The organism is Mesorhizobium sp. M0496 (assembly GCF_040321205.1).
GTDB lineage: Bacteria > Pseudomonadota > Alphaproteobacteria > Rhizobiales > Rhizobiaceae > Mesorhizobium.
In genome coordinates, this window is the sequence record NZ_JAMYRC010000015.1 from 57,672 (window position 1) to 115,342 (window position 57,671).

The 57,671-nt window shown below is 59.0% G+C and carries 43 protein-coding genes and 8 pseudogenes (2 of these 51 cut by a window edge); 24 read left to right on the top strand and 27 right to left on the bottom strand.

Annotation, left to right across the window (positions count from 1 at the left end):
- The 3 genes from NKI73_RS15470 to NKI73_RS15480 form a co-directional block, all read right to left on the bottom strand.
- Window positions 1-1,173: the start of a helicase-related protein gene (locus tag NKI73_RS15470; RefSeq protein WP_352631094.1), read on the bottom strand. The gene continues 2,049 nt to the left of window position 1, outside the view; only the first 1,173 of its 3,222 coding nucleotides appear in the window; its start codon is at window positions 1,171-1,173; its stop codon lies off the left edge, out of view.
- 395 nt (window positions 1,174-1,568) lie between these two features.
- A complete protein-coding gene (locus NKI73_RS15475; RefSeq protein ID WP_352631096.1) occupies window positions 1,569-5,066 on the bottom strand; it encodes an AAA family ATPase in 3,498 nt (1,165 codons plus the stop codon).
- A complete protein-coding gene (locus tag NKI73_RS15480) occupies window positions 5,063-6,334 on the bottom strand; it encodes a metallophosphoesterase family protein (RefSeq protein ID WP_352631098.1) in 1,272 nt (423 codons plus the stop codon). The genes NKI73_RS15475 and NKI73_RS15480 overlap by 4 nt, the downstream gene beginning before the upstream one ends.
- Before the next feature lie 491 nt (window positions 6,335-6,825).
- On the opposite strand from NKI73_RS15480, the pseudogene NKI73_RS15485 reads away from it, so the two are divergent.
- Window positions 6,826-7,418, top strand: a pseudogene (locus NKI73_RS15485) (recombinase family protein).
- A gap of 275 nt (window positions 7,419-7,693) precedes the next feature.
- Window positions 7,694-8,091 (top strand): annotated as a pseudogene (locus NKI73_RS15490) (transposase); the annotation flags it as partial.
- 264 nt (window positions 8,092-8,355) lie between these two features.
- Here the strand turns inward: NKI73_RS15490 and NKI73_RS15495 are convergent.
- The gene (locus NKI73_RS15495) at window positions 8,356-9,381 is read right to left on the bottom strand and encodes an IS110 family RNA-guided transposase (RefSeq protein ID WP_352631100.1); all 1,026 of its coding nucleotides are present in this window, start codon (window positions 9,379-9,381) and stop codon (window positions 8,356-8,358) included.
- A gap of 73 nt (window positions 9,382-9,454) precedes the next feature.
- Between NKI73_RS15495 and NKI73_RS15500 the strand changes: the two are divergent.
- Window positions 9,455-9,709: pseudogene (locus NKI73_RS15500) on the top strand (transposase); the annotation flags it as partial.
- Window positions 9,710-10,012: 303 nt separating this feature from the next.
- On the opposite strand, the gene NKI73_RS15505 reads toward NKI73_RS15500, so the two are convergent.
- Window positions 10,013-10,351, bottom strand: a complete 339-nt coding sequence (locus NKI73_RS15505; protein WP_352631102.1) for a hypothetical protein — start codon at window positions 10,349-10,351, stop codon at window positions 10,013-10,015.
- A gap of 544 nt (window positions 10,352-10,895) precedes the next feature.
- On the opposite strand from NKI73_RS15505, the gene NKI73_RS15510 reads away from it, so the two are divergent.
- The 3 genes from NKI73_RS15510 (at window position 10,896) to NKI73_RS15520 (ending at window position 16,079) form a co-directional block, all read left to right on the top strand.
- Window positions 10,896-11,918: an NAD(P)-dependent oxidoreductase gene (locus tag NKI73_RS15510; protein WP_352631104.1), complete on the top strand. Its 1,023-nt coding sequence runs from the start codon at window positions 10,896-10,898 to the stop codon at window positions 11,916-11,918.
- Window positions 11,919-11,930: 12 nt separating this feature from the next.
- Entirely contained in the window at window positions 11,931-13,019 is a 1,089-nt protein-coding gene (locus NKI73_RS15515; RefSeq protein ID WP_352631106.1) for a Gfo/Idh/MocA family protein, read from the top strand.
- Window positions 13,020-13,373: 354 nt separating this feature from the next.
- Entirely contained in the window at window positions 13,374-16,079 is a 2,706-nt protein-coding gene (locus tag NKI73_RS15520) for an HAD family hydrolase (RefSeq protein WP_352631108.1), read from the top strand.
- A gap of 221 nt (window positions 16,080-16,300) precedes the next feature.
- Here the strand turns inward: NKI73_RS15520 and NKI73_RS33645 are convergent.
- A pseudogene (locus NKI73_RS33645) lies at window positions 16,301-16,452 on the bottom strand (DDE-type integrase/transposase/recombinase); the annotation flags it as partial.
- A 304-nt stretch (window positions 16,453-16,756) separates the two neighbouring features.
- On the opposite strand from NKI73_RS33645, the gene ehuR (NKI73_RS15530) reads away from it, so the two are divergent.
- Complete coding sequence (gene ehuR, locus NKI73_RS15530; protein ID WP_352631110.1) at window positions 16,757-18,145, top strand: MocR-like ectoine utilization transcription factor EhuR; 1,389 nt, start codon at window positions 16,757-16,759, stop codon at window positions 18,143-18,145.
- 348 nt (window positions 18,146-18,493) lie between these two features.
- Here the strand turns inward: ehuR (NKI73_RS15530) and NKI73_RS15535 are convergent.
- Window positions 18,494-18,887, bottom strand: a pseudogene (locus NKI73_RS15535) (hypothetical protein); the annotation flags it as partial.
- Between the two features lie 308 nt (window positions 18,888-19,195).
- Between NKI73_RS15535 and ectA the strand changes: the two are divergent.
- From ectA to thpD, 4 genes are all read left to right on the top strand, one after another.
- Window positions 19,196-19,789 carry a diaminobutyrate acetyltransferase gene (ectA, locus tag NKI73_RS15540; protein ID WP_352631112.1) on the top strand — a complete coding sequence of 198 codons (594 nt, stop codon included), beginning with the start codon at window positions 19,196-19,198 and terminating at the stop codon, window positions 19,787-19,789.
- Window positions 19,786-21,108, top strand: coding sequence for a diaminobutyrate--2-oxoglutarate transaminase (gene ectB, locus NKI73_RS15545; protein WP_352631114.1), 1,323 nt, complete (start codon window positions 19,786-19,788; stop codon window positions 21,106-21,108). The genes ectA and ectB overlap by 4 nt, the downstream gene beginning before the upstream one ends.
- Window positions 21,105-21,497, top strand: a complete 393-nt coding sequence (locus NKI73_RS15550) for an ectoine synthase (RefSeq protein ID WP_352631116.1) — start codon at window positions 21,105-21,107, stop codon at window positions 21,495-21,497. Before ectB ends, NKI73_RS15550 begins: the two co-directional genes overlap by 4 nt.
- 449 nt (window positions 21,498-21,946) lie before the next feature.
- On the top strand, window positions 21,947-22,882 hold the full coding sequence (thpD, locus tag NKI73_RS15555; RefSeq protein ID WP_352631118.1) for an ectoine hydroxylase: 936 nt from the start codon (window positions 21,947-21,949) through the stop codon (window positions 22,880-22,882).
- Window positions 22,883-23,415: 533 nt separating this feature from the next.
- Here thpD and NKI73_RS15560 read toward each other — a convergent pair.
- Window positions 23,416-24,493, bottom strand: a pseudogene (locus tag NKI73_RS15560) (IS5 family transposase).
- A gap of 60 nt (window positions 24,494-24,553) precedes the next feature.
- Window positions 24,554-25,936: a MocR-like ectoine utilization transcription factor EhuR gene (gene ehuR, locus NKI73_RS15565; RefSeq protein ID WP_352631120.1), complete on the bottom strand. Its 1,383-nt coding sequence runs from the start codon at window positions 25,934-25,936 to the stop codon at window positions 24,554-24,556.
- A gap of 675 nt (window positions 25,937-26,611) precedes the next feature.
- Between ehuR (NKI73_RS15565) and NKI73_RS15570 the strand changes: the two genes are divergently transcribed.
- Entirely contained in the window at window positions 26,612-27,694 is a 1,083-nt protein-coding gene (locus NKI73_RS15570) for an alcohol dehydrogenase family protein (protein WP_352631180.1), read from the top strand.
- Window positions 27,695-27,938: 244 nt separating this feature from the next.
- Here the strand turns inward: NKI73_RS15570 and istA are convergent.
- Window positions 27,939-28,896 (bottom strand): annotated as a pseudogene (gene istA / locus NKI73_RS15575) (IS21 family transposase); the annotation flags it as partial.
- 714 nt (window positions 28,897-29,610) lie between these two features.
- Between istA and NKI73_RS15580 the strand changes: the two are divergent.
- From NKI73_RS15580 to eutA, 6 genes are all read left to right on the top strand, one after another.
- Window positions 29,611-30,339 carry a maleate cis-trans isomerase family protein gene (locus tag NKI73_RS15580; protein ID WP_352631122.1) on the top strand — a complete coding sequence of 243 codons (729 nt, stop codon included), beginning with the start codon at window positions 29,611-29,613 and terminating at the stop codon, window positions 30,337-30,339.
- Between the two features lie 203 nt (window positions 30,340-30,542).
- A complete protein-coding gene (gene ehuA / locus NKI73_RS15585; RefSeq protein WP_352631124.1) occupies window positions 30,543-31,316 on the top strand; it encodes an ectoine/hydroxyectoine ABC transporter ATP-binding protein EhuA in 774 nt (257 codons plus the stop codon).
- Between the two features lie 100 nt (window positions 31,317-31,416).
- Entirely contained in the window at window positions 31,417-32,271 is an 855-nt protein-coding gene (ehuB, locus tag NKI73_RS15590; protein WP_352631125.1) for an ectoine/hydroxyectoine ABC transporter substrate-binding protein EhuB, read from the top strand.
- A 157-nt stretch (window positions 32,272-32,428) separates the two neighbouring features.
- Window positions 32,429-33,088, top strand: coding sequence for an ectoine/hydroxyectoine ABC transporter permease subunit EhuC (ehuC, locus tag NKI73_RS15595; protein WP_352631127.1), 660 nt, complete (start codon window positions 32,429-32,431; stop codon window positions 33,086-33,088).
- A complete protein-coding gene (ehuD, locus tag NKI73_RS15600) occupies window positions 33,088-33,747 on the top strand; it encodes an ectoine/hydroxyectoine ABC transporter permease subunit EhuD (RefSeq protein WP_352631130.1) in 660 nt (219 codons plus the stop codon). Before ehuC ends, ehuD begins: the two co-directional genes overlap by 1 nt.
- A gap of 5 nt (window positions 33,748-33,752) precedes the next feature.
- Window positions 33,753-34,529, top strand: a complete 777-nt coding sequence (eutA, locus tag NKI73_RS15605; RefSeq protein WP_352631182.1) for an ectoine utilization protein EutA — start codon at window positions 33,753-33,755, stop codon at window positions 34,527-34,529.
- 294 nt (window positions 34,530-34,823) lie between these two features.
- Here eutA and NKI73_RS33650 read toward each other — a convergent pair whose 3' ends face one another.
- The 3 genes from NKI73_RS33650 to NKI73_RS15620 all read right to left on the bottom strand — a co-directional run bounded on the left by NKI73_RS33650 (window position 34,824) and on the right by NKI73_RS15620 (window position 36,054).
- On the bottom strand, window positions 34,824-35,360 hold the full coding sequence (locus NKI73_RS33650) for a hypothetical protein (protein WP_502909563.1): 537 nt from the start codon (window positions 35,358-35,360) through the stop codon (window positions 34,824-34,826).
- Between the two features lie 39 nt (window positions 35,361-35,399).
- Window positions 35,400-35,660, bottom strand: coding sequence for a DUF262 domain-containing protein (locus NKI73_RS15615; RefSeq protein ID WP_352631184.1), 261 nt, complete (start codon window positions 35,658-35,660; stop codon window positions 35,400-35,402).
- A 235-nt stretch (window positions 35,661-35,895) separates the two neighbouring features.
- Window positions 35,896-36,054 (bottom strand): hypothetical protein, encoded by a 159-nt coding sequence (locus tag NKI73_RS15620; protein WP_352631132.1) that lies wholly within the window; start codon window positions 36,052-36,054, stop codon window positions 35,896-35,898.
- A gap of 484 nt (window positions 36,055-36,538) precedes the next feature.
- Here NKI73_RS15620 and NKI73_RS15625 point away from each other — a divergent pair.
- Window positions 36,539-37,505: pseudogene (locus tag NKI73_RS15625) on the top strand (IS110 family RNA-guided transposase).
- 340 nt (window positions 37,506-37,845) lie between these two features.
- On the opposite strand, the gene NKI73_RS15630 reads toward NKI73_RS15625, so the two are convergent.
- Both NKI73_RS15630 and NKI73_RS15635 read right to left on the bottom strand, forming a co-directional pair.
- A complete protein-coding gene (locus NKI73_RS15630; protein WP_352631134.1) occupies window positions 37,846-38,886 on the bottom strand; it encodes a hypothetical protein in 1,041 nt (346 codons plus the stop codon).
- Window positions 38,887-39,150: 264 nt separating this feature from the next.
- Window positions 39,151-40,281: an RHE_PE00001 family protein gene (locus NKI73_RS15635; protein WP_352631135.1), complete on the bottom strand. Its 1,131-nt coding sequence runs from the start codon at window positions 40,279-40,281 to the stop codon at window positions 39,151-39,153.
- 200 nt (window positions 40,282-40,481) lie between these two features.
- On the opposite strand from NKI73_RS15635, the gene NKI73_RS15640 reads away from it, so the two are divergent.
- The 3 genes from NKI73_RS15640 to fic all read left to right on the top strand — a co-directional run bounded on the left by NKI73_RS15640 (window position 40,482) and on the right by fic (window position 43,345).
- A complete protein-coding gene (locus NKI73_RS15640) occupies window positions 40,482-40,880 on the top strand; it encodes a YkvA family protein (protein ID WP_352631137.1) in 399 nt (132 codons plus the stop codon).
- 30 nt (window positions 40,881-40,910) lie between these two features.
- Complete coding sequence (locus tag NKI73_RS15645; protein WP_352631139.1) at window positions 40,911-42,104, top strand: site-specific integrase; 1,194 nt, start codon at window positions 40,911-40,913, stop codon at window positions 42,102-42,104.
- A gap of 137 nt (window positions 42,105-42,241) precedes the next feature.
- Window positions 42,242-43,345, top strand: coding sequence for a protein adenylyltransferase Fic (gene fic, locus NKI73_RS15650; RefSeq protein WP_023782543.1), 1,104 nt, complete (start codon window positions 42,242-42,244; stop codon window positions 43,343-43,345).
- A 56-nt stretch (window positions 43,346-43,401) separates the two neighbouring features.
- Here fic and repC (NKI73_RS15655) read toward each other — a convergent pair whose 3' ends face one another.
- The 12 genes from repC (NKI73_RS15655) to NKI73_RS15710 all read right to left on the bottom strand — a co-directional run bounded on the left by repC (NKI73_RS15655) (window position 43,402) and on the right by NKI73_RS15710 (window position 56,278).
- Window positions 43,402-44,607 carry a plasmid replication protein RepC gene (gene repC / locus NKI73_RS15655; protein ID WP_352631186.1) on the bottom strand — a complete coding sequence of 402 codons (1,206 nt, stop codon included), beginning with the start codon at window positions 44,605-44,607 and terminating at the stop codon, window positions 43,402-43,404.
- Between the two features lie 157 nt (window positions 44,608-44,764).
- The gene (gene repB, locus NKI73_RS15660) at window positions 44,765-45,751 is read right to left on the bottom strand and encodes a plasmid partitioning protein RepB (RefSeq protein WP_352631141.1); all 987 of its coding nucleotides are present in this window, start codon (window positions 45,749-45,751) and stop codon (window positions 44,765-44,767) included.
- A gap of 79 nt (window positions 45,752-45,830) precedes the next feature.
- Window positions 45,831-47,036, bottom strand: coding sequence for a plasmid partitioning protein RepA (gene repA, locus NKI73_RS15665; RefSeq protein WP_199202484.1), 1,206 nt, complete (start codon window positions 47,034-47,036; stop codon window positions 45,831-45,833).
- Window positions 47,037-47,390: 354 nt separating this feature from the next.
- Complete coding sequence (locus NKI73_RS15670; protein ID WP_352631143.1) at window positions 47,391-48,266, bottom strand: ArdC family protein; 876 nt, start codon at window positions 48,264-48,266, stop codon at window positions 47,391-47,393.
- Window positions 48,267-48,518: 252 nt separating this feature from the next.
- Window positions 48,519-49,193, bottom strand: a complete 675-nt coding sequence (locus NKI73_RS15675; RefSeq protein WP_352631145.1) for a Fic family protein — start codon at window positions 49,191-49,193, stop codon at window positions 48,519-48,521.
- Entirely contained in the window at window positions 49,159-49,542 is a 384-nt protein-coding gene (locus NKI73_RS15680) for a hypothetical protein (protein ID WP_352631147.1), read from the bottom strand. The genes NKI73_RS15675 and NKI73_RS15680 overlap by 35 nt, the downstream gene beginning before the upstream one ends.
- A 68-nt stretch (window positions 49,543-49,610) precedes the next feature.
- Complete coding sequence (locus tag NKI73_RS15685; RefSeq protein WP_352631149.1) at window positions 49,611-49,817, bottom strand: antitoxin VbhA family protein; 207 nt, start codon at window positions 49,815-49,817, stop codon at window positions 49,611-49,613.
- A 119-nt stretch (window positions 49,818-49,936) separates the two neighbouring features.
- Window positions 49,937-50,269 (bottom strand): DUF736 family protein, encoded by a 333-nt coding sequence (locus NKI73_RS15690; RefSeq protein ID WP_352631151.1) that lies wholly within the window; start codon window positions 50,267-50,269, stop codon window positions 49,937-49,939.
- A 397-nt stretch (window positions 50,270-50,666) separates the two neighbouring features.
- Window positions 50,667-51,182 (bottom strand): thermonuclease family protein, encoded by a 516-nt coding sequence (locus NKI73_RS15695; protein ID WP_352631188.1) that lies wholly within the window; start codon window positions 51,180-51,182, stop codon window positions 50,667-50,669.
- Window positions 51,182-52,450: a plasmid replication protein RepC gene (repC, locus tag NKI73_RS15700; protein ID WP_352631153.1), complete on the bottom strand. Its 1,269-nt coding sequence runs from the start codon at window positions 52,448-52,450 to the stop codon at window positions 51,182-51,184. The genes NKI73_RS15695 and repC (NKI73_RS15700) overlap by 1 nt, the downstream gene beginning before the upstream one ends.
- 697 nt (window positions 52,451-53,147) lie before the next feature.
- On the bottom strand, window positions 53,148-55,082 hold the full coding sequence (locus NKI73_RS15705) for a ParB/RepB/Spo0J family partition protein (protein ID WP_352631155.1): 1,935 nt from the start codon (window positions 55,080-55,082) through the stop codon (window positions 53,148-53,150).
- A 1,004-nt stretch (window positions 55,083-56,086) separates the two neighbouring features.
- Window positions 56,087-56,278, bottom strand: coding sequence for a Y4oE-related protein (locus tag NKI73_RS15710; protein ID WP_352631190.1), 192 nt, complete (start codon window positions 56,276-56,278; stop codon window positions 56,087-56,089).
- Between the two features lie 573 nt (window positions 56,279-56,851).
- Between NKI73_RS15710 and NKI73_RS15715 the strand changes: the two genes are divergently transcribed.
- Together NKI73_RS15715 and NKI73_RS15720 are read left to right on the top strand one after the other, a co-directional pair.
- Entirely contained in the window at window positions 56,852-57,580 is a 729-nt protein-coding gene (locus NKI73_RS15715; protein ID WP_352631157.1) for a hypothetical protein, read from the top strand.
- Window positions 57,543-57,671 carry the beginning of a hypothetical protein gene (locus NKI73_RS15720; RefSeq protein ID WP_352631159.1) on the top strand. The gene runs 423 nt beyond the window's last position, so the window shows 129 of its 552 coding nt (coding positions 1-129); its start codon is at window positions 57,543-57,545; its stop codon lies off the right edge, out of view. Before NKI73_RS15715 ends, NKI73_RS15720 begins: the two co-directional genes overlap by 38 nt.

The following is a 57,671-nucleotide window of genomic DNA, read 5'->3' on the forward strand; positions in this document are numbered from 1 at the left end:
CAGGTCCGCCAGGCGACTGTTCACCGGCGTCGCGGATAGCATGAGCACCTTGGTTTTCACGCCGGCCTTGATCACCCGCTTCATCAGGTGGTCGTAGCGTGTGTCGCGGTCCTTGTGCGTCGCCTTGTTTCGGAAGTTGTGGGACTCGTCGATGACGACGAGATCGTAGTTTCCCCAGTTGACGTGGGAGAGGTCGATATCTCCCGACAATCCGCCATCGCGGGATAGATCGGTGTGGTTCAGGACATCGTAGTTGAGGCGATCCTCGGCCAGGACGTTCCGCCGGTCGTTGGCCTTGTAGAGCGTCCAGTTGTCCCTCAGCCGCTTCGGGCAAAGCACGAGAACCCGATCGTTGCGAAGCTCATAGTACTTGATGACCGCCAACGCCTCGAACGTCTTACCGAGGCCGACGCTATCGGCGATAATGCAGCCGCCGATGCGTTCTAGCTTATCGATGGCACCCACTACGCCATCGCGCTGGAACCGGAACAGCTTCTTCCAAACGATCGTGTTTCGTATGCCGGTCGCGGACTTGATGATCCGCTCTTCATCGAACTCGTCGCCGAGATCCTTGAATAGCTGAAACAGTATCTGGAAATAGAGAAGCGACGGCGCGCGCTGGGAGCCAGCCTCTTCGAGCAAACCGACAAGTTTGTCCTTTGCCGTCGAGCCCGCCTTGATGCCATCCCAGTTCGCCCGGAACCAGTCGGCAAACGCAGCGGCTTCCTCGTCCTCGTCCGAAGCCTGAACCAGCCCGAGTTGACCGCCTGGCGTGATCCCGAGGCCTTCGGTGGTGAAGGAGCAAGTGCCGAGCAATGCCCGCCGCGTTCCCGTCCCCTGAACGACGATGAGCGACTGAGGTGGCGCCGAAGGAGCGCACCTGACCTCTGCACGCTTCTTGATCCAATCGGCAGCGAGCCGTGCAAGCCAACGGCCATGAAGCTGACCGCGAAAGGCGATATCGGCAGGGCCGCCGAAAAGCGCCTCCGCGAGTGCCGTTTCATCACCCAGCAGCAGGCGGCACTTCTCTGCCTTCTCGATGAGCTCCCGAACTTCCGCAAACGCGTGCACGGAAAAGCTCGGTGACATCAAATCAACGGACACGTCCTGGACAAGCCATTCGCGCAGTCGATCGACCACCCTTTCGTTGCCGCTATTCCGAATGAGCTTCATGCACACACACCCGATCAGGCCCGATCGAGCGAACACCTGCGCACAAGGCTAACTTAGGTGCCTCCCTCCCAGGCGAAAAGCAACTATAACGAAAACACGCTCCAGCACGACCCCTTCTCGATAAAGTTTCCGCAGATCCTGCGACGGCAGGCGGAATAACTCTTGGAAAACGGATCTTCAGGTAACCGGTGTTACGGGGGCACCTTCGGCGATCAGCCTGAGGGGCGATGGAGCCTTTGAGGGCTTCGACATATGACGATTTCAGAGCCTAAGTTTACATGATGGGCATGGTTGACGTGGAGAAATTCGTCGCCACGCGGCTCTCAGACCGGTGTTGGGCCATCGCGGTCGTGTTGCCGATACTTGGATAGCTATCCGGTTTCTGTGCCTGCCCATCAGGCCGCACGGCTTTCCAAGACGAGCGGCGGCGCCAACTCGTGTATGCGCGCATTGGGACACACCCGCCTGGCGATATCACAAAGATGCTGGTGATGCGTCAGGTAGATCACCTGACCCACTTTCGCCATGTCGGCGAATAGCCGGAAGGCTTCCTCGGCACGGAAGTCGTCGAACGTCTCCATGATGTCGTCGGCGATGAAGGGAACAGGGGTGCGAGATTGGGCGAACTCGTGATAGCCGGCCACTCTGAGCGCGAGATAGAGTTGGAAGCGCGTTCCCTTTGACATTTCCTGCGCCAGCTTGGAACTCCCATCAGCCCCGATGCCAATAAGCACTTCGGTGTCCTTGTCAGGCTGGGTCGCCAGACCGCGATAGGCGCCGCGGCTGATCACCTGAAAAGCCTCCGAGGCGCGAACCATCATCGAACTGCGATGCTTGTCGCGGTAGAGGCGCAAGGCTTGCTCGGCCGCGACGATGCCGGCCCTAAGGCGGAAGTAGCTGAACGCCTTATCCTCGATTTCCAGGAGGACCGTGCGCCGTTGCTCTTCAAGAGCAGCCACGGCACTCTCGCCGTCGACGGCATCCACCTCGTCGGACGCTTTGCTGTATGCCGTAAACAGCTCCCGTACGCGCCGATCCTGATCCTCAAACCGGGCCCTGAGTTCTACCTGCTCGACCTCCAGCGCAGGCCGATCCGCGGCATCAAGCATCTGTTCGACATCGGCCATGTCCTGGATTAACAGCGCCTCTCGGATTTCGCGTTCGATGGTATCGGACCGCCGGCGCAAGTCTCTCCTCTGCTCGATCATGCGCAGCTTCTTCTCTACCTCCTGCAGCGAAGATACTCCGAACAGCTGCGTCATTTCAGATTTGCGGCGCTCGCAAATCGCGATTTCAGCCTCCAGGTCCCGGTTTTTGAGAATCTGATCCTCGAGAGCAAGGTGCTTGGATTCCCTTTCTGCCTTTTTCGCCCGAGCCTCTTCCACTCTGGCGGACATCAGCGCCCAGAGTCTCAGGGCACTCTCTGCTGATCGGTCCAATCCGAGTTCCGCAGCCATGACGGACAGTTCGCGCAAGAAGGCTGCCTGATCTTCCTCCATCTTGGCGATGCGATCTGCCAAGCCGGCTTGCCGTTGAGTGGCCGGGCCAAGCTCGGCAAGTCTGTCCAATACCTCCTTGACGGTTGCGAGGCTGGGGATAGTTCCTCCTGCGCCGAGCCAACAGCTCTTGCAAACCTCAGCCCATGACGCGTCCCATTGCGCCTCGTCGGCAGTTGCCGTTTCAAGGGCTGACTGGCGGGAAGCCTGCTCCCTTTCGCAGCGTTCAAGTTGCTCCCTCAAGTTCTTGTGTTCGACTTCAAGATCAACGGCGAACTGGGCCCTGGCCAAAAGCGCTTCGTAGGAGTCAGAGTGATCCTGGGAAACGGCTGCCGCCGATAATGCCGCCGAGAGCCGGTTGCGCGCAGCCGAGCCGTCCGCTTCCGCCTGGCGTAAGTCACCTTCGGCCTCCCGGAGCAAGTCGGCTGTGGCGAGGACCATTTCGCGGCGTCCCAGCCATGCCTCAAGCCCACCTAGCTTGATCTCGCCAGAAACGGTCAGAGCCATTTTCCGAGCGGACTCCAGAATTTCGGCCCTGATAGCTTCGCGTTTCGACTTCGCCGCGTTCAGCAACTCCGCTGAGCGATCCAATTCCGCTTCCGCGACGGCGAGCCTCTGATAAGTTTGATTCAGCTTCGCTAGGTCGCTCATCTGTCCCAGCCGTACGCTGGTGATCAGGTCGTCTTTCCGCAGCTCGATCTCAAACGCCGCAGCGGTCGATTCATCGAGCGCGTCACGATGCGTAGCCCATGCCGCTTCACGCGCTGATCGCGACGTCGCTGCCTCAAGATCGTCCACGACGCCGGTGGAATTCTTCAATGCATCCAGTTCGGCTCGCAAACACCGCAGCTCACTCGTGAGGCGCCCGCTGTCATCGCTGTAGCGATCGATCTCGGCTTCCGCTTTAGACAGAGCTGATTTCCAGGCCTCCAGCTCAGAAGGTGCCGGCACTCTCATTTGCCGTACCTGGTCAACGCTTTCACCCCACGGTCGGAGTTCCGACATCTGCTGCGCCAGTGTTTCTTTAAGATCCACACGGGAGCGTTCGGCGACGCGGCGACGGGCGGCATGATCGTTCTCTCGAAGAGCCGAGAGCTCCCTCGCCAGCGCCGCAATGGCTTTGCCGTTTATGGAGGCAGCGGCTTCGCTCGACAGCTTGCTCCGCAACTCGATCAGACGGCGGTTCGCCTCTTCGGCTTCGCGCTTCGCGTTTTGAAGTGTCGCGTCGATACCGGAGCGGCGTTCAACGAGATCTCTGATGCTCCCAGAAATGCGACTTCCGAGCATCAGGCTGCTCGGCTCATCTCCTTCAGGGCGTTCGAGAAGCCGCAGAATATTCGCAATTTCCCGGTCGACTTCCATCAATTGCAGGCGACGGTCCAGCAGATCCCTTTCAGCGGTGACATAACGCGCGTGCAGCTCGCCGATAGCATCCATCCTTTGCCCCAAGGTGAGCGCGATGTCGTCAACGGCAATGGCATTGAGCCCTTTCTCAATCTCGGCGATGGACGCTTTCGCCGTCTCCCGCTTCACAGCAAGCTCGATGTCTTCCTGATGAATTACCGGAAGTTGGTTTCCCCACGAAGGCGGCCCTTCGGGAACATCTTGCAACTCAGCGAGACTGTCGCGGATGTCCCGCAATTCCGCCAGTCGTGGCAGTGCGGTCAGCAGGTTCTTAATCTCGTCAAGCCGAAGCTGCGTCCGGGTTCGGTCGGCCATCGCTTCGTCATAGTGTGCCAGTGACCGCTCCTTGGTTTCCACCATCTGGCGGTAATGGGTGGCGAGCGTGTCAATCTGCTCTTTTCGCTCCTTCAGATCGGAAAGCCGACTTTTCAAGTCGCCGATTTCACTGCTTCGGGCACGGAGTTTGAAAAGGCCGTCGGCCTGCGAACGCAATTCAACAAGTGTCTGACTTAGTGCGGCCAAACCTGTGCTTGCCGAAAACAGAAGCTGTCCGAGATCACCCTTGCTGGCCAGGATGCTCTTCCCGCCTTCCTCAAGGGTGTCATCGTCGAGGGAAAACATCGCGCAATAGACGTCCCGCTCAACCCCACCAAGCTCGCCGAGTATCAAATGCTCGCCGATCGGCTGATCGCCCGGACCGAGCAGACTGCTTTGGGGCTTCTTGATCCGGACTAGCTCACGGGCAACACCACCGATGTCCAATGCGGCCCCGATGCGCATCGTTGAGTAAGGATGGAGGAAATCATAGCGGCTGCGGGACTCGATGCCGAAGAGAAGGTCGAGGAATGCAGATAGGGCGGTCGATTTGCCCGCCTCGTTCGGACCGTAGATGATATGTAGATCTGGACGGCCCGGCTCCACAGGCCCGAAGTCGATGTACTTGTCTGTGAATTTGCCGTAGCGGGTAAGGTCAAGCCGGTTGATGCGCATCATGCTACCTCATTCTGCTTCCGACGATGGAGCCGTGCGAGCACATCTTCGACCCCCTCCTGCGCGAGCAGGCGCAACGTCGCCCGAAACTCCTCCTGATCAGCACCGAAAGTACCTCTGCTTTCAGGTGGCAGATGACCACGAAGCTCCTCCCCAATATCGATGAGCGCCGCATGGTAAGCGTCCGAACCGATGATCTCGCTTCCGACAAGCTCCCGAAGTTCGACGAGTGGATCTCCGTTGGTCCCATCCGCAGAAACGAGGTCGGTGCACTGGATCTCCACTTTCTCGATCCAGGTCCGGCCAATGACAGATGCCCTGTGCTCGGCTTCGGTCTTGATGAGGTCGACGTCGTTACGGAGCTGCCATGCGAGCGGCGTTCGTCCGGTGAAGGAAAGCCGGACCACAAGGTGATCGGAATTTGCAGCTTCCCGCGCGGCCCCCAGGTTGCCCGCTACCGTGGTCACCATGTGACGCCAATCTGCGATGCCGTCGAGGTCGATCACGACGCGCTCGAATTGGGCGATGCTGGTGAACCTTTCCTCAATGTGGACGGTTCGGTCATCAGCGATCGTAACAAGACTCACCGATTTCGGACCAGATTCGTTGATGTCGCGCCCCTGGGGCATGCCAGGCATCACGATCGTGCAGCGTCCGTTACTGATTGATCGCTTGTGAATGTGACCGAGCGCCCAATAGTCGAACTCTGTCGCCTCCAGATCCGAGACGTCGCAGGGTGCGTAGGGATCGTGCCCCCGCGTTCCTGCGAGGCTGGTGTGCAGAAGACCGATGTTAACAGCGCCCTCGATCCGTGGTTTGTACTTTCCCACCAGATTTTCGGGACACTGGGCCTGCGCAAAGCTAAGCCCGTGAATAACCACAGGGGCCGCTTGATCCAATTCGAGCGAGATAGCCTCCGGGCGCCCACCGTAGACTTTTACGGTTTCCGGGTATGTTAGTTCTCTGGTGATCTTCGACAACGCATCGTGGTTGCCTCGGATGATGAACACCCGCACTCCGGCTTGGTCCAGTCGGCGGATTTGCTCGGAAAGGAACCGCGCAGTTTTCATGGAGGTCTGATCGCCATCGTAGAGATCACCCGCGAGAAGAAGCGCGTTGACCTGCTCGGATAGGCAGAGATCGACGATATTGACAAAAGCACGCCGCGTCGCGTTGCCAATCAGTTCGCCTAGTTCCGGGTTGCGCAGCGCCAGCGACCGAAGAGGCGAATCCAAGTGAACGTCCGCCGTATGAACAAATCGAAAAGCCATGCCCTCACCTTTTGCCTTCGCGTGAGAAGGCTTTGATTCCCCGAAACAGATACTGGGCTGCGCTTAGGTGTCTGCCTAGGCTGCCAATCCCTCGGGATTTCAGGTTTCCACAGGCTAATGACAGAATCTGTCACCAGGCGGGGATCGTGTAGTTCCCGCGGTTCAAAGCTGTTTAGGAAATTGCATTCTATGGAAGCGAGGGAAAGTCAGAGCGCTGGTGCGTCTCGACCATTCTGCGAAGGGCCTCCGGCCGCCTCGCCTACGCCATGACTGCTGGTGAGCTGGCGCAGGCCGAAACCTCATACGCGGCGTAGTGATAGATGTGTGCTCTCGGGAACCGCTTCAGACGGTCCTCGAAGAAGACCATCAGCTGCCGCAGCGGAAAGGTCCGATTCCGTACACGGCTAAATTGACCTGTCCACAAATTACCTTGACAGGCTTATGAACAGTTCCAATGTTTCGGACATCCTATTCGGACGAAATTGACGCTAATGCCGCGCACCTTCGCCTATGTCCGCGTCTCCACGACCGGGCAGACCACCGAAAACCAGATTCAGGAAATCGAAGCTGCAGGCTTCCAGGTCCAACCGCACCGGATCGTCAACGAGACGGTTTCCGGAAGTACCGCCATTGCGGAGCGCCGCGGCTTTTCCCGGCTCATGGACAAGCTGGAGTCCGGGGACATTCTGATCGTGACCAAGCTCGACCGGCTCGGCCGCGACGCCTCGATGTCAGCACCACGGTCAAGACGCTGGCCGAAATGGGGGTGCGCGTCTATTGCCTCGCGCTTGGTGGGGCCGATCTCACAAGCTCTGCCGGCACAATGACCATGAACGTGCTCAATGCCGTCGCACAGTTCGAACGGGATTTGCTGATCGAGCGGACACAGTCCGGCCTCAAGCGTGCGAAGTCAGAAGGAAAGACCCTTGGCCGCCCTACGATGCTCAGCGAGAAACAGAAGCAGGATGTGCGCGACGATCTCGCGACAGGGATGATCGTTTCGGCTGTCGCCAGGAAATTCACGACCAGCCGGCAGACGATCATGCGAGTACGAGACGAAAGTTCACCCTCCGTTCGACCTTAGCGCGGGATTTTTAACTGCTCTTGTCCTGACCCCTGGATGGTGGTTGGCCAGGCAATGCCCAGCAACCCCGCACACACGGTTCGCGCGCCCAAGTTTTCGGCTCGCACAGGTAAAACACCGGTGCTGTCGCCCCAGGAGGCGCGCCAGCTGCTCGACAGTATCCCGGCGGACAACCATCATCGGACTTCGCGATCGGGCGCTCATTGCCCTCATGACCTATTCCTTTGCGCGCATCGGCGCCGCGATCGGCATGGAGGTACGCGACCTCTTCGTGCCGCAGCGCCTTGAGCGCCTGGCTTGGCGGCCACGGCTGGACGTCCAAAAAAAGTCCGCACATGCACTGGAGCAGGACCGTCCGGACATCCTGAAGCGCCGTCGCTCCTGGTTCGACGGCCAGCTAGATCTCGACCCTGCGAAGCTCGTCTTCATTGATGAGACCGGCCTGTCCACGAAGATGGCCCGCCTGCGCGGTCGTGCTCCACGCGGCGAGCGCTGCCGGGCCGGCGTGCCGCACGGCCATTGGAAAACCACGACCTTCACCGGAGCGCTGCGGCTGACGGGAATGACCGCGCCCTTCGTCTACGACGGCGCCATGAACGGCAACGTGTTCCTGGCCTATGTCGAACAGGTCCTGGTCCCGACCCTGACGACGGGCGATGTCGTCATCATGGACATGTGTGGACGCCCCCATCGATGCAAGAAGAATCTTCTACAAAGAGATCGGAGCGTGGTCGGGTGCTGACATGTGTCCGGCCTCTGATGCGACGTTCGACATGCCGCGGGCCCGTATGGGAGTTCGCGGAGCGGGTCCAATTCAATCTCGCGTGCTCAACGCACGTATCCATGATCTGGTTTTCCCGATCCCGTCTCGTTGACCGTTGCGCCATACTCTCCGTTTGACCTTCTCACACTTTCGAGGCCTTCTGGCCGAGCGGAACTAACCCGCCACGGCTGGCGCCCGATAAGTTCCGCCTTTCGCCATCAGTGCCCAGACGATGCGTGCAGTTTTGTTGGCAAGCGCGACGATCACCAACATGGGCGGCTTGCGGCCCAAGATGCGCATGAGCCATGGGTCCGCAGATTTCCCCTTCCGCATTGCCCAGCGTACGGCCGCGCTGGCCCCTATAATCAGCAGCCTGCGTAGCGGTCGCTCGCCCATCCGAGACGTCTCGCCGAGCTTCTGCTTTCCGCCCGTGGAGCGTTGCAGCGGCGTAAGGCCAAGCCAGGCCGCGAAGTCGCGCCCTCTCTTGAAGGTCTGAGCCGACGGAGCCAACGCGGCGAGAGCTGTCGCGGTGATCGGCCCTATACCGGGGATCGTCATCAGTCGCCTGGCTTCCGTGTCTTCCTTGGCGCGCCGGGCGATCTCGCGGTCGAGCAAAGCCATCCTCTCGTCCAACGAGCGCAATTGCTCCACGAGCAGGCGCAGGATCGAGCGGGCGACTTCGGGAACAGCGGAACCCTTGTCCTCTATCGCGGCCAGAAGCTTGGCCACATGGAAGAGGCCTTGCGCGGCCACCATCCCGAATTCGGCAAGATGGCCGCGTATTGCATTGATGGTTTGGGTTCGCTGCCGCACCACGAGATCGCGGACGCGAAAAACAATGGCCGCAGCTTGCTGCTCTTCGCTCTTCACCGCCACGAACCGCATGGTCGGCCTCTGTGCGGCTTCGCAGATCGCCTCCGCGTCAGCCGCATCGTTCTTCTGCCGCTTCACGAAAGGTTTGACGTAGCCCGGCGCGATCAGCCGGACGCTATGCCCAAGTCCTGAAATCTCCCGCGCCCAGTAATGGCTGCTGGCGCAGGCCTCCATCGCAACCGTGCAAGTCGGCCGCTCGGCGAGGAACCGAAGCACCTGATCACGACGCAATTTCTTGCGGAACAGGGCGATTCCCGATGCATCCGCACCGTGCGCCTGAAAAACGTTCTTCGCTAGATCCAACCCGATTATGTTAACTTCCAACATGGACGCCTCCTTCAAGTGATGATCACGACACCACTTTGGCACAGCGATGCCGCCAGGGGGCGTCCACCCCATCAATCTGCCTGCCCACAAGGCGGCCGGCGTGAGAGACGCGATCGAGGCGACAGGCGCGAGCCTGCTCTACCTGCCGCCCTACAGTCCAGACTTCAATCCGATAGAAAACGCCTTCTCAAAGCTCAAGGCGCTCATGCGCGCCAAGGCCGAGCGGACCATCAAGGCTCTGTGGGACGACGTAGGTAACATCCTCGACAAGTTCACACCGGACGAATGCGCCAATTACTTCAAGGCCGCAGGATATGACCCAGATTAAACAGGACGTGCTCTAGGGTATCGCGTGGCACATGGCCTCGGCTGGATGACGAGAGGTCGACAAGTCTCCGATCGCTCCGAGAGGTTGCTTTCTTTCTTTACAGCTCTTGAAACGCTGCTCACATCCCACGACAAAAAATGACCCTATTACGCAGACCATTAGCCGCCATGTGGCAGTGATCTACACTCAGGACGTGAAGACACGCGTTGCCGTTCAAGAAAAGTGCGATTGCGAGGGTGATCCAGAATCTAACGTCAACTCCGAAGACCCACGACGCTATCCAGGTTAGCGCAACGACGAAGATCATCGCAAACCAGCTGTCAGCGACATCATTCCACCTGCTCTTGTACCACGCAAGAAACGCGCCCTCGTTCCTGTCTCGGTCTTCGGCAAAGGTGCAAAATGCGGACCCGACGCCCGCGCCAAAACCTGCCTCGGCGAAGTATGAAAGGAAGATGTTGGTTGTCCGGCGGCAAACATCACAAATCCCAGCTTTAGTAGCAGCGTCGATTTCCCCGCCTTCACAAAGGCTCGAGGCCAGCGAGGACCATTCTCAATCGACAATGGATCGAGGTCCGTCCATCTCTTGGCGATTGCGAGCAGCACCGTAAGGGGAATCCAGTACGACAACAGCTCGGTCATGGCTTCCCCGTTTCCCACTTCGTCCGAGGTTGGTGGCGGTTGCTACCTAACCGCGAAAAAGGGAGGGGGAGCCAGACTGTTCGGGAAATGTTTTCCCAAACGGCGACCGCGAGGGATGTCCAACGGAATTTTCGGCAGTGTCCTCCCGCGTGGACGCCGGAGCATCACTCTCCGCTTTGTTCACTACATGGAGCATCCGGACATCAAGGAGGCTCTTGCCGTGGGGTGTATCTGCGCGGAGCACATGGAACAGGACTATGTCGGGCCGCGTGAACTCTCGCACGTCTCGCAGAGCTGCGACGGCTCGCCCAAATCATCGATGTCTACATCATTTCAGGCGAGGCAATGCGCCCTACTGTCGGGTTTGTCGAGTCCCCGACACGGTGATGTCTCTGGCTGGCATGCCGCCGCGCTCTCAGTGAAGCCATTGAATAATACGCAGAACAGTTGAACAGTTTTCCTGGGCCGCTTCCTGTGCAGTTGGCACGACTCTTGATGTTCGTTGTACGGCGGCAAACGCCGCTAAATGGCATAGTGAGGATACGTGACCCAGATCAAAAGCGCGATCATCGTCAATCCCTGTTTCGACGGCGTCTGGCCTTTCTCGGCCAATTACTGGCGCGACCTTTGGCGCGAGGCAGGCCCTGTGGAATTTTTGCGTCGTGACGGCACCGAACTCACAACATTCTTCCAGGACGTCCAGTCGGCCGACACCCGTCGTCTCGCGCTGCTCGGCGCTGAAATTGACTTGCAGGGCCTGGCAGCCTTCCCCCAACTCGAAGAGATTGGTCTCGGAGAGGTCGAGCTAAGCAAGGAGGTCGTCGAAGAAGCGCAGAGGCGGTCTATCAGAATCTACGCGCCCACTTCTGAAGGCTATTGGGGCCAGTCAGTGTCTGAGTTCGGCTTGGCACTTACGCTCGGGGCTCTGCGTCGCATTCCGCAAACTCACCATCAGATCCTGACCGACCTGTCCCCGTGGGATTATGAGCCGGCCGCCAGCGGTCCCTGGCACGGCAAAAGAGGGTCGCAATTCGGCGACGATGCAAATTTCACGAACGGCACGATTGCCCGGAAGCGCGTTCGTGTCGTCGGCGTCGGCAACATTGGAAGCCGCTTCGCTTCGTTCTGCCATATGCTCGGCGCGGATGTGGCAGCCTGGGATCCCTTCGCTCAAGACCCTTGCTTCCATGGGGCTGGGGCTCGTCGTGAGTGGCATCTGTCTCAATTGGTGCAAGACGCTGAGATTTTTGTACCGATGCTTCCGCTGACGGATTCCACCAAGGGTCTCGTTACCGCTCCATTGATCGAAACTTTGCCAAAGGGTTGCTTGGTCGTACTCGTGACGAGGGCGACAATCTGTGACGTTCCAACGATCCGCCGACGCGTTCTTGCCAACGAGTTGGCGCTAGCGGCCGATGTGTTCGACATCGAGCCGTTGCCCCTCAACGATCCACTGCTGGGGCGTGACAACGTTGTCCATACTCCTCACAACGCTGGCCGCACAATCCATGCCAATGAGGAGTTTGTTCACAGCATCATCAGGCAGTTCCGCCCAGTTGATGTTTGAGGCGTTACGAGGATGGCATCGAAAAAGCTCAATATCGCGATCGTAGGGCTCGGCTTTGGAAGCCGGTTCGTCGACATCTATCGGCAGCACGCGGACGTAGGTAACATTACACTGTGCGACCGGCGGCAATCACGTCTCAGGGACCAGAAAGCAAGTTTCGGTATCACTCGCCTTGCGAACAATCTCGACGAGGTGCTGAGTGATCCGGAAATAGACGCGGTTCATCTCTCGACTGGTATCCCGGACCACGCCCGTCAGACGATTCAAGTTCTTGGAGCAGGGAAACACTGCGCCTGCGCAGTTCCGATGGCGACCTCCATCAGCGAGATCCAGGCTATCATCGCGGCTGTCCACAAGTCCGGTAAGAAGTATATGATGATGGAGACCCAAATCTATTCGCGGGAATTTTTCCATGTGAATGAACTCGCTCGACAGGGTGTTTTTGGACGAGTTCAGTTCCTACGCGGGGCCCACTATCAAGATATGGAGAACTGGCAGCCCTATTGGGCCGGTTTGCCGCCCATGTGGTATGCGACCCACGCCGTCGCGCCTTTGCTTGCTCTCACGCAAAGACGTGCGATGAAAGTGCACTGTTTTGGCAGTGGCCATCTACGGGAGGAGCTGCATAAGCCTTACGAGAATCCGTTCCCCATAGAAACTGCCATCTTCTCCCTGGAAGGCGATGAACCGCTGGCTATGGAAGTCTCAAGGGCACTTTTTCATTCGGCGCGGGCCTATTCGGAAGCATTCACGGTTTACGGAGAGGACGCAGCTTTCGAGTGGCAACAGATCGAAGATGAGGCGCCAGTGCTCTTCCGCTTGTCAAAACTAGGGGAATTTCCTGGTGCCAGACGGTCCGAGGCCGAGCGCATAAGTTTGCCTAGCTTCTCGCACTTACTGCCTGCCGAATTGATCCAGTTTGCTGACGGTCATAACGGGGGAGCTTACCCACACCTCGCTCACGAGTTCGTTCGGAGTATTGTCGAGAATCGGCGACCGTCAATTGATGAAGTAGCTGCGGCGAACTGGACCGCACCCGGCATTTGCGCACATGACTCGGCAATTCAGGGCGGTGCCGCTGTATATATTCCGCAGTTTTGATCACCTCCTTAGGGCGCGGGGTTTCCGTCAGGCCTGAGTGGCGACTGGCGCGATAGTATGCGGAACCGCTCGGTCATCACCGCCACTGTCGGCAGGCTTGCTTTGGCGCTGTTCCACATAGGTCTCCACAGAGTCGACGCGACAGGGGAGCTGCTTGTCGTCCCACGGCGTTTTGTCGCGACTACCCGCGGTGACTTTGAAACACCCAAGTGTGGCGTTTCACCCGCGCGCAGCTCGGGCATCGCCATCGGTGCCGGTCTTCTCGATGGAATGGCACACCTGTTGCTCATGGTAGTGGACAACGAGTGAGACGTTCTCGGCCTAGAAAGATTGCGCTCGCGCGAAGGAGAGAATATGCAGCACATACTGAAGCGCATTGCCGCCAAGATAAAGCAAGCCGATATTGACCAGGAGTCTTTCGGACGATTCTGTATTGAGCATGAGCTTGATCCTGACATCTATGGCGGGATAGTTCCGCGTCTTCCAGAAGACGAAGTCTATGACAAAGTCTATCGGTTTATCGGCCACCCTGATGCAATGTTTCCAGACGGGGGCGGTCTAACAGAAAAGATCACCAAATGGCAAAAACCGGAGGATCGCCTCCTCTGGAGCGACATGCATGACACCGACCATACCGCGCAGATAACGGCGAAAGATATTCCAAAGGTCCTGGACGAATTTGGAGATTCCCTAAAGGTGCTCTCACTTGACTGTTTCGACACGCTGCTATGGCGCCAGACAGCGACTCCTAGAGACGTTTTTGCCGTGCTGGCCGATACGCCAATCGCGCGAAGGTTAGGGGTAACTCCTCACCAGCGAATTAGCGCTGCTGCGCGTGCCCGTCGAGCGAAGCTTTTAGAGAACGGATCCAGGGAAATCGATATTGGTGACATCTATCGGTCTTTTACATCACTCTCCAGTGAGGAACGGGAGCTATTGGCTGAGGCAGAAATCCGGACCGAAGTGAGTGTTTGCTTTGCATTCTCACCGTACGTAGAATTGATCAGGCTGGCGCACACCCGTGGTATCAAAATAATCGTCGTAAGCGATACGTATTTTCGCCAAGACGAGTTAAGGCGTCTTTTGGCTCGGCATTTGCCTGTGGACGTCATGCAGGCAATCAGCAAGGTTTACTGCTCTGTCGATTATGGGACATCCAAGAGCGATGCCCTTTTTCAGGTTGTAATTAGAGAGTGTGGGGTGCCTGCATCGCACCTACTTCACATCGGAGACGACGGTGTAGCCGATGCGCAAGCGCCGCGGAAATTGGGCGTACAAGCGCTGCATTTCGTGCCGTTTGATCGTGAGGTCGCTGAATTCTTGCGCCTCCAGCGCGCAGCATCATCGTTGATTGTGCTCGAACAGGCAGCACCGGCGGCAGTCATTCTGCCATGCTATAGTCCGTTCCGCCCAGTGTTTTCTGTAGCAAACCTGCATCAGTACACGCCAGAGACGCTGATCGGCTACATGTCGTTTGGCCCGGCGCTATACGCCTATGCCCGCTTTCTTATGGACGAGGTGGAGGCGCTACAACAACAGGGCAAGCGAGTAAAAGTCTTCTTTTTGTTGCGTGATGCTTATCTTCTTTCAGCCGCCTGCGAAGCCTATGCGCGCAAGCCCGTGGGCAAGCTGGTACGGATCCGCAAATTCCATGCTATTGCCGCCTCTTTCAAAACCCGCGCTGATATTGATCATTACATCAGCGGGATCGAGCCCGAATGCAACACTCTTCATGCCATCGCAAAACAGCTTTTGCTTCCGCCTAAACTGACGGAATTGTTAATACGAGTCGCTCATCAATCTGACGATCCAAAAACGGCGTTCCATCAGTTGCTGCACGAAGAGGATGTCTTGGAGTTGATCTTCAAAAACTCGTTTACTTTGCGCGCCCGTTTGAAGCGCTATATATCGAGGGAATTGGCGCCGGAGGAGGGCGATACCATCGTATTGGCGGACATCGGCTATAACGGCAGAACGCAGGAATATTTGTCTCGGACATTTAAGGACGAATTTAATATAGATATACTTGGAAGATACGTGTTCTCCTCAGACGAACCTTATAGGTCGGCGAACAGCAAAGCACTTATTACGTCAACATGGGATAATACGACTATCTTTGAGCAATGCTGCACTCTCAAGGAAGGAGCGGTAGTGAACTATGAATTTGACGGCGAGCCGATTATTACGGACATAGTGCTCAGTGAGAAGCAGTATGAGAAGATCGCCAAGGTCCACGCTGAGTGCTTGCGGTTCATCGATGATGCGAGGGCGTTTTTTACCACGTCTGATTTGACACACGAGTATTCTATGTTGCAGGGCGCCGCCCACGCAGCTCTATTCCGCAATGCCTACATGCCTGTTGAAGCGGAGTTGGAATATTTGAAAGACTTCCAGCACGACAAGTTTATGGGACCGGATCGCAAGAAGACGATCTACCATCTAGAAAGTGCTTGGAACAATGTGAGGCGCCTGCCCTCACCCTATCGGCTGGGCGCATATGAAACGCGGGGCTTGGGTCTTGACTTCACATTCAGTGGCTTGCTGCAAAGAAGATTTCAACTTGATCTAGGCCCAGACGATATGAATGTGCGGTTTTCACCTCTGAAAGTCTTGATAGGGAGCACACATGATACCAAAGCCTTCTTGCTTCGAGCACACCATCTGCATGACGGATATTTCTCCATTATGCTGCCATATGTAAGCGGCACCAGTGTGAAAATGCTCTTTGGCGAGCACTACGAATGGTTGCAAATCGCAGATATCCAACTTTTAAATAATGCAGGAAGGGTGTGTAGGAATGTGTCGTGTTCTCTCTCTCTCGAAGAAATCAACCGAGAGGGAGAGATTTACCAGTGCCTGTCACAGGCAAGTGTCGCGACAATACGTCCCAGTGATTTACAACAGTTAAAAACACCACATTACTTTCACGTGATCTTTCGCCCATTGGTTTCGAGGGCATCTGATTCCGCTGCGGAGACCAGGCCCGCCGCAATAAAGGAGGAAAATTCATGCGGGCCGCGCGACGGTGATTCGCTAGCTCGGAAGGGATTCGGAGGATAGAGAGTACGCCGGCGGCGACGATCGAACTGGGGGACTGTTCAGATCTTATGAGCAGTGGACAGCGACCGCCGCGGCGTTGTCACGTTGCTTGAATTTAGCCGCGTGAGGCCGATACCGCGCTTTTCAGGCAGGCGTGCACTCACGGCTTCCCGTGCGGCCATGGCTTGGCGTCGACGGATTCGAATTTGTGCTGCGGAACGGATTGGTCGGGGATGGGACAAAGAGATTTCGGAGAAGATCGACACGAAATGCTGCAATGAGGCGACCGACAGGAAACCCTGTCGCGTTCGTTCCCTTTTCGGAACGGTAGGTGAGAATTCTCCGCCCGGTTGTTCAAGCGTTTATGCGAGCGGTGTTCCGCGTGCGGCATGAGATGGCTGCGTCTTTCAGTAAGTCCCGGACACCGTTGGAGTGTACCCCCAGCTTGAGACAACGAAAATCGCGAACAGCTTCCCGTAAGGAGAGGAACCGGGGCATGGCCGACGGTTGCCATAAGAGAGTGACCCGGGATCGAAGGCATGGTCCCCAGTCGCCGGATCTATCGCAAGCTGACAAACTTCTGCGGCGGCATCGACTGGAATCTCGTACCCCAGACGTCGTTTCGGCCTTGCTACCTGGCGCGATCTCCACCGCATCAAAGTCTATGTCTGTTTGAATAATAATTTTGGAATATGTCAATGTGGATTCCAGACCTGTCTAATTCAGTCGGCCCGCGATATAAGGCAATCATCGACGCGGTTGAGCGAGCCATTGCTTCGCGATCCCTGCATCCGGGTGATCGTTTGCCTACCCACCGCCAACTCGCAGAGAGACTCGGCGTCAGCGTGCAGACCGTAACTCGCGCTTACGCCGAGGCGGAACGCAAGGGACTACTCTCGGGCAAAGTTGGTCGAGGTACGTTTGTTCAGTATTTCAGGCCGGAACAGCGTGCGCGGAATTATGCCGATAGCGAAGAGCCGAACGTACGGGACTTCTCAAACGTCGTGCCGGTGCTCTCCGAAATCCATATTGAGGTACTCAGGGAGGCGATGGTCGCGTCAGCCAAAGACGGCGCCATCCAGCGCATGCTCGAGTATCGGCCAACCCAGGGCATAGTGGAGCATCGCGAAGCTGGCGCCGGCTGGCTTGAGCGCAATGGGGTTCAGGCGAGTGCCGACAGCGTGATCGTAACGAACGGCGTCGCTCATGGGATCTGGACAGCAATGGCGAGCATAACCGAGCCTGGTGATGTGGTCGCCACCGAGGCGCTTGTGGACACGTCTATTACCACTAATGCCTCAATCCTGAAGCTCAGGCTCCGCGGCCTAACAATCGATCAGAACGGTATTATTCCCGAATCCTTCGAAGAGGCCTGCGAGCAAGAAAACATCAAGGTTTTGTGCATTACGCCCTGCTACAGCGCTCCCACCGTCTCCCTTATGGATGAAGCGCGTCGCGAGCGGATTGCCGAAATTGCGCGGCGCTATGACGTGGCGATCATCGAGGACGATGTCTTCGGTCCTCTAATACCCAAGCGACCGAAGCCCATTTGGTGCTTCGCTCCCGAACGCACTTACTACGCGACGAGCTTTACGAAGTGCGTGATGCCTTCTTTACGGACAGGATTTCTTGCAGGCCCCATTCAGGCAATACCTCGTCTAATTTCCCGCGCTCGCGCCACCGGATGGAGTGCGAACATCTGGACCGCTGACGTTGCTGCTCGCTGGCTGCAGGACGGGACAATTGATCGGCTGATCGAATGGCAACGACAGAAGCTCAAGACAAGATACGAGATCCTGAACTGCATACTCGGGGCGTTTAGCTATGAAGCAGAGCCATACGCGATGCATGCTTGGCTGACTCTGCCTGAATACTGGCGATCGACCCATTTTGTGGATTATGCACGATCTCTGGGGCTCCTTGTGAGCCCCCCCGATCCATTCATCATCGGACGAGCAGTCGAACCCCATGCGGTACGGTTGGCACTTGGCGACACAAATAGAAATGACCAGGACTTCAAAGAGGGTCTTGAACGTATTGCGGCCCTCCTGCGAGAACATCCCGATCCAATGAGCATTTCGTACTGATCCAGCCAAACTTATCGCGCAAAACAATCGTGGGCACACTGGAGAAGGCGTCACTAGAAAATCGAGGCTCTAAGCTGGACGACTGTAAGAGAAGGATGCTCAAGATACTACAAGCGAAAATGGCCCGGGTGGCCTTTCTCGTCGCTCAGCGACCCAATTCCTGTCGGTGAGCAGGATCAATCGGGTTATCGCCGGCGCCCTTCGAGACGGTGGATGACTGGCGACCAATGGGCCCTTATCCAAGATGCGGATCCAATCGGCAAGCTGGTGGATCTCAACAAGCGTCGGGTGCGAGCGGGAATGATAGGTGCCGCCGATCAAGACGAGATCCGAAGGCGAGCATTGGCGATAGTGGTCGAGCCGGTCCTGCAGCTGATCGTTGAGATTGCGGAGGAGCGGGCAAGGAAGAAGTCCTCTCGGATATGGCGAAAAGGTCGCTCGACCTTTCCTTTGGTTTTGGCGCGATTGCGCAGCTTCTGCAGGTCCTGGTGCATGACTGCGTATCCCCGCGCTCGTGGGTGAACTCGACGGCGAACCGCGAAGTCGACCTGCGCATCATATCCGGCCGGCGTCTCGAACCGCACCTCGAAGGGGCGACCTGATCCTCCGGCGGGATGGCGACGACGAAGCGCTTCACGGCGGCATAGGCTCCTTCATAACCGCGTTCCCGAATCTCGCGCCTCAAGCGAACGGCGGTGAGATCGGGATAGGCGGCGACGCGTTCACGCAGATAGTCGACAAAGGGCGCAATCTTGTGGTCGGAGCGGCGGGCCTCCTCCGTCGTCAACGCCGATCGCAAGATGATCCGCTACCAATCCCGTCGTTGCCCGTCGCCATTTCCGATAAAATGCCGGGTAACCGACACCTACCGTGGTCTCTGTCGAATCCGCGACACACTGTTTTCTGCCTAGGTGCCTGCTGCATTCCGGGTCAAGTCATTGAACGTAACTCAGAAAGGAATTTCTAAGCCTACCTCGACGCAACTGGCCCCACTCTTGCTTATAGGAAACGCGACGCGGGGCGGCACTGATGTTCGCCCGGAGGATACGAATGGTCAGTGATAGCCAGAGGTTCCCGTTGCCTCCCACCATCCAGTTGTCAGGAGTGACATTCCGAGAGCCCACGGAATTTTATGCAGCCGACGTATGGGAACTCATCGCGAACTGCCCGCCCCTGGATCGCAACTCGCTTTACTGCGAGCTCCTGCTCTGCACTGATTTCGCCGACACCTGTGTGCTCGCGGAGCGAGCTGGTGAGGTGGTCGGCTGGTTGGCGACTTATCGGCGGCCGAGCGAACCATCAACGCTCTTCATTTGGCAGATTGCCGTGCATCCTGAGGCACGCACTATAGGGGTCGGCAAAGGGTTGATCATCTCAGCCCTGAACAGGCGATCTTGCGACGGCGTGACCCACATCAACGCCACGGTGACTCTCAGCAACACGACGTCCAAGTTGCTCTTCGCAGGTGTGGCTCGGAATCTGCGCGCGCCAATCCGGCAGACTCTGCGCTTCGACCGCGATATCCATTTTAAGGGACAGCGTGAGAGCGAGTACACGATAGCCATTGGCCCCATCGTACGCTCCAGCACTGCGGGCATGCTCGCCGAGCCCCTAAGCCATACGCGAATAAGGAGGCAACCGTGACTGACCGAAGTGCGCCGTACGGCGGGGATGAATTCGCGACGTTCAACCATCTTGAGTCCGAAGTTCGCAGCTACGCCCGCAGCTTTCCCGTCGTTTTCGCGAGGGCGCAAGGGGCTCAGCTGTTTGCGCGAGATGGGACGGCCTATCTCGACTTTCTCATGGGCTGCTCAAGTCTAAACTATGGGCACAACCCCCCCGAGCTGAAGTCCGCGCTCGCAGACTACATAGCGAGTGACGGCATCACCCATGGCCTCGATCTGTATAACGAAGCCAAGGAGTCTTTTCTGCGAGGATTCCACGAGACGATCCTTAGGCCGCGACAACTAGACTACGTCGTACAGTTTCCGGGACCGACCGGCGCCAACGCGGTCGAGGCTGCCCTCAAGCTAGCACGCAAGATCACTGGGCGCTCCAACATCATAGCTTTCACCAATGGCTTTCATGGCGTGAGCCTCGGCGCTCTATCCTGCACCGGCAGCAGATACCACCGCGCAGCCGCCGGCCAGCTGCTCGGCGGCGTCACGCGGTTACCGTATGACGGCTATCTTGGATCCAGTGTAGACACCGCCGACTATCTTGATCACCTGCTTTCGGATGCCTCCAGCGGTGTGGACGCGCCGGCTGCGGTGATTGTCGAGACAGTTCAGGGCGAAGGCGGCCTGAATGTCGCAGGCACGGAGTGGCTGCGCAAGGTGGCGGTCATTGCGCGCAGGCACGGAGCTCTGCTGATCGTAGACGACATTCAGGCGGGAGTTGGCCGGACCGATGCGTTCTTCAGCTTCGAAGCGGCCGGTCTACGCCCGGACATCGTCACAATGGCCAAATCGATATCGGGCTATGGCCTGCCTATGGCCCTCGTTCTAATAGATCGACAACTCGACAAATGGGAGCCCGGAGAGCACAACGGCACATTCCGCGGCAATTGCCATGCTTTCGTCACGGCCCGGGCAGCCCTGGAGCACTTCTGGCGCACCGACAGCTTGGCAGCATCCGTCAGGGAGAAAGGCAATCTGCTGAAGAGTCGCCTTGATCATATCGCGCAGAAGTACGACCCAGATCGAGCGTCAGCCAAAGGTCGTGGTATGATGCGGGGCATCGATTTGAAGTCTGGCCAAGTTGCCGGTCAGGTCATCAGCACCGCGTTTCAGAATGGTCTTCTTCTTGAGGCCGCTGGTCCCAAAGACGAGATTGTAAAGTGTCTGCCACCTCTCGTCATCGCCGAGGATCAGCTTAGCCAGGGCCTCGACGTCCTCGAGGACGCTATCGCTAGCGTGATCGGCAGCACAAGGGCATGTGGCAGCGTAAGAGGTAAATCGTGATTGTCAGGAATTTCAATGAGGAGAAAAAGACAGCCAGGCGGGTCCAGACGACTAGCTGGGAAAGCGTGCGGTTGCTCCTCAAGAACGATGGAATGGGCTTCTCCTTCCATATCACTAAGATCCATCCAGGTGCCCGGCTCAAGATGCACTATCGGAACCATCTTGAGGCGGTCTACTGCATCTCTGGAACGGGTTCTATCGAGGATCCGCAGGCAGATGCGGTCCATGTCGTTCGACCGGGCATCATTTACGCGCTCGACAAGCATGATGCTCACATGCTGTGTGCCGAGACCGAATTGGTGTTGGCCTGCGTCTTCGTCCCTCCCTTGGCCGGCAGCGAGGTGCACGATGAGACCGGCGCGTATCCTGTCGACTCTGAGGCGATCTGATGTCGCCACAGAGAAGGCCAGCGAGCGCCTACATCGAGAATATTAGGCCCTCCGCCTCTCCCCACCGCGACCGCGCCTCCAACGGCCCACGCTCCGCTTACTTGCTGCAAAGCGCCATGCTTGGCGCTTGGGGCCATCTGCGGATTTCAATTACGACATTCCGCGCTTACTCTGCGCCAATCCAATGTTCGAAACCCGACATCCTGACGCGCAAGTGTTCCGCCCTCGCGGCGCAAAACGCACGGTTTTCTCGCCTTGTCCCAAATCTCTTCAGGGTACGCCGTTTGCATGACCCACTGTGAAGGCACGTGGGGACCATACGGTCCAGCGATCAACCAAGTCCGAGCCAATAGCGGTAAAAATGCGAGGAGTAGCTTACGGGTCGCAGGACTTGCAGCCTTCAGCCTCAGCAATGCGACTGTAACCCAACATAAGAAGAGGAGAAAAAGATGGTTGCAATCACCGATACGGTTAAACGAAGACAGGACCCCTATCCGAGCCGGCTGCCGGAAGAGCGCTGGCTGCCCCGTCAGGACAAGACAGTGTGGAGCCAGTGGTGCCCCGACGCGCCGCTAACGGCGCAGGAGACCGACCACTTCGACCGCGACGGTTTCATTGTATTGAGGGATCTCTTCTTGGAAGATGAAGTTAAGGAGCTGATGCAAGAATCGGCCGCGTTGCGTGGTGGTAAGCGCGAGCTGGAAGAGGGCTGTATCATCACCGAGCCGGACTCAGACGAAGTTCGTACCATCTTCAAGCTGCCGGAGCAGAGTCCCCTATTTAACCGGCTGGCAAGCGACCGCCGTGTGGCGGGCATCGCCAGCTATCTCCTTGGCGCCGATGTCTATATCCACCAGTCGCGGCTGAACTATAAGGCGGGATTCACAGGCAAGGAGTTCTACTGGCACTCCGATTTCGAGACTTGGCATGCTGAGGACGGTATGCCGCGCATGCGCGCCGTCTCCGCATCGCTGCTCCTGACGGATAATGATGCGCTGAACGGCCCCTTGATGTTGATGCCAGGCTCGCACCAGCACTTCATCGGCTGCGCCGGCGAGACGCCTGAGAACAACTACAAATCCTCACTCAAGAAGCAGGAAGTGGGCACGCCCTCACACGAGGCGCTGACTAAGCTCGCCAATAAGCACGGCATCCACGTCGCCACCGGCAAGGCTGGCACGCTGGTTTTGTTCGACTGCAATACGATGCACGGCTCGAACGGCAACATCACGCCGTTCGCCCGTTCGAATGCGTTCTTCGTGTTCAACGCCGTGTCGAACCGGCTCGAAGACCCGTTCGACGCAAAGAAGCCACGCCCCGAATTCCTCGGCTTTCGAGGCGAGCCGAAGCCGATCGAGATAGCATCGGGGAAGCTGAGCATTTGAGAAGGGAACGCCGCTCCACACGAATTCAAGAGGCGCGCGCTGTAGGAAACCGCAGTGCGTTCGCGCGGGGCGCGCCGGCTATATGGTCAAGCAAGAGCGGGGCGGGCAGCTAGGTCGTGGTGGAGGCGACCGGCAACGCCATGTCTGGGTGCGGGTGCCTTCGCCTTTCGTCGGTCGGGTGGTTGTCGCATACGCCTCCGGCGAAGCTTCACCGGATGCGTACGTTGTCGCCAATCCGATGCAGGTGAAGGCGATTGCCCAGCCTGGCATGACCGTCAGATTGCGGCTGCAGACGGCTGTATCCGGGGCAGCAGGAAAAGGAATTGGGCCAAGTAAGCGGCTGCCAGCCGCTCGAGATTCGTGCGTATTCCAATGATTCCGGACAGCGTCTGGGACAATGAAGCCATGGAGAGCTGGACGCTTCGATCAACGTCGTACTGGAAGCCAGACGGGTGGATTTCGGCGCGCAAGGGTGTTCAAGCGGCGGCAATTTCTCGGCTTGCGCCGCGGCCTTTGGCCCTTTCGGGGGTAGTTCATGCGGCAGCGATGCGCTCCAGGTAGATCAGGCGCTTTATGTTGTATGTGAGATTGGCCATGCCGATCTTCGTCGTGGCCCTTGCGATGCCGATGGTTCGGATGAACAGCCCCATACGGCTCTTCTGCTCGGCGAAGACATGCTCGACGCGCGAGCGGACCTTCGACTTCATGTTGTTGGCGCGCCGGGTGGTTTCGGGCATCAGCCTGTCTTGGGCTTCTTGCGGTGAACCCGGCTGACGAAGCCTTGCTTCTCCATGAATATCTCGTTGGCCGCCGATCTGTAGCCGGTGTCGGCCCATACGCTCTTCGAGGTGTTGGTCTTGTCGAGCAGGCCTTCGCGCAGCCTGGCTCCTTCATAGGCGGCCGCATCCGTTGCCAGCCATTTGCGGATCAACCCATGCTCGCGGTCGATGGAGATATGGTTCTGGTAGCCGAAAGCGGGAATGGCGATGTCGACTGGCGGCATCGTACCGTTCGCCTGTGGCTTGGCCTTGGTGAACTTGACCGTCCAGCGTGCATCGCGATCTTTCTGCCGCAGTTTCGCGGGTTTGTCCTTCCAATCTTGTGGAACGCGGCCGGCCTTGATGTCGTCCTTTTCCTCTTTGGTATTCCTCTGCTTCGGCGCGGCGACGAGACTGGAATCCACGATCTGGCCCGACATGGCGATGTAGCCGGCGTCGCGCAGCATCGCATCGAAGCGTTCGAACAAGGCCTTGATCGCGTCGGTCTTCGTCAGTTTTTCGCGAAACAGCCAGATCGTGCGTGCATCGGGAACCCTGTCGGCAGCCCGAGGCCCAGGAACCGCATGAAGGACAGCCGGTCGTTGATCAGGAACTCGGTGCGCTCGTCCGAAAGGTTGTTCGCCGTCTGGATCACCAACACCTTCAGCATCATCACCGCATCCTAGGGCGGTCGGCCGCCGCGCGGTCCGCTCGTATAGGCAAGCGCCTTTTCCAGTTCCGGCCGGAATGTCTCAAAATCCACCACCCGCCCATAGGCCTCGAGCTGATCGCCAAGGTCGCTCAGCCGCCGAAGCCGGTCATCAACATCGAAGAACCCCACTGCAGCCCCCATCGAAATCACCCATCGCCATGAACAGCCGAATGGAATCACAATCCAGGAGAAACTCAGTAACTAGCGCCAGAGCGGCGGCTCAGGCGGGGCAGCCAGCACGCTTGCTATCGCCTCCAGGCCCGCAGATAAAGCTTCCTCCGAAACCGACCCCAATGAAATCCGGATTGCGGGATAGAGAGGGTTTTCTCCTGCGAGAAACGAACTTGCAGCCGCAATTGCCACGCCGAGGGATCGAGTATGGGCAACGAAACCAGCTTCATTGTAACCTTCTGGCAAGGGCATCCAGACATGCAAGCCCTCGGGATGTGTGGAATGCGGATAGCCGCCCAGCTTTTCTTTAAAAATGCGGTGTCGTGACGCCAATGCCTCGCGCTGCCATTGGACAAGCTCGATGGCGATTCCATCCTGCACCCAATTCGTCGCCAATTCTTCCATGAGCGGCGTTGCCATCCAACTCGTGACGAGATGCCGGTTAGTAGCCGTTGCAATATACTTCGGGGGCATTACTAGATATCCGATCCGCAGGCCCGGCATTACAATTTTTGTGAAACTGGTGACATAGAAGGTGCGTTCCGGCGAGAATGAGTACAATGGTGGTGGACCACCAGTGATCAGTGGGCCAAGCGCATCGTTTTCGACAATCAGAAGATCGTGTTTCTCGGCAATTGCGGCGATATGACGCCTTCGTTCTTCAGGCAGAATGGTCACAGTCGGATTTATTACAGTGGGCTGAATGAAAAGCGCGCGAATATTGTTCTCGGCACAGCTACGATCCAATGCCTCTGGGATGAGCCCTTGCTCATCTATTTCCACCCCAATCAAGCGAACACCCATGTAGGAGGCGAGCGGCTTCAAAGAGTGGTGTCCCAGAACCTCAGTGGCAACCGATGAGCCGGGCGGCGCCACTGTCATCAACGCCACCGCCAAGGCCGGCGTTGCCCCATTTGTTATGCAGACATTATAAGGTGACGTCTCAACCCTGCATTCACACAGCCACTGTAATGCGGCCGCGCGATGATGAGATGCCGCACTTTCAGGACGAAAGGTATTTACGATTCTATGCGGCAGTGAGGATGAGAGCCGCGCAAGCGCACCGCTCATTCGCTGCACATGAACACTTTCACAAACAGGCTTGAGTATGGAAAGATCGATAAGTTCCGGAATGCGCTGCAGCGAGAATGGAGGACCTCGATCCGTCTTCGGCCCTTTGACGAAAGTTCCGCGCCCTGCTTTGCCCGACAAAAGGTCACGACGTGACAGTTCCTCATAGGCACGGCTTACCGTCTGGACTGAAATATCCAGATCTCTCGCCAAGTGGCGTTGCGGTAGCAGACGGGTTCCATCCGGCAGACGGCCATCTTGGATCGCTTCAGCAATTTGATCGGCAATTGACTTATAAACTGGCGGGCTCAGGGAGCGCCGATCTGGCTTCCAAATGTTCATCTCATTCCCAGTGCCAAGCTTGTACCGTTTCGATTTTGACGCTCAGCGGAGGCTATTGACTCTAGCGATATCGCATAACGAGTTGAAGGTCTATGGTGCAATGTACCCCTGTGCACGACGAGGCCGCATTAGTTATGATACAAATTCCTGTTTTGCTAAAACGGTCTTGACTACCAAGGCCCCGTGCAGCCAGACAAATCAGGAGGCGATCCTTGTTGAAAGGCGTTTTGCGGGATCGTTCGCGGCGATTGCTGAAGCATATCCGCACCGGCCAAAGCCAGTTTTCCATCGAGCAGGATGATCGACGGATCAGGTGAGGCATCAGCTCAATGCACGGCTTCAAGGCGAAGGCGACCGCCGAAATTATCCTGTCGGGCGGCAGTATACCTAGATCCCAACCCTTTAATTGCCGAGTAGTTCGCCATCCTGCATAGAACGCCGACGCGACGCCTGCCATCCTTTGTCCCGTTTTCGATCTTTGCGACAGAACCGGATTCCCTTCGGGCCATGCCCCTTTTGGTATACGTCGAAAAGGGAGGTCAATCTTGATATGATACAATGCCGCCAATTGACATGGTGATGGTATGGATCAATAATAGGTGCGCGAGAACCGAACACGCATTCCGCTTGATGGAGCAGCGCTCGCGACAGAAGGCGCATAGAAAGGGCGGGAAGATGATCCCAGAAACAATGAAGGCGGTCGTGCTGACGGGGCATGGTGGAAGTGAGGTCCTCGTCTACCGTGATTATCCCGTCCCCGCTTGCGGAGGCGACGAGGTACTCATCGATGTGACCGCCTGTGGATTGAACAACACGGACGTTTGGGTCCGCCAGGGTGCTTACGGAACAGACGATGATCCAAGTGCCATTTCAACATGGCGGCGCGGGCGGTCTACCCTTTCGTTCCCGCGGGTTCAGGGGGCCGACATCGTTGGGCGCATCGTAGCCGTTGGCGATGCTATTAACCAAAGCCGAGTGGGTGAGCGGGTTATCGTCGATGCCTCGATCTATAATCGAGACGACGACAGCCTAGCCGACATCGACTATATTGGTCATGGTCGGGATGGAGGCTATGCAGAGTATGTTTCTATTCCCGCGGCCAACGCACATCCAATAGAAACCCTACACTCGGATGCAGAGTTAGCTACATTCTGGTGCGCATATCATACTGGCGAGCAGATGTTGGAGCGTGCTGATGTCCGTAATGGCGAAGTGGTCTTAATCACCGGGGCATCAGGGGGGGTCGGATCGGGACTAATCCAGCTTTGTCGTGCGAGGGGGGCCATTCCCTATGCCGTTGTCAGTAGGGGCAAAGAACGGGCCGTGAAGAGCATAGGAGCAGAGGGCGTAGTCTTTCGGGACACCGATCGCTTTGCTGAAGACGTATGTAGTGTGACGCACGGCAGAGCTATAGACGTGGTTGCGGATCTCGTGGGCGGCGCCCTGTTCCCTAAACTACTGAACGTCCTTCGACCTGAGGGACGGTATACGACGGCGGGAGCCATTTCTGGACCAGTTGTCCAACTGGATCTGCGCACGATGTACCTGAAGCATTTGCAACTAAATGGCTCGTCGCAGGGCACGAGAGCTGCGTTCGCACGCGTGCTGGATTACGTTCGCGCCGGCAAAATTAAGCCTGTCCTGGCTGCCACCTTCCCGCTGTCTCAGTTCAATCGCGCTCAAGAACACTTTATGGCCAAGTCTTTCGTAGGCAACATTGTCGTTGTTCCAGACAGGCACTATGTCGCGCCGCGCTAGCCGCTTTGTCAGTGCGCCCAGATGGCGGAATCACTGGTGGAGGAAGGTTCCACCCAGATCGTTGTGTCGATAGGTCTGGTGGCCTGTCGAGCGACACGACAGACACGAGGAATTGACCCCTTTGGCGGCACTTTCAGGCGCCGGTCCGGCGTTTTTCGCGGAGACGGTAGCTCACCGCCTAATGGTGAAGCAGGCGATGCAGGATCGCGGTGGCCACGTTCCCCCATTCGCCCACCAAACGATTGGCGCGCACCGGCCCTTCGAAGGCGGCAACGCCGACAAAATGCATTCGGTCCACGATGCGCTGTCGTCGCCCTCCGCACAGGGCATGGTCGGCCACTACCTGGCCGGCATGACGGATGATCACGCGGCCTGCCAGCACCACGACCTGGACACTTTCGCCGATCAGGCGCCAAGGGACCGAGTAGCTGTGTACCCTACGACGAAGGCTTCGTCGTAGGCATGCGTAGCTGTTCGTAGCCGGGTCGATTGCACGATTGCACAGTCGGCCCGGACCTTGCGGACCAGATCCCGCACCTGTCCGAACGGCGCGCGTCCGGCCAGCGGGCGAGGCGCACGAGCTTCAGCGGCAAAGCATTCCACCGGCGCGACGCCGGTCGTGCCGTGTTCGCGCTGGTCGGCGACCTCGCGCGTCCACCGGTCCAGATGCGCCTCGAACGCCGCCCAGCTCTCAAACCGGCGCCCGGCGATCGCGTTCTTCTTGACATAGCCGACTCCGCGTTCGTCCGATAGGGAGCACAGGCCTGTGGCTTGAAGCCCCAGTACCGGGCGAAGGCATGCAGCCGCGCGTTAAAACTCACCTCGCGCGTCACCGCGTCACGGTGCTCGACAAGAGCCTTCGCATTATCGATCAGGACTTCCCGCCGGAACGCCCCCGAACCGCAGGAGTGCGCCCTCCAGCCCTTCGAACCAGTCGGCCTGGCGCTGCCTCTGCGAGGCCCGGATGCGCGAATAGCCACGCGTCCCGACAAACACATGGATCCGCACCCGCTCGCAGCCGATCAAAACACGGGTATCGCCGAAGTCGATCTGCATCTGATGACCGGGCGGCGTCTCGAGCGGACTGTCGCCCGCTTCTGCGCCTTTAGCTCCCGGCGGTGCTGTACCCCACGCTCCACCGAACGCAGGCTGATAACGATCCCGTGTTCGTCCGCCTACTCCTGGCGAATAACGTCCGCATTGCGTCGCCCCAGCGGTTACGCGAACGCGCCGGGTCGAGGAAAACCCGGCTTTTGTTATGATACAAATTTATATCTTGCTTAGATTTTTTTTTGGCATAATCTCCTATTGCACTGTAACAATGAGCCGCCAAGGCCTAGCTTCACAAGAATGGGAGTTCTTTTGATGAGACGACTGAATCAATTGCCCCACGGGAGGCCAGGCTCGTACCAAGTTGGCAATCGTAGGGGGCTGTTGAGCATTTGCCCGACGCATACAAGGTTCTTCGCTCCAATCGGGTATATCCAAGGCAATGTTGATTCGATCTCTGCCTTGAGTGCCGGGTGCGCTGGTGTCTATCTCGCTACGGAATTGACCATTGCAGGTCTCGCCAAGATTTCGAAGGAAGCCAAGGTTGCTCGAGCTACGAGCCGACCCAACGAAAAGCCATAGAAATTTTTGTGCTTTAACCTTTCGTCCAGAAGGCAATCTATTCTACAGCGCATTCAATGGTGCTGCGTGAATTCAATAAGACGAGCGAATACGAGGACATACTCGTGCCGTAACGCCGTACTCAGTTGGATGTTCATGCGGCTTGAACTGGATCGACTGAAATGTTGTGCAACGGCAATGAATACTAGGCGACACTGCAGCTAACAGAGGAATCCCAAAAGTTCGCCGACGCGCCTATCGCCAAGCCATTAGCAAATTCAAGGCCTAGCATGAAGGAGCATTCCATGAACATGAGTGTTCGACGTATTGGCGTTATCTATCCAGAAAATGGCATCTTGGAACAAGAGTTCGAAAAGTTTGCGCCGCAAGAAGTAACGTTACATTTTACACGGTCGAGGTGGCCTGCGTCCGAATGGTTTCGTCCGAATTGGCCAGACCGGATGGCTTCGCTCGCTGACGATCCTGACATTGCCGCTTGCGCGAAACTATTCAACCAAATTGACCCGGCTGTAGTCACCTTTGCTTGTACAAGTGCCAGCTTTGCGGCTGGCGCGGGCGGCGATCTCGCTGTGCTGGAGAACATCAGGCGCGGCACGAACGCCAAAGCATCTAGTACCTCCACGGCCTACCTGGCAGCTTGTTCAGCGCTTGGCATCAAGCGAGTAGCTATAGCTTCGGTATATGTAGAGAGCGTCACGCGTCGCTTCGTAGATTTCCTCTCTGGAGGCGGCGTCGAAACCGTGTCGCATCAAAGCGTGGGCTGGGAGCGCCAGCCTGAGTTGACAGCAGAGGACGTTTTCCGGCTCGCTTCAGAATGTGACCATCCCGATGCACAAGTAATCCTCATCCCTCAAACCAACATTCTGACCTCGGAATTGATCCCCTTGGTCGAAGAAAGACTTGGCAAGCCTGTACTTACCGCCATCCAGGTAACTGTGTGGCACGCGGTGCGATTGGCGGGATCTAGTTGGGATGGCGGAATTGGCCGTGTATGGAAAGAAAACCAAGTGTAGCCACACTCGTGCAATGCAGGGGCGCTGGCGCCGAAACTCGACGGCAGGTATGCATCAAAGGTGTCTCACCGTGCCATTGAGTTTCATCCGTAGTGCCGACTACGATTTTGAAAAAGTTGTCCGCATCTCAAACCCTGATTTCGTGGAGCACGTGTCTGATCCCTTATTCGCAATCTCGTGATGCCTGCGCAAAGCCAGCGCCTATGATCACGATTGACGGCATCTCGAAAAGCTTCGGCGCCTTCAAGGTGCTGGACGGTCTGTCCATGCAGGTCATGCCGGGCGAGAAGCTGGCACTGATCGGACCGTCAGGCTCAGGCAAGACGACGATCCTGCGCATCCTGATGACGCTGGAGAAGATCGATGGCGGTCACATCCAAGTCGATGGCGAGCAACTCTATCACATGGAGCGCAACGGCCAGCTGCTGCATGCCGACGAGCGACATCTCGCCAAGATGCGGCAAAAGATCGGTATGGTCTTCCAGCTGTTCAATCTGTTTCCGCACAAATGCGTCATGGACAATGTGACGCTGGCGCCGATGCTGACCAGGGGCGTCACGCGCGCCGCCGCCGAGAAGCAGGCGATGGAAATGCTCGACATGGTTGGCCTGGCCGACAAAGCCGAAGCAATGCCGGCGCAGCTTTCCGGGGGACAAAAGCAGCGTGTGGCAATCGCCCGTGCGCTCGCTTTGTCGCCCAAGATCATGCTGTTCGACGAGGTCACCTCGGCGCTAGACCCCGAGCTGGTCGAGGAGGTTCTCAACGTCATGCGCAAGCTCGCCGCCGAGACCGACATGACGATGCTTCTGGTCACCCATGAGATGGGCTTCGCCCACGACTTTGCCGACCGCGTGCTCTTCTTCGACCGCGGCCGGATCGTCGAGGAAGGCAAGCCCGATGAGATTTTCCGCCAACCCAAAGAGGAAAGAACGCAAAGCTTCCTGAAGAAGATCATCGCGGCCGGACAACTGCTCTGACCGCTATGCAAGGGCGACGCAGCACATCCCGAGGCGACAAAGCGTCTCGGCGCTGTGCGCCCAATTCGAGCAACCAGAAGAGAACAAGGAGCAGGGAACAATGAACAAACTTGGCATCCTGGCCGGTGTCGCCGGCCTTGCAGTGAGCACGATGCTGCTCGCCTCCGGTGCACGTTCGGCGGACGACGCAAAGCTGGAGCAACTCAAGCAGCAGGGCTTTGCCCGCGTCGCTATCGCAAACGAGCCGCCCTATACGGCGGTGGCCGCCGACGGCAAGGTCTCGGGCGCAGCGCCGGACGTGGCGCGCGAGGTATTCAAGCGCCTCGGCGTCAAGGACATCGTCGCCTCCATCTCGGAGTACGGCGCCATGATCCCAGGTCTGCAGGCCGGGCGCTTTGATGTCGTCACCGCCGGTTTGTTCATGAAGCCGGAGCGTTGCCAATCAGTTGCCTATTCTGAACCCGTGCTTTGCGACGGTGATGCCTTTCTGGTGAGGAAGGGGAATCCAAAGGGTTTAAAGTCGTATGAGAGTATTGCTAAGGACCCCTCCGCCATCGTCGGCGGACCAGGTGGCGGACTTGAGGAAAAGCATGCGTTCAAAGCCGGCGTGCCGCGCGACCGCCTCATCGTCGTGCCTGACGCCCAGAGTGGGCTGAAAATGGTGCAAGACGGACGCATTGACGCCTATGCGCTCCCGATTCTATCCATCAACGACCTGATGAAGAAGGCCAACGACCCTAATCTCGAAGTCGTTGCTCCTGTAGAGGGCAGTTCGATTTCGTGCGATGGCGCTGCCTTCAAGAAGGGTGACGAGGCGTTGCGCGATGCCTTCGACGTCGAGCTCGCCAAGATGAAGAAGTCCGGCGAATTCGCCAAGATCATCGAACCGTATGGCTTCTCCGCCGAGGCAGCGATGTCGACGACGCGCGAGAAGCTCTGCGCCTCGGCGAATTAGGCTCGCTCTGATCTCCCGGAGCGGGGGTCTCCGAACGGGCGGGGTTTCCCGAGCTGCCCTTATTGACCCCCGCCCGTGCGCGCAGCATGACCTCACGCGAAAGGGAGGTCATGCTGGTGTTTCGTCCGCAGATGCTCACTAATTGGACTGATCTCCCATGACAGACTGGTTCGGATATCTTGACTTGATCCTGCAGGGCGCGATGGTTACGGTGCAACTCACCGTGATGGGCGCAGTGGTGGCGCTGGTGATGGCCTTTATCGCCGGGCTGGGGCGGCTATCACGCTTCGGTGCAATACGATGCTGGGCGACGGCCTATATTGAGTTCTTCCGCGGCACGTCGGGCTTCGTACAGCTGTTCTTCGCGTATTTCGTTCTGCCCTTCGCCGGCCTGTCCCTGACACCCTTGCAGGCCGGCGTGCTGGCGCTGGGCTTGAACGTCGGCGCCTACGGCGCTGAAGTGGTGCGCGGCGCCATCCTGTCGATCGGCCGCGAGCAATACGAGGCCTGCACCGCGCTCAATCTCGGCCGCTGGCAAGGCATGCGCCATGTGATCCTGCCGCAGGCGCTGCTCGTCATGCTGCCGGCTTTCGGCAACTACGCGATCGAGCTGCTCAAGGCAACATCTATCGTGTCGCTGATCTCACTGGCCGACCTCACCTTCCAGGCACAGGTGGTGCGCTCGCAGACGGGCAGCACGCTGATGCCGTTCACCGCCATCCTCGTCATCTATTTCGTGCTGGCGCTGATCATCTCCTGGGGTGTGCGCTCGCTGGAACGCCGCATGGCGCGCGGCCTCGACGGAGTGCGTGTCTGATGGACTGGGATTGGAATTTTGTCCGGGATATCATGCCGACGCTGATCCAGGGCGTGAAGATCACCATCCTGGCGACGCTGCTGGGCTCGGCGTTGGCAGCGATCGTCGGCCTGGCCATCGCTCTGGCGCGGCGCTCGCCGAACCGGGCGGTGTCGCGCAGCGTCGGCTGGTTCGCCGAGTTCATCCGCGGCACGCCGCTTCTGGTGCAGCTCTATTTCATCTTCTACGTGCTGCCAGACATCGGCATCCTGCTGCCGCCACTGGTCGCCGGCGTCATCGGGCTTGGGCTGCACTACGGCACCTACACGGCGGAAGTTTATCGCGCCGGCATCGACAATGTGCCGCGTGGCCAGTGGGAGGCCGCCAAGGCGTGCAACCTGAGCGGCCATCACACCTGGACGCATGTCATCCTGCCGCAGGCGATCCCGCCGATGATCCCGGCCCTGGCCAATTATTTCATCGCCATGTTCAAGGAGACGCCCCTCCTTTCGGCAATCACCGTGCTGGAGCTGATGAACCAGGCCAAGAGCGTCGCCAACAGCTATTATCGCTATGTCGAGCCGATGACGCTGGTCGGCGTCTTCTTCCTCGTCATCAGCCTCTGCTCCGTCGTGCTTTTGCGCTGGCTGGAACATCGTTACGGCAGGATCGAAAGATGAAATTCATGAAACCGCTTCCCGAAATCCGGCTCGCATCGAGCCGCCCAGCCCTCGATGCGCGTCCGCTCGAGAAACGCGTCGGCCTGATCGCCCTTGCCACCGACCACACTAGCGAGGTCGACTTCCGCCGCATGGTGGCGAGCAAGCGGATAGGCGTCTATGTCGCGCGCATTCCCTACGCCAACCCAACGACGCCGGAGAACCTGCGTAAGATGCAGCCATCACTCGCGGCAGGCGCCGGACTTATCCTTCCGGGCGAAACCCTCAACGCGATCTGCTATTCCTGCACCTCCGCTTCGGTGGTGATCGGCGATGCCGAGATTGAGGCCGCGATCCAGGCGGCGAAGCCCGGCGTTCCCGTGGTCACGCCGCCGATGGCAGGCGTGCGCGGCCTAAACGCCTTGGGCGTGAAGCGCATCAGCATTCTCACGCCTTATACCGTCGAGACCAGCCGGCCGATGGCCGCCTATTTTGCGGCGCATGGCTTCGATATCGAGAGCTTCACCTGCCTCGGCTTCGAGGACGATCGCGAGATGGCACGCATCAAGCCGTCTTCCCTGGTGGAACTGGCGCGCACGGCCACGCATGCGCAGGCCGACGCGCTGTTCGTCTCCTGCACGGCGCTGCGCGCGGCGCTCGCCGTTCCCGGCATGGAAGAAGTGGTCGGCCGCCCCGTCGTCACCAGCAATCAGGCCAGCGCCTGGAACTGTCTGCGGCTTTGCGGGGACGACATAGCGCGCCCCGAATTCGGCCGGCTGATGACGAAGCGGCTGACTGAGTGAACGAATGTCAGCACGCACATCTGCAGCGCACGATCCCGTGAGCAGAAGTGGGACGGCATTCGACTCCCGCTCGCTCGACAATCGCCGTGAATCTCACCGGCTGGGGCTACAGGACACTGTGAGAGCGGTAATTTCTCTGGGGTCGAATACAGGTTGTTAGGCCCGCGTAGTCCATGAGCGCCGCTTTGTTCGGAGGGTGTGAATCGGCGTGCAAAATAAAATTGGATGCCGATCGGGGGTCAGTTTTGGAAGCCGTTTGACACGGAGGGAAAGCGATGGCGGTGGAATGGACGATCACGATCGGGCAGGAACGAGTTCGGAGACGTTTGCCGGAAGGCGGTCCGCATCGACAAGAGCTGGGAACGTCTGTTTGACGGCGACCTCGGCCTGTCGATCGAGGACAGCAAGACCATCATGGCGGCGCTGCAGAGCGCGGTCGTGAACCATGAGGCGGAGACGTATTCCCTCTTTCGTCGGGTCTGCCCGGAGTGCCACAGGTTTCGGCCGGTCAAGGACTACACGACGCGACGGATCCGGACTGTCTTTGGCAACGTGGAGGTGCGCAATCCTCGTTGGATGCTGTGTCGGGATTGTTACCCAGGCATGGTCGATGCCTTTGCGCCGCTGCGGGAGATCTGCCCGGATCGAGCGACATCCGAGCTGATGGAACTGACGGCGCGGCTGGGGAGCATGATGCCGTACCGGCAGGCTGCGAGAGTGCTTGCCGAATTCCTGCCCGTTGAGCCGACCGAGACGCATGCCACCGTGCGCAAGCGAACCATCAGGATTGGCGAACGGCTCGACGATCAGGTTGCTGAGGAAGAATTGCACGCAAGGATTCAAGCCCAAACCGCCTCTTCTGCGCGCCGCCTAACCCCAGAGAAGACGACACTCCCACAATGCGCGCAGTCGCTGCTGGCCATCTACGGCATCATGAGTGAATACCGCATCGCCATTGCGAACGCGCAGGTAGACCTTGGGTATGTCCATACCCCTCAGAATGGAATCAACCAAAAGGACTTGGCGAGGCGGCTTCCAAGCCGGTCCTCGCTGCCATTGCGGATTGAGGTTGATGTTCTCACGCTCGCTGAATAGCCGATCGACCGTCCAGGTGCCCTGATGGATTTGCAATTTCTGACGCCCCCCGTCTGACTTTGTTAAAGGTTTGGGCCGCGATGCTCAACCATCGAGGCCGCAACTTCCGTCGCCGGGTTCGGATTTCTCGACTTCAGTGTGGATTCCGGCATCATCCTTCTGTCGAGCCGGAACCCGCGTCGATACGAAGCTTCTTGGCCACGTGGGTTTGTGGGCGCGCCGTGGCGGCGAAGCCTTCACCGCCACGCAGCTGGCCGGATAGAAGCACAATCTAATAGTCTTCGAACTGGGCCTCGAGCTGGGCTCGAGGATGGCAGGAATAGAGGTCGGGACGCACGGCCCGCAGGATCCGGATGGCCGCTTCCATTGCGTCGACCTGGCTCGTATCCACGGCGAGCTTGTCGGCGAGAGAGGGGCTGAAGTCCGACATCTCTTTCTCGGTGACGTTCCGGAAATGAAAGCCGGGCTGACGACGACGATGCGAAACCCCGAGGTCGCGATCCCGCGGTCGATCTGCTGTGAGATGCTATCGCCCAGCTCGACGGAAAACTTGTCGTACCAAGCCGCGACACAGCTTGCGCAGCGCCTCGGCGAGCGGCCGCACAAAGCTCGCCTTTGGCTGGCGAGGCATGGCTTATGAAAACGTCCGGCTTGTCAGTCATGGCGCTCTCTTGTCTCGGCCTGCGCAACGAGCTGCCTTTGAAGCGAGGATCTGCCTCTTCACGTCGGCGGACAACTGGGCCACTAACTAACTAATCGCTTGTCAGGCCTAATCGATGGGGTGGACGCCCCCTAACGGCATCACAATGTGCCAAGGTAGCGGTGTCGAAACGTTGCTACAAAGGAGGCGTCCATGAACAATACTATCATCATTCGGAATTGATCTGGCGAAGAATGTATTTCAGCTGCACGGAATGCGGGCTGATGGCTCCGTAGCGTTCCGCCGAAAGGTGTCGCGGGCGAGGTTGCTGCCATTCCTGGCTGAGCATCCGGCCTGTCTGGTGGCGATGGAAGCCTGCGCCAGCGCTCACTATTGGGGGCGCGAAATCGGGAAACTTGGCCATGAGGTGCGTCTGATCGCACCTCAATACGTGAAGCCGTTCGTAAAGCGGCAAAAGAAATGATGTGGCTGACGCGGATGCGATCGCCGAGGCGGCGTCTCGCCCGACGATGCGCTTTGTCGCGGTCAAAAGCGCGGAGAAGCAGAGCCAGGCGATGGTCTTTAAAACCCGCGATCTTCTGATGGCTCAACGAACCCAGACGATCAACGCATTGCGAGGTCACCTAGCGGAGTACGGGGTTATCGCTCCGCAAGGCCCCCAGAATATCGGCCAATTGGCCGAGGCCCTCGACGATCCGGAAACGAGCCTTCCGCCGGCTGTCGTCGATCTCGGCAGAGAGCTTCTCAATCATCTTGCAACACTGGATGACCGCATTGGCGCGCTGAGCGAGCGTGTCAAGGAGATCGCAAGAACGGATGAGACCGCTCGGCGACTGATGGCGATCCCAGGCATCGGTCCGATTTGCGCTGCCGCGATGGCGGCTGTCGCTCCACCGCCCTCGACCTTCACGAAGGGACGCGATTTTGCTGCCTGGCTGGGGCTCACGCCGAAACAGAACTCGACGGGTGGCAAAACGCGATTGGGCAAGACATCGAAGATGGGGCAGAGAGATCTACGACGCCTTTTGATCCTTGGAGCGATGGCCGTGGTGCAACGGGCTGCAGGGCGCGGTGCGACTGCAGGATCATCCTGGCTCGCACGTATGCTCGCGCGAAAGCCAAAGATGCTGGTCGCGGTCGCGCTGGCAAATAAGATCGCCCGTGTCGCTTGGGCCTTGATGGCCAGCGGCGGGGTGTACCAGGCTCCAGCTGCCGCCTGACGGCGATTGGCTGGAGACGTTGGAGTGCGGTGGTTCTGAGCGGAGGTTTATGGCGAAAAGTCGAGAAGACGGGATCGGGAAAACCAGTTTCGGGCCAAGTGTCTTGAACACGGCTAATCGATTTGGACCCGATCCCCGAACGATCCATAAGGGCCCGCGGCGTTGTAAGGCCGCATTATGAGGCCGGACACACGACGGAACTCGACCGCATTGCTCATCGCCAAAGTGAAAGAAATCACTTGCATTCCCGGGGGCGTCCACACACGGCCCGAAGCTGCGATTTCGGCCTAGGTGCGAGCGACGGGCGTCAATACACTAATGCTGATACCATCGCTGAAACCTAAAACAACGCTGTTCCCGTAGAGATCGAGCCAAATCGGCCCAGCCAACATGGTCGGCATTTGGGACCCCGTCGAAGGGCAAGAACCGGCCCCGCCAGACGCTGGCGCTGATCCAGCGGAACGGTGTCGACCAGAGCGGCAATTTGCGCCGCGGCTTCCGCGACGCTTCGTTTTTCCCGGGGTATGCCATACTCGGAATCTGCCCTGGCCTTGATGGCTTCGGCCAACTCATCCCTCGACATTGGCTCCGACGTGCTGCGGACAATGTCCACCATGGCCACGATTAGGGCCGTGCCGATCGACATCAAACTGTCGTGCCTGGCAAGACCCGGAAGCATGCTCTCGCCGATGCCGCGATCATCAAAGGGCGCGACAAGTCGAACCAGTTCCCCATAGTCGCCGTCCCAAACACCCGCGTTCGCATGAAAGCTTTCCCAAACCTTTGGCTCGAAATGATTTTGCCCCATGCGAAGCCGGAGATGAGCCAGTAGATTGGCCTTTAGGGCGTCCCATGAACGAATGTCCATATGCAGCGTATCGACCGTCCCGACGTAGGTCCAATGGTCGCTGGGGAGCATGATGGCAGCGTCAGTGACGCCATTTGCGTAGTTGTCCCAAAACGCAAGCCATAGGTGATAGTTTAACTCTCGTTCGAACGGTGTCCCGATAGCCCCGATTCCCAGCGCGCGAACATCCCTCAATGCGACGACGGTGTTTTGCACGGTCTGAATCGCTTCTCCGAGAGGCAGGGGCTCCTGAGGTTTGTGTTTCGAGCGATTGTAGAGGTCGCGTATGCCATGCAGCTGCGGCACGCGATCCGGGTGAAGCGACGTTGACTTGAAAAGTTCGATCAGCGCGTAGAAGTTGTCTGCGCGTGTCGACATGGGGAAGGCAACCGACCGCAGGAATGTTTCGATGCGGGACCCCATGGGGTCTATTACAGAGGAGACATCTGCCCTGGCATAAGGACCATGACCGAGGCGACGCAGGCGCTCGAGCGCCGCGTCTACTGCTTCAACAATTTCATCGCCTATGGTCATACTGTCCTCCCTTGCACTCTGGCGCCTTCGCAAACTGGGATAACGACCGCGCGAGAGCGCTCCGACGCCACGATTGCTGCTGCAATCCGAGCAGCTCGGACACGATTTTGTCGAGCACAATGAGCACCGCCACCAGCAGCCCTTGGCGTCGTTGACGGCGGCCGTCCGTCGAGCGGCGCTGAGAGCCCCGGCCGTACCCTGGTACGGCCATGTGGAGCCCGCTGCAGAGCCAAATTTGGCCCTGTTTGTATCGACTCGGCGCACTTATACGATCCCCCACGCCCGAAACCTTCCCCTGCCCGTCATCTCGCGCAGCCCGAGCTCGCCAACCAGATTGAGCGCCCCCTGTTTTGTCACTTTTAGCCGCTCCTGGATCATGCCTGCCGAGACGAGTGGCCGCGACAGCACGAGTTCGACCAGGTCGGGCAGTTTCGAGCTGGCGCGCCGTTGTTTGAGCCGCCGTTCCATCTGGCTTTTTGCCAACATCAGCCGATCGTGTTCCTTCAGGCCAGCCAGCGCTGCGTCGTGGATTCCATCGAGGCAGGCCAGCAACCGATCGGACCGATTGCGCGCCCGCCGCCGCTCGCGCGGAATGTTTTTCGCGCCGAGATGAAGGCAAGCGAGATGGTTGGCGGCGAGTCCTTCCTGTCGCAGCAGTCCAGCCACGAGCAGCGGCCCGAGCCACGCGGCATGCTGCAGCACCTCGATGTCCGACCAGGCCTCGAGCAGGATCGCGGCGCGCAGCACGACTGGTTGCCCCCGCGTGTCGGCGAGCACGGCCTGCCATTCGGCCAGCCGTTCTTCCTCATTCCAGTCGAGATCGTAGATCAGGCCGTTTTGCGGCTCCGGCCGGTCGTCCGAGCGCGCCGCTTTCGCCGGCACGTCGGCGCCGCTGAGAAGCTTCGACGAGCGTGCCAGGACAGCATCGATCTCGGCGAATTCTTCGGCCAGCAGATCGTCCTCAGCGTCATCGCGATCGTCGGCTTCCACAGAGGCAGTTCGAGCCCCCTCCCCATCCCGGCTTTTTTGGCCCGCCACCGGCATGGCGCCGCCGCGACCGGTCAGCGCCAAAAAGCCGTCGCGGCTGAGCGCCCAGTCCGGCTTTTGCGCAAAAATCCGCCGGCGGGTTCGCAGCACCGCGTGCGCCCGGGTGAGTTCGTGGGTCGGGGTGCGGATGTCCATGTGGGCATCGTGCAGCACGAGGTCCTCGAGGTGGACGAGTTCGCCCTCGAGCCAGAGCGCGGAAGCCGCGTCGGCAAAATGCTGGCGCTCGACAAAGCCGTCGCGGACGGGAGAGCGGGCGACCCGCTCGTCGAGGCGGACCAAAACCTCGGTCGCGCGGGCAACCGGCCCGATCAGGGTTTCCAGGGGCAGTTTGGCAAGCGTGTAAGCCATTGTTTTCATGATGGCTGATTCGCGTTGGTCAAGCTAGTGAGTGCATCACTGGACTTACGTCGTGTTTCTTCAGGGAGAAATAACACTATCGATAATGACCTCTTATCGATAGTGATGGATTTGACCGCGCAAAGCAGGTAGCATCGCTGCCAAGTCACGGCCGCAGCGGCCCAGGGGCCAGCGACAAAGGACAATGCAGTATGGCTACCCTATCGGCGCTGAAGAGCTGGGCGCGCGGCATCAAGCGTGACGTCGTCGCGCTGTGGATTGCTGCCCGTGACCCGCGTGTTCCGTGGTACGCCAAAGCAGCCGCGGGCGCGGTCGCTGCCCATGCCCTCAGTCTGATCGATCTCATTCCCGACTTTATCCCCATCATCGGCTACCTGGACGACCTCGTCATCGTTCCGATTGGGATCCTGCTTGCGGTTCGGCTGGTCCCGCCCGAGCTGATGGAGGAATTCCGGCAGGAAGCCATCCGTCGCGAAAGCCGCCCCAAAAGTCTTTTCGGGGCGGCGTTCATCGCCGCCATCTGGATCGGCACGGCCGCCTTTTTGATCTGGCTCTTTTGGCCGACCAGCACGGCCGCGACGCCAGCGTGAGTCAGTTTCCCACCGAGCACGAGAAGCTTCATGACAAAAGACCATCCTGCCCTTAATCGCCGCAACGCGTCTTCTACCGCGACAAGTGTAGCGCGCCGGGCCGAAGCCCTCGATGCGCTGGATTCGGTTCTGCCCTTCGATCGCCGCGACTTTCTGGCCGGGCTCTTGACCGATGATGACGTCGCCACCCTGCGCCACTTGGCCAAAGAAGGCATCGGCGAGAATTCTCTCCGCGCGCTCGCCTCCGACCTCGGCTATCTCGAGGCCTGGTCGCTCGCCGCGACCGGACAGCCGCTGCCCTGGCCGGCGCCCGAAGCCTTGCTGATCAAATTCGTTGCCCACCACCTCTGGGATTTTTCGAAACGCGAAACCGATCCCGCGCACGGCATGCCCGACGCCGTCATGGCCGCGCTGATGGCGGAGGGACTGTTGCGGGTAAAAAACGGTCCGCATGCGCCGTCCACCGTGCGCCGGCGCCTGTCGAGCTGGTCCACCTTGACCAAATGGCGCGGAGTTGTCGGAAAATTCAATGCGCCGGGGCTGCAGAGCGCAATCAAACTGGCGGTGCGCGCCAGCGTCCGTCCGCGCGGCCGCAAGAGCAAAAAGGCGGTGACCGCTGATGTTTTGTCCGCCCTGCTTAAGGCCTGTGCCGGCGATCGCCTCGTCGACGTGCGCGACCGCGCCCTTCTCATCACCGCCTTTGCCTCCGGCGGCCGCCGCCGCAGCGAAATTTCTGCTCTCCGCGTCGAACAACTGGTCGAGGAAGAGCCGGTGCCGGCCGATCCGAGGAACTCCGACGGTGAAAAGCTACCCTGCCTGTCGATCCGGCTTGGCCGCACCAAGACGACGCAGGCCGACAGCGACGCCTTCGTGCTGCTGGTCGGCCGTCCGGTGCTGGTCTTGAAGGATTGGCTCAAGCGCGCCGGCGTCACTGAAGGCGCCGTTTTTCGCGGCGTCGACCGTTGGGGCAACCTGGAAAAACGTGCCCTGACGCCACAGGCCGTCAACCTGATCCTGAAGCGCCGCGTCGCCGAGGCTGGGCTCGACCCGCAAGCCTTCTCCGCCCACGGCCTGCGCTCCGGCTATCTCACCGAAACCGCCCGCCGCGGCATTCCGCTGCCGGAAGCCATGCAGCAGTCGCAGCATCGCTCGGTGCAACAGGCATCGAATTACTACAATGACGCGGAACGGACGCTCGGGCGGGCGGCGCGGGTGATCATATAGATTCGGAGCATCGGGCGGGTCGCTTGCGGCAGCCAATACATGTCGATAGATTGCGATTCTATCGACATGATTTGACGACGTGTCGATGTCGACGACATATCCCGCCCGACATGTCGATCGCACGAGGATTGACCGACATGCCGTTTCGCCCGGATCGCCCCTACAACGACCTCCCTCCCCTTCCTCCGCGCGAGGATGTGGAGACCAAGGCGGTGCTGAAGGCCTGCATCGCGGCGCGAGCAGCGCTGGCGGAACTCCGCGTGTCCGGACAGCTCATTCCCAACCAGGCGGTTCTGATCAATTCGATTCCACTGCTTGAAGCGCAGGCAAGCTCGGAAATCGAAAACATCGTCACCACGACCGACAGACTGTTTCGCTTCGCCAATGAGGCCGGCAACCAGGCCGATCCGGCAACGAAAGAGGCGCTGCGCTATCGCACCGCCCTCAGTGAAGGCTTCCAGACGCTCAAGCAGCGCCCGGTGTCTACGTCCACGGCGATCGCCGTCTGCCGGACCATCAAGGGCGTCGAATTGGATATTCGCACGACGCCGGGCACGGCCCTGATGAACGAGGCCACCGGCGCGGTCATTTACACCCCGCCGCAGGGTCAGGCGCTGCTGCGCGACAAGCTCGCGAACTGGGAGCGCTACATCCACGAGGCCGAGGATATCGATCCGCTGATCCGGTTGGCCGTGATGCACTACCAGTTCGAGGCCATCCACCCTTTCACCGACGGCAATGGCCGAACCGGACGGGTGCTGAATCTGCTCTATCTCGTCGACAAAGGGCTGCTGGACATCCCGGTGCTCTATCTCAGCCGCTATATCATCGGCAACAAGCGAGCTTATTACGACCGGCTTCTGGCCGTCACGACCGAGGCGGCATGGCAGGACTGGATCCTCTACATGCTCGAAGCGATCCGGGAGACAGCCAACTGGTCGACCGCGCGCATCCGCGCCATCCGCGACCTGCTCAATCAAACCGCAGAGCGCATGCGGCGCGACCTGCCGAAGATCTATTCGCGCGAGTTGGCCGAGGTGATCTTCGTGAACCCTTATTGTCGAATCGGCGATCTGGTGGTAGCCGGCATCGCCAAGCGACAGGCGGCATCGGTCTATCTGAGGACCCTCGCCGAGCAAGGCCTGCTCCAGGAGATGAAGGCTGGCCGGGAAAACCTCTACATCAATCCGGCCCTCTTGGCGCTTCTCACCGATCGACCGCCGCCGCGAACTGCGCAATAGTCCCAAAACAACAGAGCGCGGGAAATCGAATCGCAGATCGCGACCGCGATCATCGCTCATCCAGTCATCCGCGCCGTCGCGCCGTTGGCCTTGAGCGCCGCCATCAGCATGGGCCCGACCGAAAACTCCCCTGCCCTAGCCCTATCGGTCAGCACGCGCAGATAACCGCCCGCTGAATTGATGTGCTGCGCCCGTTGCAGAATGCAGGCGATCACCATTGCCGCGGTTTCCTGCCCCATCACATGGCAGGCGTCCTCGTATGCGGAAGGCGACACGCCGAGATAACCGCGCACCTGGGCCGCCGTGACCATCAAATCGCGCCAGTTGCCAATCCCGGCGACGGCGTAATCCGCAATTTCCGGGCAGGCCTTCAGCACAATCCCTAGCGGGTAGGTTTTCGGGGGCTCTGCGGTCCTCGTCCTTAGCTCGACCGTCGCCCCGCTTTTCTCCAAAGCTGGTTCAAATTCAAAAATAGAGTCGGTATTTGAATCAGATTGCTGCCGCTCGCTTTGGGAGTCATTGCCGCTCGAATTCGTGGATTCCATATGAATTTCCAGCAGGTTATCCACTTCGTCACGCAACGCGGCCAGATCGGCCACGATAGCTTCAAGCTCGGCAATGCAAGCTCGGCGCGGAATTGCCTCCACAACGCCGCGAAAACGCTTCCACAGGCCTCCCCAGTCGCCCGGCACATCTTCCTCAACGGCAGCCTCGATCAGCTTGTGGATGTCGCGGCGGTGCAAGGTGATCCGCTCGCGCATAAGCCTGAGCGCCCTGTTGTCGGCGCGGACACGCTCGGCGGCCGCCTCGAACTCGTAAGCACGGGCCAGCAGCGGCGCCAGTGAGAAGCCAAATGCTTCCTCGATCTCCCCTCCCCGGCCTTTCCGCGCATAACGCTTGCCGTTCGGGCTGTCCCGACGGATGATAAGCCCGCAGTCCACTAGTGCCGCCAGGTGTCGCCTGACAGTGGTATCAGGCATTCCGTGCGCCCTGAGGGACAGCTGTGCGTTCGAGGGAAAGACGATGAGGCCGTTTTCCTCACTCAGCTCACTGTCAGGATAGAATGATAGCAACGCATTCAGGACGGCCAGAGCGCGATCGCCGATGCCGACGATGCTCTTGCCCTCGCAGAGGTTGCGATAGATCTGCCACTTGTCGACGACCCTGCCCTTGGGGATCTCACGTGACTCGTTTTGCGCTGCCAGCATGGCAAGCGACATCGGCCGCCGCCCAAAGGGCGTCGTTGCAATACCCGTCTCCATTTCTTCCTTCGCCTTCAATTAGGCAAAAGAAATCCGTCCGCCGAATCGACGCTTAAGACTCTTGACACTGATTCGCGGAAATGAGATTCTCGGATTGTCTAGATACGAGAAGGGCTTCCGCTACGGTGACGTTCGGGGGCCTTTTTCTTTTGCGGTTTCAGTCTCCTGTTGTTGTCTTCTCCGAATCCCTGAACGCTTGGTAGAGCTGCTCAAGGTTTTCCGAGATCCATCCACCGAAACGCGGTCCGTCCTTGGCCCTCAGTGCCAATGAGAACGCCTTTCCAGTACCTTTTGCGACAACCGTGACCGACTTGTCGGGAGGGGCCCAGATTTTGGCCTTGGCATCCCCTCCACCCTTTTTGGGCTTCTTCGAAACGCTCAGGAAATTAAGAAGAAGATTGAACCTCTCGTCGGATTGCGCTGCGCCAAACCCGTTAGAGGCGACAAACTCCACTGCCTTTGCAGCGTTCGCCGGCACCCGAACGAGTTTCTTGAGATCCTCCCAACGATCGCGCCCGACACCCTTGGCGGCTCCGACGGCGTCGAGAACCGCATCAGGAACCGTCTCGGCAACCGACAGCATCCTTGACAACAAGGTGTCGTCCACGGTCAGCGCAGCCTTGAGGGTATCCTTTGTCATTCCGCTGTCCGCCAGCTTCTTGGCGAACAAGGCTTTCTCGATAAATGACAAGTCCGCCCGTGCCGTGTTCTCCTGCCCCTGGGTGATTACATGAGCAATATCGGCCATAGGCTTGACCACGGCTCGGACATTGATCCCGAGGTCGCGCGCGACTTTTGCCCGCCGATGCCCGAAAACAATCATATAGCGGCCGGAGATCTCGGGATGCGGCCGCACAAGAATGGGTGACGCTTGCCCAGACGTCCGGATTGCCTCTCGCAGCTCGCGATACTCTTCGTCACTTTCCTCGATGCGGTCGGAAACAAATGACGCGGTGACCAACGCGGGATCGAGGCTCACAACTGTCTCGCCGTCGAGCAACCGCATGGAATTCTCGGCCATTTCGTCGAGAGACTGCATCATCGAGCGCGAAGCCCCGCGCTTCGCATATTCGGCCCTGCCTTCCGAGTCCCTGGCGGGTGCTATCGAGGCAGTGACGCTTGTGAGCAGGTTTTTCCGAGCCATCAGCTATCTCCGGAATCCAAGCGCAATTCATTGAATTCGCGTGCGAAACCCGTGATCTGCACGGCTGTCAATTTCTCCTTCATCTGCGTCCCCACGCCTTGTGGATGAGGCCCGTGATCTCGGAATTTACGGCATTCAGGCTTTCCATCGCGCGCTCGTATGTCGTACGAATGAACTGCGACTTTTCGACCTCATAGAGGGTCTGCTTTGTTATCCCCGCATCCGAGATTGCCGTCGATTTCAGCATCTGGTTCGTGAGCAGGTGGCGCGCGAACATTGCCTGCATGAAGCCCACCATTTGTGCCTGTGGGCCATCAGTCGGCTCGTAGCGGGTGACCAAATATCGGAACCACTTAAGCTTGACGGCTGCCCCTGCGGCCTTGATCGACTGCAATATACTCCCGAGCATCAGCAGGAACTGAGACATCGACATTATGTCTAGCATCTGCGGATGAACGGTGATCAGGACCGAAGTCGAGGCCGTCAGGGCCGTCAGCGTTAGGTAACCGAGCTGTGGCGGGCAATCGATGACGACCACATCGTAACGATCGTCCACCTCCCTGAGAGCCGTCGTTATGCGTGTGAAGAACATTCGGCCTTCTGGCGAGTTCTTGTTCGAAGCGGCCAGCGGAGTTTCATACTCGTATTCCTGCAGCTCAAGGTTTGCGGGCACGATATCAAGTCCCGGAAAATTCGTCTGCTGGATGATTTCGGAGATCGGCTTGCGTTCTCCATCATACCTCAAAGCCTCATACAGTGACGGGTTCTTGTCGAGCTCGGGCTGGATGCCGTGCAACGCCGAAAGCGATGCCTGTGGATCGAGATCGATGGCGAGCACCCGATGCCCAGTGAGCGCGAGGTACTGCGCCAGATGCGCCGCAGTCGTTGTCTTGCCCGAGCCACCCTTGAAATTCACGACGGCCAGGACCTGCATCGGCTCCCCGGCCCGTCGGTACGGCACATAGCGCTTGAAGTCAGCCCGTCCGTGTTTGTCGAGGTACTGCCGAAGCTCCAGCATCTGGTCGGCAGTATATGTCCGCCTGCCTGAAGGCGTCGTCGCCGGGATCGGCCCCTTGCCCTCCAAATGCAGCTTCTTGATGTGGTTCTGGGTGACCCCGAGATATTCCGCGACCTCGGCGAGCGTGAATTGCCGTAGCCCTTTTGTGGCGTCGGGCGGATACTGCTCGAAGCGAAGCAAATTCAGTTTGTCCGAGATAAGTTCCCCCTGTTTGAGGATCATCTCGTCAAAATCGAACTCGAGATCGTGGTCAGGTAGCAAATTCATATTTTCCGGAATCCAGAATAACGCTTTTCTCACGCAAATCACTTTGCAAGCGTGAATAATGCCTGATTCTTTTGCTCCGGCAACAAGTTTTCCGTTAACGAAAGGTTAACGGCATTCCGGTCCAAAAAAACAATAGGGGAAGCATGCGAGTGAGCGCCTAAGTCCGACCAGTCCAAACAAACTGGCAACTGCTCTCCTGGCAGGGACCCGCACAGTGTGCGCTATCATTTTGGTTTGCAATGATAAAAGCTGATTCTGCACGGCTGTCAAAAAATCAACTTGGGTTCAAGCTCTCGACGGCCCTCATCGGGGCGGCTCTGGTTAACTGCTGCCTCTGCAAGACTAGGCGGCTTCCTACCCGGCGGCCGGCTGCAGCGCGGTGAGATACTCAGCGACGGCCTGCGCCTTAGCAGCGGCCGTGATGATGGCCCTCTTGTCATTCTTAAGGACAGCGAGCCAGTTCGCCAAATAGGCGGCTGTGTTGTCACGCGGATCATGCGCCACGCCCAGGTCGGCACACAGGAACGATGCTGCGAGCTCCGCAACTAGCTCCTCGACGGCATAGCCTTCACTGCCGAACCTGCCCGTCAGATCGCGGTCGAGGCGATGCTTTGCGCCTGACCAATGCGAAACCTCGTGCAGCAAAGTCGAGTAAAGGTGAACCTCGCTATCGAAACGCCCGCGGTCCGGCATCAGGATGTCGTCGATGCCGGGCCGGTAGCAAGCTTTGGTGCCACCGTAGTTGACGCTTGCGCCGGTGTTCTGGACGAAGCTTTCGACGGTCTCGATGTGCGGAACCGGATTGCCCGGCAACTCCTCGACCGGGCTGAAGAACCGATCCGGCATGTTCTCGATCTGCTCGACATTGAAGACGGGGTAGCCCTTCAGATACGGAACCGCGCGGTCTTCGTCGTCTTCGTGATCCTTCGGAGTGAACGTGCCGTACTTGACGACAAGGGTTGCTTTTTCGCCCTTGCGGACCTGACCGCCCAAGTCCCGGGCCTGCCGGTAGGTCATCCAAGTGTTTTCCTCGTAGCCGAACATCTGGCCTGCGACCCACAGCATGATGACGTTGATGCCGCGATAGGCTTCACCGGTAGCGCGCCGCGGAATGATCGCGCTGCGGCGGGCATTGCCGCGCCAGGGGCGGATCCACGGCTTGGTGCCGGCTTCAAGCTGCTCGACAATGGTGTCCGTGATGCGCTGGTAGGTGTCCTTGATGCTCTGCATGACCGTCTCCATCCGTTGGTTGACGGCAAAGACCGGAGATAGCCGAAACGAGCCCATGCACCCGTAGGGCCGCAACGGAGAGGAGGACCGCGCCAGCGGTTGCATGGGGGAGGGGCTGTCGTAGCTTGTCCGTCAAATCACCCAACGGATGGAGACGGCCGCCCGCATCGAACGCGCCGGCGGTCAACTACGGTCGCTGAGCAGCTTGCCGCCTGCGGACGCTCTCACCGTTCGCGGTCATCGCTATCGCGCTCACGCGCTCGCTGCGCCGCGATATCCGTCTCGGATGGCCAGCTCGGCAGGCGGCGTGCCTTGCAGGGTCGCTTCGGCTCCTTCGGCCTGCACGGGCGCCGCGATGAGCTGTGGCTCACGGCCAAGGCGGGAAAAGTCGGATCGCGCGGTGAAGGTGATTTCCGCTTCATCATCGGGCAGTCGCTCCGGGAGGTCCGCGCGATCGACGGCAACGATCCGCTCGTCCGTAACGATGCTGGCGACACGGTCGTCATGCCCGAGCACTTGGCCGGTCACCTCTTCGCCCTGTCGGGCGGTGCGGACGTTAAGTTCAAACGGATCTTCGCCTCGCGCCTCGAGGTCGGAAAACGCGGCGCGAAGGGCTTCGCGGCGGTTTGGGTCTACCGCATCCTCGAGCACATGTTTCATGGCCGCACTTGACGGGTCGTTCGTGGTTTGGATCGAGGCCTCGATCATGCGCGGTTTGGAGATGATCGTGAAATCGACTTCATGGCCGTAGTTGCGCCCAAGCTCGGCAATGAACACCTCCTGGGTGCGACCGTTGCCCTCGCGGAACGGATGCACATAGTTGAGTTCGGCCATGACCTGGCCCGCGCGCTTGGCAAACTGCTCTGGCGTCGAGCCGCGCAAGACATCGGGATCACGGATAGGCGTTAACGCTTCGTCGAGCCCCATTTCGATGCGCGAACCATGCAGGAATGCCGTGCCGCCTTGGACAGGCCACCGATCGGCTCGACGCGCTCCCCGTCCACGATCGGGCTTTCGTTGCGGGTATGCCCGGCCCATTCGTAAACGTCCTGAAAATATAGCCGTGGATGGCTTTCAAATGCGCCTTGTCGAACAGGCCGGTCGGACCGTCGCCTTCGGCAATTTCCGCCATGCGGAAAGCCGTGGCGCGATATTCTTCGATGCGGAGTTCGGAATGAGTCTCGATGCCGAACTTGTTGCGCAACACGTCGGTACGATCGGGATCGTCCAACGTGTTCGGATAAAAATAAGAACCTTGGGCAGGACTGTCGGACATCGGGCTGGATCAACAAAAAACCGCCTGCGTAGGGCAGGCGGCCTTTCGCCTTTGATAGGGTGTTTCGATTACGCCCGTTTCGCCGGCCGCACGATCCGCAGGCGATACTCTTCGCGGGTGATGTCGCCTGCGACGTAGGCCGCGGTCGCTTCCTCCAGCACCGGATCGAAAGTGTAGCCCTGCCGGATGTTGGCCGCACGAGCCTGATCCGTGGCCTTGCGGCGCCGGGCGACGGCTTCCGGCGAGCGGTCCGGACGGGTCGAATGGATATTCATCAACAGATCTCCAATAGCGACAAACATTAGCAGAAAAACCGCCGAAAATCGAGCGGTTTGCGGCATTTATCGGCCTTGTGAGGGATGCGCCCGGCTCGAGGCCGGGCGCTTCACGTCGATCAATCGCGGGGATCCCATTCGATGATTGCCTGCAGAGTGGGATCGTCCTGGCTGGGATAGCGGCCGAGATTGGCGTTGAAGCCCAGGCGCTTGATCGAAAGCGTGTAGTAGGGCTTTTTCGCCTCGCTGGTCTTCTTCCAGATGCCGCCGACCTCGATGTCATACCCGCGCGGTGACTTGGCATAGACGCGATGCGTCGGGGCTTTCTCGTTGCTCGAGTTGAACGGGACAACATGGATGTCCAGGTCGCGATCGATGGTGGAGATAAGGCCCTTGCCCTTGGCGGCGTCCAGGTCGTCGGTGTCGAACTGGATGAAGTTGGTGGTGGACATGTCAGTCACTCCTCTTTGGTGGTTGCAATGATCGTTCAAGGGCACGGCGGAAAGCGGTGCGCACCGCAGGCCGAAGCGAGAGCGGAGGAGGCCGGCGATCGGAAAAATTTGCTGCGCGAGGAAGCCGCAGGCGGGGAAATTTTTGCGGACGCCGGATTTGCGCAAACCGCGTCGACGTGCGAACGAGCGTCAAAAGCAACCGCGTTGGAGGGGTGAGGGATGAACATCATTGGCTATATCTTACCGGTTCGCTGACGGCATGAAGCGGCAATAAGTGTCCTCATTTTATTCATCTTTCGCGGCGAGGCAACTCATTCATGCCGTTTGACGCAAGATTCGAGAAGCAAATTGCTTCACTGCTGCTGAACAGTCGTGCAGCCACTTTGGCTATGAGAGTTCAAGGCGCCGGAGACTTCTTGGCGCGCCGGTAGAGATGCGGACTCTCGATCTCGGCCGACCAGATGCCAAGCCTTCTGTCTCGGGCGCTGTTCTCGGCCTCGCCATACTCGACCAGGTTGATCGCATGGGACGACGGCAGATATCGAAGCATGGATTCGGCAAGGCCGGCGCTGACCATTGCCAGGCCGATGTCGGTTTCATCGTAGAAGCACTGTCCGACCAGGCGCCGATAGCGGTCGCGGTCGATGATCCGACAACGGACGTGTTTCCCGTCGATCATTCGCCGAAGAAAGGCCCGACCTGCAAGGCCGCATTGCCAGACCTCCCCGTCGCGAAGGCCTGTCTGGCCGAGCTCGCAAGCGTCGATCGCCGCGATCCGAATGCGCTGCTGGCGCACGCTGATCGTGTCTCCGTCGATCACGCGGGCCGTGCCAGACCAACTGGCCGGATCGGCATCGGCCGCGCCGACGCTGATGCAAACAAAGGCCGCGAGAAAATAACGCACGAGATACATCAATTCACCGTCTCCATAAGATTGCGAGCCGCAAGCCCGAAAACTGAGCGGGCAAGATGAAGCTCGCCGGCGGCGGCGCGATCCGTCATCGCCCGTAGGTAGCCGCCCGGCGACGAAACTTCCTGCCGGTCGAATTTCTGCAACGTCACCGCAATTGCAACGGCCGCCTGCAGCTCGCCCATTTGGGCGACAGCGCAGCGCCGGGCATCGTCGGAAATGCCGGCAATACAGCACATTTGGGGCACGAGCCGCGCCAAATCGGCCCAGGTCCGGGGCAGGGCAAACCCGTAAGTTCTCAACGCCGGTATCGCCCGTGAAACGTCCTGCAACGCCACAACAACATGCGGCAGGCGCTTCAGCTGGTTGACTTGGTATGAACCTCTCCCCAGGCTTGTTTCATAAGCCCATTGGCTGGCGGAGCCAGCCTCTAACAGATTGAGTTGTTCGGCTGCGGCCGAACGCCGATTCTCATTACTATTTACAATGGGATCAAGGGTTGTAGTCTGTTTGTGCATGTCGTTTTCGGCATACGTGCATGTCGACTCTTCCGTTTCCGATGCGACTTCCGGGCGACGTGGAAGCTGCAAGACCCGTTCGATGAACCACTCGACAAGTGCCGTTGCGCGGCGCAACACGCCGCTCGAGGCTTTTGCGGCTGTGCCGACCAGGGCAACGACCCGTTCAAGACGCGCCTCTTGCCGTGCTCGGTCGCGCTCTGAAAGGTCGGGAAAGGTCCCCAAAACATACCGGAGATTGCGAAGTGCGCCACGATATCGCCGCAACGCCGCGCGGGCGGTCGCCTTCTCCGCCTTGGCCTGTCGCACCAGATCGTCGAGTTCGCGGTAGCGGACGACAAGAATACGCAGGTCGATACCGCAACCATCAACAATCGAGCCACTGGCACTGCGCACCGGATAGCGCTTGTAGTTGCCACTATCCTGCATGGTGACAAGGCCGGTGTCGAAGAGGCTCGACAGCATGCGGCTCACCCGGCCGGCCGAACGATTGATTTCGAAGGCGAGCTGCTGGTTGGACTTGAAGATGATCGGCCGCCCGGCTTTCTCGAAGGCCTCGCCCGGCGCAGTGTTGATCAACGTGACCAGAAGATGGCTTTCGGTCGCGTTGATCAAGCCTGTGCAGGGCAGGTTGTGCGCGAGCACGGCGAGCTGACCACGCGTCACCACTCCGATCTCGGCCGACTGTGCCAGTCGCCGATATTCGGCGCGTTGCGATGTCATTCGGCGGCCGATGGGCCGCTTCGGTGGCATAGGTTCTCCCACTCTCGTCTCCTTTGTCGTGGAGACCAGACAAAACAATCCCGTTCACCGAAACGGTGTTTTTCAGGTTGACAGGAGAAGGGAGGTTTGCGAGAAAGATTTTGGCTAAACTGATTATTCGCAAACCGCTTCCGGGATTCGTTTCGGGGCGGTTTTTCTTTTTCTGGTCGGTTCGTCTTCTCCGTCGTAGGCGCTAGGTCGCGTGACTCGGAATCATGATTCCGGGTGATTTGCAGAACCATAACTCGAATATCCATTTTGGCGCAACAATTTCGCTACCACCGGTAGCAAACAAAACCGCTCTCCCAAGGCCTTTCAGGCCTTCATAGCTCGACACCTGTCCGGCGCGCGCTTTATCTGCTATACCTTCTCGGATATATGAACTCAGCGCAACCGGCCTGGTTTCCAAGCCGGTTTTTCTGCGGGCGGGAAGGGGAGTTTGAGGGGAGGGGGAACGGGCCTCCCCTCAATGCGGATCGGGGCCAGTCGATCCGGCCCCGACCGCATCAGCGGCCGTCGATGAACGTTCCCGGAAGGCCGAAGGCTTCAAGCGCCACGGCAAGCGCGTCCTGAATGTCTGCCCAATCGACATGTGCGGGTTCTCGACACAGGCATTGATGAGCTTGCAGCAAGCGGGCGCGGCAAACCGGTCGCGCCGGAGAAAGCGCGACCGGCAAGCGGCTGATGATTATTCAGCCGCCACGGGATGCGGTGTTTCTTCATCGAAATCGGCGTCGTCGCGCTTTGTGTCGGCAGCAGGAATGGAAATCCGCACAGGCTCCGGAAGCCAACCGCTATCAACGACCATCCGCTCTGCAATGCCGACGGCTTCCAACTTCTTGCCCGCCGCCTTAACGGCAAGCGCGGCGTGATCACCCTTCGCCTCCCGAATGACTGCCTCGATGCTCTGGCGGTTGATATACGAGAAATAGCTGTCGCCGGTCGGCTCGAACCATTTCGTCATGTTCACCGCAAGAGCCTGTCCAAGCTGGTCTGCGTGCTCGAATGCGCCTTTCCGGTCATAGCAGTGAAGCTTCCGCACCGCGTTGACGGAATGAGCCGCCGCAAAAGCCAGAAGCGACAACAGTTCGTCGCGGTTCTGTTGCAAGCACCATTCCCACAGATCGGCAGGGTTGCCGGGGATATGATCGCCCCATGTCTCGCGAAGGCTTTCAAACTCCGCCACGGCTCGGCAGGCGTCGCGCCGCTTCATGCTGGTTTCGATATGCTCATGTGTCAGCCTGATTTGCAGCGCGCTATCTACGTTCGAGCAGTAATCATAGACCACACTCAACAGCATCGCGTGAACCACGGCCGCCAAGGCTATATCGTGATTGTTTGCGAGTTCGACCCGTAGCGCCGCCGTCTTTTGAGCGGTCAGGTCCTCGACGAGCGCCGCCGAATGCGTCACCTTCGGCTGTCCCGCTTCCTGTGGTTTTTCAACGCCGTTGCCGCCCTTGTCGTCGACATCGGCCTCGTCATCCCGGCCATCCTCGGGCAGCACAAGACCACGCTCGATTCGCACATCGCCGTAGTTCGTCAGCGTGACGATCGCGCCGCTGATCTCGAAAACTTCCGGCGCATAGACTTCTGTGCGATCCTGCAACGCGGTGATCCGCTTGTCGATTTCCTCGATCTTCGCGTCAGCCCCTTCATCGACGGCCTCGGCCTCGATCAACTCCGCTAGCTCGTCGTATTCTGCGGTGAGCTGGTCAAGTTCGGCTTGTTCGGCCTCGGACAACGGCACCTGTTCGGGATAGCGCCGTCCGTAGGCTTGGAAGGTGTCATAAGATACATCGGGCATGATCTCGACCCATTTCCAGCCTTCCGCCTTCACGGCCTTGGCTGCGCTTTCAAGCTTGGCTGCGACAAGAGCATCTAGCCTCAAGACATCGACCGCAAAACCGCCTTCCTTGTCATCAAACAGGTCGCGCTTGACGGTTCCGCCTGCCGCCTCGTAGGCGTCCAGCCCGCCAACGAATTTGAGCCGCTTGTCGCTTGCCCGAACGCCCTCGCCAGCAAGTGCGGAACGAATGTTTGATGCGTAGCGGTTCCACGTTGGCAGTTCATTCCATACCCGTTCCTGCGCCTCGTGATCGTCGCTGGTCGTGAAGGCCGAAAGCTGGTCAAAGGTCATATCCTCGTTGCGGTAAGCCTCCAAGAGGCGCGGTGACACGCGACCAAGGGCAAGGCGGCGGCGCACAATCGTTTCGGTCGTGCCGAACCGTGCGGCAATATCGGGGACCGACTTGCCTTCGTCCGCCAGATCGCGGAACGCCTCGTACTGGTCGACCGGATGCATGTCCTCGCGCAAGACGTTTTCGGCAAGACTGGTCGCCTTCGCGTCCTCGCCCGCGCGCTCCTTGCATTCAACGGGGAAATCCTTCGCGATCTCTCCCTTCTCGGCCAGCAGACAGAGCGCCGCGCGGCGTCGCCCGCCAGCGGTCACGAAATAGCGGCCCTTCTTATCGCCCTTCCTGACAACAAGGTTTTGCAACAGCCTGTAGCCATCCGCCCTGATGCTCCCTGCCAGCGCTGCAATGCCCTCGGCGCTATAGGTTTTGCGGACGTTCTTGGGGTCCAAATCCAGCTTGTTTAGGGGGATGGTGATTGTCTCGGTCATGGGTTTTCTCTCCTGTTTTCCCTTTTCCCGCGAAGCGGAAATCCTGCCCGAACGGGCAGGAGCCCCGCTCCTGCTCCCGAGCTCGTGCGGAACTGCGGGGGAGAGGGGGGCAAGGGGACAAATCGGAGGGGGATCACCCGCCCGAAGGCGAAACCGAGGGTCGGCGCCGATCCGCGCATGCGGATCTGCGTCGATCCTGCACGGAGCGCGGCCCTGGCCGCGCGGAGGAAGGACGGGGAGACCGATTTTCCCCTTGCAGGGGAGAGGGGGCAGAGCCGCCCTTTCCCCCCTTTCACGAATGAACCTGGTCCCGGCTGCGGATGGCAAGACCCAGAGCGCCGCTACAACCCCGCGTATGTCAGCGCACCGCATGTCGAACGCCAGAACCTTACGATACGGATGCAGACGCGTCGCAAGGCACTAAAAATGTCCCCGGCGATGGCGGCGTGCCTATCACAGACGCTGTGGTCAATGGACAGCCTTGCGAGAAGTGGGCGCCGTGCGCCAAAGTCGAGAAAGCGCGGGCCGTACAAAAAGCGTGAGGAAAAACCGATGGCGAAACCGAATGAACCATATCAGATGGTAGAGGTCGAAAGCTATTTTCCGACCAGCACCGCTGGTCTGCACGGGTCGATCCACATTCGACCGACAGCGGGCCAAGGGTATCCGCCTAACCTCCATGTTGAGTGTTCGAAAACTCTCACCAATCCCCAGATTTATCCTGTCGGAACAAAATTCAGGATTCGAGCGAAACTCACTGACCGAGAAGGCGACTGTGAATTTCTGTATTCCTACTTTGGATGGAAGCCAGAGGTGCTAAGCAAGCCTAAGCGCAAATCGTAATTTCAAACTGAGATACAGCGAACGACGGCACCGCGCCGTGCAGGTTGTTCGAGCAACGCCTGCCCAAGCTACGCGAAATGGGGCGGCTGGGTCCCATATGGCCTGCGGACTGTTGGTTTTGTGGGGAGCATCGAGGGGACGCGGACAACTGAGGCTGAGCCTTACGCCCAACCTACGTGATCCGATTTTGCGAGCTTTAGAAACAGGTCGAACCAAAACCGATGCTCGGGTCCACCCCGATCGCCAAGCGTCTCGAACGCACAGTACGCGACCGACGTCGTCGGGTCTTTGCCGTATTTATCGATCGCAGCATCAATCGCCTCGTCCTCGGCCAAGAACTCCCATCCTCCAATTACGCTGTCGTGAATTCTCACGTTGACCTCCTCAAACCTGCCCAGGGAAAGCTAATGGTTGGGCGGTCCTGCGTCACCCCTGCATTTCGAGAAGTCACGTCAATCGTGATGGGGCCGACCAGTACGAAGGTCGAGCCCGCGATCAAACTGATCAACACCCAAGTTTCGCCGGCTGAAGCTGCAAGGCAACTGGGTCGTGGCCACACCGCGGTTTATCGAAAAATGAGACGACTGCGCACCAGTCGGCCGGCTTGGAGAGCATTTCCGACCCTTTTCAAACTCTCGCTCCGGGGGAACTTCAAAGGCAAATCGTGACACAACGGTGACCTCCATTGTCCGCGTTGTGAATGGGCAGCAATGCGCCTCACTTCGGTCGTTCTGGCGCAGTTGCAGGGATCCCGAAAGCGGACCTTCGTCCATTGGCCGGCCGAGCCCAATGACCGAAGTGAGGATTCATCTGCCTAACCGCTATTGGCTATAGAGGACGAACAACAGCACCTGATGGAGATGCGCCGAGCGAAGATGTGGGTTAGGAACTCCACTGACCAGTGCGACTCTATGCGGGGGGAAGTGATGGATGAACGTGAAGTCCGCCAAATGCAGGCCGCTGGCCTTATACTAGTCCGTGTCGATCACGACACATGGGAAGCGCTAGAAGACACCAGGCGCCACGGTGCGCAGTTCACACTCAACTACCGCCATGCGGCCGCGAGATCGGCCAAAGCGCGCTCGCTCGCGCTGATCGCGGTCGACGGATCGCACCTGCGCATCGGGATCGTTCGCTCGCGACAGGCCATCTCATCGCTGGATACCCGCGTCGCGTTCGACTTCGTCGACGACATCGAACCCGGCTCGCTCGCTCGGCTGCTTCGTGACGTCGAAACCCCCACGTTGCAACAGGCGGTCGCGCGATTGCGCGCTGTCCCCGAAGAGATCACAGCGATCTCCAGCCAACTCGGCCAGTCGATGATCGCGGCACTAGCCGCCGATCAAGCCAACTCGCCAGTCCTGCGGCGCATCCTCGCCTGGATCGCCGGACGCGGCCGTGTCGAAAATGCGGTCGTCATGCAGCACGACGCGATCAAGCTCGCCGTCAACGCCTTTGGCGGCGATGGTGAAGCCTATGAGTTGGCCGTTCTCGGCCCAAGCGCACTCGCCTCGATCCGCGTGCTTGAGGATGCCGCGATCGAGCATGACGCACGGTGGTTGCCGGGCTGGACGATGGATGAAAGCGATCTAACCGGACGGGCACGTTTCAGGAAACATGACGGCGAGCTCGAGATCTACACAGCCAATCGCTGACCGCTCGAGCAGTCTTGGGGTCGATCTGATCTACCTCAACGAACGACGCGGTGCGCTGGTGATGGTGCAGTACAAGATGCTCGAGCGCGAC

Bases quoted from the DNA above. Each gene is read 5' to 3' on its own strand.
- NKI73_RS15480 (WP_352631098.1), bottom strand. From the start codon at position 6,334: ATGGCTTTTCGATTTGTTCATACGGCGGACGTTCACTTGGATTCGCCT.
- ehuC (WP_352631127.1), top strand. From the start codon at position 32,429: ATGACAGACTGGTTCGGATATCTTGACTTGATCCTGCAGGGCGCGATG.
- NKI73_RS15645 (WP_352631139.1), top strand. From the start codon at position 40,911: ATGACAAAAGACCATCCTGCCCTTAATCGCCGCAACGCGTCTTCTACC.
- repC (WP_352631186.1), bottom strand. From the start codon at position 44,607: ATGGAGACGGGTATTGCAACGACGCCCTTTGGGCGGCGGCCGATGTCG.
- NKI73_RS15635 (WP_352631135.1), bottom strand. From the start codon at position 40,281: ATGGCTTACACGCTTGCCAAACTGCCCCTGGAAACCCTGATCGGGCCG.
- fic (WP_023782543.1), top strand. From the start codon at position 42,242: ATGCCGTTTCGCCCGGATCGCCCCTACAACGACCTCCCTCCCCTTCCT.
- NKI73_RS15715 (WP_352631157.1), top strand. From the start codon at position 56,852: ATGGATGAACGTGAAGTCCGCCAAATGCAGGCCGCTGGCCTTATACTA.
- NKI73_RS15705 (WP_352631155.1), bottom strand. From the start codon at position 55,082: ATGACCGAGACAATCACCATCCCCCTAAACAAGCTGGATTTGGACCCC.
- ehuR (WP_352631110.1), top strand. From the start codon at position 16,757: ATGTGGATTCCAGACCTGTCTAATTCAGTCGGCCCGCGATATAAGGCA.
- NKI73_RS15570 (WP_352631180.1), top strand. From the start codon at position 26,612: ATGATCCCAGAAACAATGAAGGCGGTCGTGCTGACGGGGCATGGTGGA.
- NKI73_RS15475 (WP_352631096.1), bottom strand. From the start codon at position 5,066: ATGATGCGCATCAACCGGCTTGACCTTACCCGCTACGGCAAATTCACA.
- ehuD (WP_352631130.1), top strand. From the start codon at position 33,088: ATGGACTGGGATTGGAATTTTGTCCGGGATATCATGCCGACGCTGATC.
- NKI73_RS15675 (WP_352631145.1), bottom strand. From the start codon at position 49,193: ATGGGGCTCGACGAAGCGTTAACGCCTATCCGTGATCCCGATGTCTTG.
- NKI73_RS15640 (WP_352631137.1), top strand. From the start codon at position 40,482: ATGGCTACCCTATCGGCGCTGAAGAGCTGGGCGCGCGGCATCAAGCGT.
- NKI73_RS15495 (WP_352631100.1), bottom strand. From the start codon at position 9,381: ATGTTGGAAGTTAACATAATCGGGTTGGATCTAGCGAAGAACGTTTTT.
- NKI73_RS15580 (WP_352631122.1), top strand. From the start codon at position 29,611: ATGAACATGAGTGTTCGACGTATTGGCGTTATCTATCCAGAAAATGGC.
- NKI73_RS15690 (WP_352631151.1), bottom strand. From the start codon at position 50,269: ATGTCCACCACCAACTTCATCCAGTTCGACACCGACGACCTGGACGCC.
- NKI73_RS15620 (WP_352631132.1), bottom strand. From the start codon at position 36,054: ATGTCGGACTTCAGCCCCTCTCTCGCCGACAAGCTCGCCGTGGATACG.
- NKI73_RS15520 (WP_352631108.1), top strand. From the start codon at position 13,374: ATGCAGCACATACTGAAGCGCATTGCCGCCAAGATAAAGCAAGCCGAT.
- thpD (WP_352631118.1), top strand. From the start codon at position 21,947: ATGGTTGCAATCACCGATACGGTTAAACGAAGACAGGACCCCTATCCG.
- NKI73_RS15515 (WP_352631106.1), top strand. From the start codon at position 11,931: ATGGCATCGAAAAAGCTCAATATCGCGATCGTAGGGCTCGGCTTTGGA.
- NKI73_RS15680 (WP_352631147.1), bottom strand. From the start codon at position 49,542: ATGTCCGACAGTCCTGCCCAAGGTTCTTATTTTTATCCGAACACGTTG.
- NKI73_RS15630 (WP_352631134.1), bottom strand. From the start codon at position 38,886: ATGACCATAGGCGATGAAATTGTTGAAGCAGTAGACGCGGCGCTCGAG.
- repB (WP_352631141.1), bottom strand. From the start codon at position 45,751: ATGGCTCGGAAAAACCTGCTCACAAGCGTCACTGCCTCGATAGCACCC.
- repA (WP_199202484.1), bottom strand. From the start codon at position 47,036: ATGAATTTGCTACCTGACCACGATCTCGAGTTCGATTTTGACGAGATG.
- NKI73_RS15670 (WP_352631143.1), bottom strand. From the start codon at position 48,266: ATGCAGAGCATCAAGGACACCTACCAGCGCATCACGGACACCATTGTC.
- ehuA (WP_352631124.1), top strand. From the start codon at position 30,543: ATGATCACGATTGACGGCATCTCGAAAAGCTTCGGCGCCTTCAAGGTG.
- repC (WP_352631153.1), bottom strand. From the start codon at position 52,450: ATGCCACCGAAGCGGCCCATCGGCCGCCGAATGACATCGCAACGCGCC.
- NKI73_RS15695 (WP_352631188.1), bottom strand. From the start codon at position 51,182: ATGTATCTCGTGCGTTATTTTCTCGCGGCCTTTGTTTGCATCAGCGTC.
- ehuR (WP_352631120.1), bottom strand. From the start codon at position 25,936: ATGAACATTTGGAAGCCAGATCGGCGCTCCCTGAGCCCGCCAGTTTAT.
- eutA (WP_352631182.1), top strand. From the start codon at position 33,753: ATGAAACCGCTTCCCGAAATCCGGCTCGCATCGAGCCGCCCAGCCCTC.
- ehuB (WP_352631125.1), top strand. From the start codon at position 31,417: ATGAACAAACTTGGCATCCTGGCCGGTGTCGCCGGCCTTGCAGTGAGC.
- NKI73_RS15505 (WP_352631102.1), bottom strand. From the start codon at position 10,351: ATGACCGAGCTGTTGTCGTACTGGATTCCCCTTACGGTGCTGCTCGCA.
- ectA (WP_352631112.1), top strand. From the start codon at position 19,196: ATGGTCAGTGATAGCCAGAGGTTCCCGTTGCCTCCCACCATCCAGTTG.
- NKI73_RS15685 (WP_352631149.1), bottom strand. From the start codon at position 49,817: ATGAATATCCATTCGACCCGTCCGGACCGCTCGCCGGAAGCCGTCGCC.